43 protein-coding genes and 2 tRNA genes (2 of these 45 cut by a window edge) are annotated in these 57,671 nt (G+C 41.9%); 27 read left to right on the top strand and 18 right to left on the bottom strand.

From position 1 onward, the window contains the following. Positions 1-1,208: the 5' portion of an aminotransferase-like domain-containing protein gene (locus tag MUS1_RS10270; RefSeq protein WP_036162206.1), read on the bottom strand. Its footprint begins 223 nt before the window's first position; the window shows 1,208 of its 1,431 coding nt (coding positions 1-1,208); the start codon lies at positions 1,206-1,208; the stop codon falls past the left edge of the window. Positions 1,209-1,466: 258 nt separating this feature from the next. Between MUS1_RS10270 and MUS1_RS10265 the strand changes: the two genes are divergently transcribed. The 3 genes from MUS1_RS10265 (at position 1,467) to aroQ (ending at position 4,610) form a co-directional block, all read left to right on the top strand. Then, positions 1,467-3,443, top strand: coding sequence for a methyl-accepting chemotaxis protein (locus MUS1_RS10265; RefSeq protein WP_036162204.1), 1,977 nt, complete (start codon positions 1,467-1,469; stop codon positions 3,441-3,443). 62 nt (positions 3,444-3,505) lie between these two features. Further along, positions 3,506-3,985, top strand: a complete 480-nt coding sequence (locus MUS1_RS10260; RefSeq protein WP_036162202.1) for a peroxiredoxin — start codon at positions 3,506-3,508, stop codon at positions 3,983-3,985. Positions 3,986-4,157: 172 nt separating this feature from the next. Continuing rightward, positions 4,158-4,610 (top strand): type II 3-dehydroquinate dehydratase, encoded by a 453-nt coding sequence (gene aroQ / locus MUS1_RS10255; protein ID WP_036162201.1) that lies wholly within the window; start codon positions 4,158-4,160, stop codon positions 4,608-4,610. Positions 4,611-4,710: 100 nt separating this feature from the next. Here aroQ and MUS1_RS10250 read toward each other — a convergent pair whose 3' ends face one another. The 3 genes from MUS1_RS10250 to MUS1_RS10240 form a co-directional block, all read right to left on the bottom strand. Then, a complete protein-coding gene (locus MUS1_RS10250) occupies positions 4,711-6,873 on the bottom strand; it encodes a methyl-accepting chemotaxis protein (RefSeq protein ID WP_245595794.1) in 2,163 nt (720 codons plus the stop codon). 413 nt (positions 6,874-7,286) lie between these two features. Continuing rightward, positions 7,287-8,585, bottom strand: coding sequence for a Xaa-Pro dipeptidase (pepQ, locus tag MUS1_RS10245; protein ID WP_036162199.1), 1,299 nt, complete (start codon positions 8,583-8,585; stop codon positions 7,287-7,289). Positions 8,586-8,663: 78 nt separating this feature from the next. Continuing rightward, complete coding sequence (locus MUS1_RS10240; RefSeq protein WP_036162197.1) at positions 8,664-9,695, bottom strand: SRPBCC family protein; 1,032 nt, start codon at positions 9,693-9,695, stop codon at positions 8,664-8,666. A 365-nt stretch (positions 9,696-10,060) separates the two neighbouring features. Here MUS1_RS10240 and MUS1_RS10235 point away from each other — a divergent pair. The 3 genes from MUS1_RS10235 to MUS1_RS10225 all read left to right on the top strand — a co-directional run bounded on the left by MUS1_RS10235 (position 10,061) and on the right by MUS1_RS10225 (position 14,438). Beyond that, positions 10,061-10,137, top strand: a tRNA-Ile gene (locus MUS1_RS10235). A 179-nt stretch (positions 10,138-10,316) separates the two neighbouring features. Beyond that, entirely contained in the window at positions 10,317-12,362 is a 2,046-nt protein-coding gene (locus MUS1_RS10230; RefSeq protein ID WP_036162195.1) for a putative bifunctional diguanylate cyclase/phosphodiesterase, read from the top strand. Positions 12,363-12,446: 84 nt separating this feature from the next. Next, the gene (locus MUS1_RS10225) at positions 12,447-14,438 is read left to right on the top strand and encodes a methyl-accepting chemotaxis protein (RefSeq protein WP_036162194.1); all 1,992 of its coding nucleotides are present in this window, start codon (positions 12,447-12,449) and stop codon (positions 14,436-14,438) included. Between the two features lie 102 nt (positions 14,439-14,540). Here the strand turns inward: MUS1_RS10225 and MUS1_RS10220 are convergent, their stop codons facing one another. From MUS1_RS10220 to MUS1_RS10195, 6 genes are all read right to left on the bottom strand, one after another. Next, positions 14,541-15,926 carry a DEAD/DEAH box helicase gene (locus MUS1_RS10220; protein WP_036162192.1) on the bottom strand — a complete coding sequence of 462 codons (1,386 nt, stop codon included), beginning with the start codon at positions 15,924-15,926 and terminating at the stop codon, positions 14,541-14,543. Between the two features lie 101 nt (positions 15,927-16,027). Next, positions 16,028-16,909 (bottom strand): transglutaminase family protein, encoded by an 882-nt coding sequence (locus tag MUS1_RS10215; RefSeq protein WP_036162190.1) that lies wholly within the window; start codon positions 16,907-16,909, stop codon positions 16,028-16,030. Then, positions 16,906-19,485, bottom strand: coding sequence for a circularly permuted type 2 ATP-grasp protein (locus MUS1_RS10210; protein ID WP_084035601.1), 2,580 nt, complete (start codon positions 19,483-19,485; stop codon positions 16,906-16,908). Before MUS1_RS10210 ends, MUS1_RS10215 begins: the two co-directional genes overlap by 4 nt. A gap of 27 nt (positions 19,486-19,512) precedes the next feature. Further along, positions 19,513-22,887 (bottom strand): transglutaminase family protein, encoded by a 3,375-nt coding sequence (locus tag MUS1_RS10205; RefSeq protein ID WP_036162188.1) that lies wholly within the window; start codon positions 22,885-22,887, stop codon positions 19,513-19,515. After that, positions 22,884-23,828: an alpha-E domain-containing protein gene (locus MUS1_RS10200; RefSeq protein WP_036162187.1), complete on the bottom strand. Its 945-nt coding sequence runs from the start codon at positions 23,826-23,828 to the stop codon at positions 22,884-22,886. Before MUS1_RS10200 ends, MUS1_RS10205 begins: the two co-directional genes overlap by 4 nt. A 2-nt stretch (positions 23,829-23,830) precedes the next feature. Then, a complete protein-coding gene (locus MUS1_RS10195) occupies positions 23,831-25,285 on the bottom strand; it encodes a circularly permuted type 2 ATP-grasp protein (protein WP_036162185.1) in 1,455 nt (484 codons plus the stop codon). A 329-nt stretch (positions 25,286-25,614) separates the two neighbouring features. Here MUS1_RS10195 and MUS1_RS10190 point away from each other — a divergent pair, with 329 nt between their 5' ends. The 4 genes from MUS1_RS10190 to MUS1_RS10175 all read left to right on the top strand — a co-directional run bounded on the left by MUS1_RS10190 (position 25,615) and on the right by MUS1_RS10175 (position 32,762). Next, a complete protein-coding gene (locus MUS1_RS10190) occupies positions 25,615-26,808 on the top strand; it encodes an FAD-dependent monooxygenase (RefSeq protein WP_036162183.1) in 1,194 nt (397 codons plus the stop codon). A 482-nt stretch (positions 26,809-27,290) separates the two neighbouring features. Then, entirely contained in the window at positions 27,291-28,172 is an 882-nt protein-coding gene (locus tag MUS1_RS10185) for a DMT family transporter (RefSeq protein ID WP_036162182.1), read from the top strand. Positions 28,173-28,448: 276 nt separating this feature from the next. Further along, a complete protein-coding gene (locus MUS1_RS10180; RefSeq protein ID WP_036162180.1) occupies positions 28,449-29,639 on the top strand; it encodes an efflux RND transporter periplasmic adaptor subunit in 1,191 nt (396 codons plus the stop codon). A 12-nt stretch (positions 29,640-29,651) separates the two neighbouring features. After that, positions 29,652-32,762 carry an efflux RND transporter permease subunit gene (locus tag MUS1_RS10175; RefSeq protein ID WP_036162179.1) on the top strand — a complete coding sequence of 1,037 codons (3,111 nt, stop codon included), beginning with the start codon at positions 29,652-29,654 and terminating at the stop codon, positions 32,760-32,762. A gap of 112 nt (positions 32,763-32,874) precedes the next feature. Here MUS1_RS10175 and phnE (MUS1_RS10170) read toward each other — a convergent pair whose 3' ends face one another. From phnE (MUS1_RS10170) to MUS1_RS10145, 6 genes are all read right to left on the bottom strand, one after another. Further along, positions 32,875-33,672: a phosphonate ABC transporter, permease protein PhnE gene (gene phnE / locus MUS1_RS10170; protein ID WP_036162177.1), complete on the bottom strand. Its 798-nt coding sequence runs from the start codon at positions 33,670-33,672 to the stop codon at positions 32,875-32,877. A gap of 21 nt (positions 33,673-33,693) precedes the next feature. Next, positions 33,694-34,482, bottom strand: coding sequence for a phosphonate ABC transporter, permease protein PhnE (phnE, locus tag MUS1_RS10165; protein ID WP_036162176.1), 789 nt, complete (start codon positions 34,480-34,482; stop codon positions 33,694-33,696). Further along, a complete protein-coding gene (phnC, locus tag MUS1_RS10160; protein WP_036162173.1) occupies positions 34,470-35,255 on the bottom strand; it encodes a phosphonate ABC transporter ATP-binding protein in 786 nt (261 codons plus the stop codon). Before phnC ends, phnE (MUS1_RS10165) begins: the two co-directional genes overlap by 13 nt. Positions 35,256-35,358: 103 nt before the next feature. Continuing rightward, positions 35,359-36,393 (bottom strand): phosphate/phosphite/phosphonate ABC transporter substrate-binding protein, encoded by a 1,035-nt coding sequence (gene phnD / locus MUS1_RS10155; RefSeq protein ID WP_036162171.1) that lies wholly within the window; start codon positions 36,391-36,393, stop codon positions 35,359-35,361. 223 nt (positions 36,394-36,616) lie between these two features. Then, the gene (locus MUS1_RS10150; protein WP_036162169.1) at positions 36,617-37,984 is read right to left on the bottom strand and encodes a sigma-54-dependent transcriptional regulator; all 1,368 of its coding nucleotides are present in this window, start codon (positions 37,982-37,984) and stop codon (positions 36,617-36,619) included. Further along, the gene (locus MUS1_RS10145) at positions 37,985-39,946 is read right to left on the bottom strand and encodes an ATP-binding protein (protein WP_036162278.1); all 1,962 of its coding nucleotides are present in this window, start codon (positions 39,944-39,946) and stop codon (positions 37,985-37,987) included. It abuts the gene before it with no gap. A 245-nt stretch (positions 39,947-40,191) separates the two neighbouring features. On the opposite strand from MUS1_RS10145, the gene arsH reads away from it, so the two are divergent. The 5 genes from arsH to erpA all read left to right on the top strand — a co-directional run bounded on the left by arsH (position 40,192) and on the right by erpA (position 44,579). Next, complete coding sequence (gene arsH / locus MUS1_RS10140; RefSeq protein WP_036162168.1) at positions 40,192-40,911, top strand: arsenical resistance protein ArsH; 720 nt, start codon at positions 40,192-40,194, stop codon at positions 40,909-40,911. Between the two features lie 29 nt (positions 40,912-40,940). Beyond that, entirely contained in the window at positions 40,941-41,957 is a 1,017-nt protein-coding gene (arsB, locus tag MUS1_RS10135) for an ACR3 family arsenite efflux transporter (RefSeq protein ID WP_036162166.1), read from the top strand. A gap of 30 nt (positions 41,958-41,987) precedes the next feature. Further along, entirely contained in the window at positions 41,988-42,338 is a 351-nt protein-coding gene (gene arsC / locus MUS1_RS10130; protein WP_156924882.1) for an arsenate reductase (glutaredoxin), read from the top strand. Positions 42,339-42,561: 223 nt separating this feature from the next. Continuing rightward, the gene (locus tag MUS1_RS10125) at positions 42,562-44,145 is read left to right on the top strand and encodes a peptide chain release factor 3 (protein WP_036162164.1); all 1,584 of its coding nucleotides are present in this window, start codon (positions 42,562-42,564) and stop codon (positions 44,143-44,145) included. A gap of 86 nt (positions 44,146-44,231) precedes the next feature. Beyond that, a complete protein-coding gene (gene erpA / locus MUS1_RS10120) occupies positions 44,232-44,579 on the top strand; it encodes an iron-sulfur cluster insertion protein ErpA (RefSeq protein WP_036162162.1) in 348 nt (115 codons plus the stop codon). 97 nt (positions 44,580-44,676) lie between these two features. Here erpA and MUS1_RS10115 read toward each other — a convergent pair whose 3' ends face one another. Further along, a complete protein-coding gene (locus MUS1_RS10115; protein ID WP_036162161.1) occupies positions 44,677-45,516 on the bottom strand; it encodes a hypothetical protein in 840 nt (279 codons plus the stop codon). 101 nt (positions 45,517-45,617) lie between these two features. Further along, the gene (locus tag MUS1_RS10110; RefSeq protein ID WP_036162159.1) at positions 45,618-45,920 is read right to left on the bottom strand and encodes a YhbY family RNA-binding protein; all 303 of its coding nucleotides are present in this window, start codon (positions 45,918-45,920) and stop codon (positions 45,618-45,620) included. 99 nt (positions 45,921-46,019) lie between these two features. On the opposite strand from MUS1_RS10110, the gene rlmE reads away from it, so the two are divergent. The 12 genes from rlmE to truB form a co-directional block, all read left to right on the top strand. Further along, complete coding sequence (gene rlmE, locus MUS1_RS10105; RefSeq protein ID WP_036162157.1) at positions 46,020-46,640, top strand: 23S rRNA (uridine(2552)-2'-O)-methyltransferase RlmE; 621 nt, start codon at positions 46,020-46,022, stop codon at positions 46,638-46,640. Between the two features lie 62 nt (positions 46,641-46,702). Then, on the top strand, positions 46,703-48,670 hold the full coding sequence (gene ftsH / locus MUS1_RS10100; protein WP_084035600.1) for an ATP-dependent zinc metalloprotease FtsH: 1,968 nt from the start codon (positions 46,703-46,705) through the stop codon (positions 48,668-48,670). Between the two features lie 34 nt (positions 48,671-48,704). Further along, positions 48,705-49,538 carry a dihydropteroate synthase gene (gene folP, locus MUS1_RS10095; protein ID WP_036162154.1) on the top strand — a complete coding sequence of 278 codons (834 nt, stop codon included), beginning with the start codon at positions 48,705-48,707 and terminating at the stop codon, positions 49,536-49,538. Further along, positions 49,538-50,884 carry a phosphoglucosamine mutase gene (gene glmM, locus MUS1_RS10090; RefSeq protein WP_036162152.1) on the top strand — a complete coding sequence of 449 codons (1,347 nt, stop codon included), beginning with the start codon at positions 49,538-49,540 and terminating at the stop codon, positions 50,882-50,884. Before folP ends, glmM begins: the two co-directional genes overlap by 1 nt. A gap of 89 nt (positions 50,885-50,973) precedes the next feature. Further along, positions 50,974-51,723, top strand: coding sequence for a triose-phosphate isomerase (gene tpiA / locus MUS1_RS10085; RefSeq protein ID WP_036162151.1), 750 nt, complete (start codon positions 50,974-50,976; stop codon positions 51,721-51,723). 3 nt (positions 51,724-51,726) lie between these two features. Continuing rightward, positions 51,727-52,077, top strand: coding sequence for a preprotein translocase subunit SecG (secG, locus tag MUS1_RS10080; protein WP_036162148.1), 351 nt, complete (start codon positions 51,727-51,729; stop codon positions 52,075-52,077). An 83-nt stretch (positions 52,078-52,160) separates the two neighbouring features. Further along, positions 52,161-52,246: transfer RNA gene (locus tag MUS1_RS10075), tRNA-Leu, on the top strand. Positions 52,247-52,573: 327 nt separating this feature from the next. Next, complete coding sequence (rimP, locus tag MUS1_RS10070) at positions 52,574-53,035, top strand: ribosome maturation factor RimP (protein WP_036162146.1); 462 nt, start codon at positions 52,574-52,576, stop codon at positions 53,033-53,035. Between the two features lie 28 nt (positions 53,036-53,063). Next, on the top strand, positions 53,064-54,554 hold the full coding sequence (gene nusA, locus MUS1_RS10065; RefSeq protein WP_036162145.1) for a transcription termination factor NusA: 1,491 nt from the start codon (positions 53,064-53,066) through the stop codon (positions 54,552-54,554). A gap of 26 nt (positions 54,555-54,580) precedes the next feature. Then, complete coding sequence (gene infB, locus MUS1_RS10060; RefSeq protein ID WP_036162142.1) at positions 54,581-57,124, top strand: translation initiation factor IF-2; 2,544 nt, start codon at positions 54,581-54,583, stop codon at positions 57,122-57,124. 12 nt (positions 57,125-57,136) lie between these two features. Further along, a complete protein-coding gene (gene rbfA, locus MUS1_RS10055; RefSeq protein ID WP_036162140.1) occupies positions 57,137-57,526 on the top strand; it encodes a 30S ribosome-binding factor RbfA in 390 nt (129 codons plus the stop codon). 9 nt (positions 57,527-57,535) lie between these two features. Then, positions 57,536-57,671, top strand: partial view of a tRNA pseudouridine(55) synthase TruB gene (truB, locus tag MUS1_RS10050; protein ID WP_036162139.1) — the start only. Its footprint extends 794 nt past the window's final position; 136 of the gene's 930 nt are visible here — the first part of the coding sequence; it begins with the start codon at positions 57,536-57,538; its stop codon lies off the right edge, out of view.

Genomic DNA, 57,671 nt, shown 5'->3' with positions numbered 1-57,671 from the left:
CAAAGTAAAAAGCCTCCTTTGGGCGTGGATGTTTTTGTACCGGTTGGAAAATATTCATTGATTAGAGCTAGACAGCGAGTGAGATTTTCTTGATAGGAAAGACGAGTTTTTCTCAAATGTCGGTCGTATGCACCATTTTCTAAAAAGTTTGCAATGGCTCTTTGAGTCAGTGTCGGAATCGCTAGAGATTGAACATAGGCATGATGTTCAATCTCTGCTTGGAAACGACCACCCACAACCCAGCCGATACGAAACCCTGGAGCGATACTTTTAGAAAAAGAACTGCAATAAATCACTGTATTATTTTTGTCGTCTGCTTTTAGTGCTCGCTCATGTTTATCGCCGTAACTTAACTCTCCGTATACATCGTCTTCAATTAATATGAAATTATGCTGAGTGGACAGTTCAATGAGTTTTTGCCTTGCTTGATGATTCAGTGTGGCGCCGGTTGGGTTTTGATTGTTTGGCGTCACAACACAAGCTTTGATTTGCCATTTTTGAGCCGCTTCTTCGAGCAAGTCCAAATCTAGCCCAGTTTCTGTTGAGCAGGGGATTTCGATGGCTTTTAAATTTAGGTTTTCGATTGCTTGTAATACACCATGATACACTGGGCTTTCTATGGCGATGGTGTCTCCTGCTTTTGCGACAGCTTGCAAAGAAAGCATTAGTGCATTTTGACAACCTAATGTAATGGTAATGTCATCAGGCTGAAGTTGGCAGCTACTATCCAGCATTCGAATGGCAATTTGTCTGCGTAAACTGAGAGAGCCAGGTGTGAATTCATAAGAAGCACAAATTTCAGGCTCTAAGCGCATAAGGCGGCCAACGGATCGTTGTAGTTGTCGAATAGGTAGAAACTGACTTTTTGGAATTGCTGCACCAAACTGGGTGATGTGTTCATCTTGTGATGCATGCAGTAATCGCTTTAATAAGGCGTGCATAGAACCATCGTTCTGAGTCGGCTCGATTTTTGCAGTCGCAGTTGTTTGTCGCTGGTTCTCTTGTACGAAATACCCTTTTTGTGGACGAGCTCTTATGACGCCTCGATCTTCTAAAAGACTATAGGCTTGTAGAACGGTGGCGACACTGACTTCCATTTGCTTGCTGGATTTACGAACCGATGGAATCTTTGCTCCTGGTAAGAAAATACCTTCATGAACTTGGTGTTCAATTTGGTTAGCAATTTTTTCGTAAAGAGGGCAATCCATAAAGCGCAGTTCGAATTAATAAAAATAGAGTAGAGCAATCTACCAGATCGATAGATTGAAATAAATCTATGTTAGCGTCAGTTTTTTATCTTCGTTATATAAAAAATTCAAATATGTATCGTTTATAGAGTGTTATTTATTGTCAATAAAGTAGGATTGCTTCTGTGTAAATGGTCAGCTTTTTTAGTGGCCGTGCTTTATTCAGGCAAGGATTGTTCTGATAATTTAAAAGGGATCTAAACATTTTAGAGGTTGATTATGTCGTTGTCTGTTATCCAAAGAATTCTGTTTGGCTTTGGTGTCTTGTTGTTACTTTTACTAATGATTGCTGCATCTGGTTTTGTCGGCATTAATAAGGTTGAGGATAGATTGAATGTTGTGACTGGGAAAGTTGCCAGTATTACCTCTACTAGCCATGCCTTGAAAGAAGATCTAAGTTTGGCTAATGGTGCTGTATTACGGTATTTGTTGAGTAAATCCCCTGATTCATTAGAAGCATTGTCAGAAAGCTTTATCGCTTCTAAAGAGAGCTTTGTTAAGGTTTCAGGCGTGTTAGGTTCTCAACTTGAAGATTTTCATATAATGAACGACGCATTGAAAAATATTAATACTGAAGCAGAAAACTTTTTTAGTTATACCGACATGGCGTTTTCTAACCACAAAACAATGTTGGATATGCAGGCGATCATTGCCCTTGAAAAATTGGATTTAAAAGACGCTATTATTTTTGCCTCTGAAGATTTAGCAATTTTAGAAGAAGATGGTGAGGACTTTGAAATTCAATTCTCAGCTTCTTATATGCAGAGCCAAGTGCAAAGCTTACAAGTTTCCGTTAATGATTACTTTGATTTGCGTAGCTTAGAAAAAATGCAAGATTTGCGTGATTCTATGGCAGCAACAATTACTGGAATAAAAGACAAGCAAGCTTATCTAAAAAGTGAAGACATTGATGGTCTGATTGCTGAGATAGAATCGGGTGCATTAGCTGATAATGGTGTTATAGCGAAGCGTTATGAAAATTTTCGTTTAGAGCTAGAGTCTGAAGTACTTGCGAAGCATTTATCCGACAGTATGGAAGTTGTCAGTTCTCATTTGGAACTACTGTTGTCAGAAACAGCATCAATGAGTGAAAAGGCAAAAAACGAAGCCAGTGACGCTGCATCTTTATCAACACTGATTATAGGTATTGTGTTGGTTGTTTCTATTGCAATCGCAGTATTGGTTGCTTTGTGGGTAAGTCGAAGTATCCGTTTGCCATTAAAAGAAGTGATGACGGTACTAGGGAAAATATCTGATGGTGATTTCACACAGCGCAGTACGGTGAAAACCAAAGATGAATTTGGTGAGCTTTCTGGTTGGGTAAATGGATTGGTTGCGAAACTGCAATCTGTGATGTTAGAAATTGATCAAGCCTCCAACGAAGTGTCTACTTCAGCCGGTAGCAATGTTCGTTTGGCCAGTGATTCAAAAAAACTTATGGGCGCTCAGAATGAAAGAACGACAGAAGTTGCTTCCTCCATGGATGAGATGGTCACAGCGGTGAACCAAGTGGCTCAAAGTTCGGAAGTTATTCTTCATCAAATTCAATCTGTTGATGAAAGAACGAATCAAAATCGTGCTCAAATGGATTCAAATATCGCTCAAATTGAGCATCTTCTAGTAAAAATTGAAGAATCTACGTTGGTTGTTAACCAGCTTGATGAGCATTCTAAAAATATCGATCGTATTTTGGATGTTATTCAAGAAATTGCTGAACAAACAAATTTGTTGGCACTGAATGCCGCAATCGAAGCGGCTCGAGCTGGTGAACAAGGTCGAGGTTTCTCTGTTGTTGCGGACGAAGTTCGTACCCTAGCGACTCGTACTCACAATTCCACTGAAGAAATTCAACAGGTGATTGTTCAATTGCAGCAAGGCGTGACGAAAACCGTTGGAAGTATGGAAGAGAGCCGTAAGAGTGCGATATCCAGTGCTGAAGAGGCTCGTATCGTGGGCTCTTCGTTAACTGAATTGCAGGTAAGTATGGCTGAAATTCGTGACTTGAGTACACAAATTGCCGCCGCAGCGGAAGAGCAATCTGCTGTTGCGCAAGATATTAGGCATAATGTATTAGAGATATCGGAAATGTCTGAACAAGCATCACAAGGTTCCGATCAAAGTGAGAAAGACAGTGAAGGTTTGTCACAGCTGGCTTCTCATCAGAAGCAGCTTCTTAGCCAATTTAAAATTGTTTAATAGTGTTTCTAAGGTGGGTTGCGTTAACATACACGCAACTTAATTCTTTGGAAATAACATCTATGTCGATTTTTATTGGCGATATGCTGCCCCATGGTTCGTTTCAAATCATGGGAGAAGAAGGTCCTGATACAGTGGATGTAACAGAATTTTTCTCAGGAAAAACAGTGCTTATGTTTGCTGTTCCTGGTGCATTTACTCCAACTTGTAGTGCGAGTCATTTGCCTGGTTTTGTCGTGCATTACGATGCATTGAAAGAAAAAGGTGTTGACGAAATTGTTTGTCTTTCCGTTAATGATGTTTTTGTTATGCATGCTTGGGGTGAGGCAAATAATGCTGAAAACCTAGTCATGGCATCAGACGGTTTGGCTGAGTTTACCTGCTCTATGGGGCTGGAATTGGATATCTCTGCTGCTAAAATGGGTATTCGAAGCCGTCGTTACGCTATGCTTGTTTCAAATGGTATTGTTCAACAGCTTTGGTTGGATGAACCGGGTGAATACAAAGTTAGCTCTGCTGAGTACGTTTTGTCTCAGTTATGAGCTATTGCTTCAGAGCCTAAGTTAGAAATTCAAGTAAAAACGCTGTCAGTCTGTTATTCGACTGGCAGCGTTTTTTTATAGCGAAAGTTTTATTGGTTGTTTCTTTATTCTATTGTTTCTTTGTTTGATGGTAGGATTCATTACTGTGCGCTGACCTTTAGGAGAAAAAATTATGTCTAGCATCATGGTGTTAAATGGTCCTAACCTAAATTTACTTGGAACTCGTGAGCCAGAAACATATGGTCATGAAACATTGGCCGATGTCGAAGCTATGTGTCGCGATGCTGCATCCGCTCTAGGTTATGATGTTGAGTTTTATCAATCAAATCATGAAGGTGCATTGATAGATCTTATTCATGAAGCTGGCAGTAAAATGAAGAAAGGAGAGTTGTTGGGGGTTGTGTTTAACCCTGGCGCTTATACACATACTTCTATCGCATTGCATGATGCGATTAAAGGAACAGACGTTCCTGTTATCGAAGTGCATATTTCAAATGTTCATGCCCGTGAGTCTTTTCGACACCATTCTTATATTTCTCCTGCTGCAACCGGTATTATTGTTGGTTTGGGCGTTCAGGGTTATGTGTTGGGGATTCAAGGTTTGGTGGCTAAAGTGACAAATTAAGTAGGCGTTTTTTAAGTGTCTAATAACAATTTGTTATGAAAAGAAATGCCGGAAAATGAACACTCTCCGGCATTTTTTAATGCAATGACATGCTGGTGTTTTATGATTTCTCAGTTACTTGGAACTGTCCGATAAGTGAATCTAGTTTCAATGCTGACAATCCAACTCTGGATGAACGGTTTTGTAGAGCTGCAATAGAGCGTTTCATTTGTTCAGTAGCCACTCCCATTTCTTGTACTGTGTTAGCGTTTTCTTTGTTACTGTCATTGAGTAAAAGAATCGCTTCAAACATAGAGTCGACGAGTTCATACAAGGCTTCATCGCCCGTATTGCTTTGCTCATTGGCCTGCAGGTTTCTATCGACGTTTTCAGCCCCTTTCTCCATAAAGCTTACAGCATTGCTTGTTTCTTCTTGAATTCCTTCAAGCATAGCTTGTATTTCTTCTGCAGCTAATGCCGTTTTTGATGCCAAGCTGCGAACTTCGTCCGCCACGACAGAGAAACCTCGTCCATGCTCGCCTGCTCTCGCGGCTTCAATTGCCGCATTTAAAGCGAGTAGGTTTGTTTGATTTGTTATGTCAGAAATTGTGGTAATGATTCCTGCGATTTCATTGGTTTTCTTATCCAATGATTTGACTGAGTCTGCTGTAGTTGTTACTACGTCCCGTATTTCTTGAGTGCCACTTTTAGCTTCTTTTAAACGAGACTGAGTTTCTTCAGCAACTTGTTCCATCGTTTTTTTAAGTTTTTGAGCTGTTTGAGAAGCGCTTTGGACTTCCTCAACTTGTTGTTGAAATACCTTGAGCATACTTTCTACTGACGATTCGAGATAATGGGATGCTTGTCTTGCTTCTTCATTAGTTCGAACCATGAAGTCGTTTGATCGTTTTACATTAGTACTAGCGGAAATAACTTGTCCCATTGTGCTATCAAGGTTGTCGATGAAACTGTTCATCCATCTACCCATATCACCAGTTTCATCATGCTCTAAGTTTTCATTAAGGCGTTGTTTTAAGTTACCTTCACCTTCAGCAATGGTTTGAATCATCTCTGTCATTTGGCTCATGTTACGGCTTATCTTTTGAGTACTTAACTTATTGAAAAAGAATCCAGTCAGCGCAAGGCTGGCAAAAGCGGCCGAGCTAATCATCACAACCGATAGGTTAGTGTATGCTTGTAAGGTCGTGCTCACGATTAAAGGAAGGCTGGATGCTAGAAGGTAACTTTTGATTAGCTTTTGATTGATAGAGCGACGACGATAAACTTCTTCTAAGTCTCCTTCGCACATCATCCCCCAAGTGTCTGGACTGCCTTTTAATTGGAAAGTTACCCCTTTTCCAATCACTGGAATGTGTCGGTAATCAGAATAGCCCGGATAGGTAACAAATAGATTTTGACCATTTTTAATGGTTTCTCGTACACCGGGGTGTAGTTCTTTAGTCGCGGGGTCTGTGAAGCGAATTTCAAATTCTGTGTGATGCCTTACTTTTACGGTTTCCCAATTCGTCTTGATACCTCCTTTTAGATTTTCACCATGACTAAAGGTGCTATCTTCAAAGCGAGATCGAGATAGGGCAGTACCGGGTAAAATGTTTTGGTCGTGTTCTGACTTGACCATAAATAAATAATTATCGCCTGACTCTTTGTAAATATGGCCAGCTTCGCGTTGGATTAAATCGCCTAAAACATCATTAGGAACACGTGCGCAAACAGCGCCAACACTGATGCCATTTTGTTTTATTGGGAGGTAAAACATGAGTGTCACGGCATCATGAAATTTCGAACTTGAATGACCTATGCTAACTGTATTTTGATCAATATAAGGGCCATGAAGGAAAGGGTTACTTAACCCTGCGGTGACGGCTTTGGCTTCTAAATCTGTTTTGTTGATACGTTCTTTTGCTGTGGAATTAATAACTTTTCCCTGAACATCAATGACAAAATATTCAGATACATCAGGTACGATGTTTTTCCTTTCTTCAAGCGCATTTAATTTTATATTAGGAAATGAATTTCCAACCATGTCCAATAACACTTCTAACTGGGACCATTGGTTGTTTGCCCAAGAATTGAGTAACTTAACTCGTGTATTTGCGATTCCCTCAAAGGTTTTTTCAACATTCTGATACATCTCCTGGTTCAAATAACATGACCAAAAAAGAGATATCCGACCTGTATTGCCGAACCAAGGTAGCCAACGACGTTCTTTTTGAGAGAGAAACATCTGGCTGCTTTTCAAACTCATACTGCTTTTAGAACTCATATTTATATCTGCTCCATTGCATTCAGTGTCCGCCTCGTTGCGTTCACCTTAAAGATGAGCTTTAAAAAGCAATTTTCTGACCACTATATTGCTAGGTAAATATTTTGGTTTGATTCTCTGGAAAGCTGTAAAGAAACCTTATAATTCGACTGCTTGAAAGGTAAAAAACAGTGTTTTATTTAGCGTTTTTTGCCATGTTTCGATACGAAACGATGGTTTCATTTTTTATTTAGATGAAACCGAACTGAAATGAGGCGCTTGATCTAGGTGTGATATTTTTTGCTCATTTTTGGTGCGCAATATCTGTAACTCTGTATCACTCCAACATAAATCGCGTTCACAGAGAGCTGAGAGAAAAACCCGAAATATAAATGCATTTACTGTGTATATACTTTGGGTCTAATTGATTCTTTTTAATAATTTTCTTGTGTCGCGAACGCTATTCGAGTGAGGTTTTCTGGTGCATTATTTTTGACGACGATATTGTCTTCAATACGAATTCCACCATAAGGCATAAGGTGTTTTATCTTAGATAAATCACAACCATGATTGGAATTCTCTGCTTTCATTTTTTCTATCAACATTGGAATGAAGTACAAGCCTGGCTCTATAGTGATGACCATGTTTTCTTTTAATGTGCGAGTTAAACGCAAGAAGGGGGCTTTATCATCCGGTAAGCTTAGTTTTCCTGTTTGGTCAACTTGATGCCCGCCCACATCGTGTACTTGTAAGCCAAGTAAATGACCTAATCCGTGAGGAAAAAATACTTGTGGGATGTTTTTAACTAGCTGTTCTTCAACACTTAATGAGCAAATTTTGTGTTCATGCAATAAGGTGGCAATTCCTCTGAGCGCTTCTTGGTGTAAATCTCTAAAGGCCACGCCAGATGTGGAATTTTGACAAAGTTTCTGTTGCATCTCATCCATATCATTAAGTAAAGCACTGAATTCATCATCATGACGAAAAAAAGTGCGAGTGATGTCACTGGCGTAACCATGCTCACTTGCCCCTGCGTCAATAAGAAGTGTTTGAGATCTTGTATTGTGTACGATGCTTTTATGCTCGTAATGCAATACTGCGGCATGTTCATCTAAGCCAACGATACCAGGATAAGGTTCTTGAGCGGCTGTTTGTTGGCTGGCTTGTAAAAAAGCGAGATGAATGTCGAGTTCACTCATGCCTGCTAAAAAGGCGTCCTTTGCGGCGAGATGACCTCTTACGCCTCGAATGCTGGCGTTGCGCATTGCTTGAATTTCAAATGGCGTTTTTACCGCCTTTTCAAAATCAACATAAGCTTTTAAACCATCGTAAGGTGTTACAAAAGGCATAGGCTTTGGACCAAGCCAGGCAGTATTCTTAGGTAAATTAGCAAACCATTTGTCGTCTTTTCTAGCGGGAATGATAGTCCAATATTGCTGCCATTCGCCTTTAGGAACTAAATTAGGCGCGTGCCAGAAATCATCACGAATGGGCCAAATTAACGTCGGCTTTTCTCCCGTTTTTAAAATAATGTAGGTTTCTGCTCCCAGAGAAAAAGGAAGCCACTGCTGCGCACCAGAATAAGCATGGAATGGGTGAGTATGGTCATCTTGGAAGTAGTAACTTTTTTCTCCTGAAGCCAATACGATAGCGTCGATATTTAAATGTGCCATGGCTTTTTCATAACGACAGCTGAGAAGTGTTAAATGATCTTGATAGGGTGTGGTAGTCATAACGAAAAGCTCATCTTTATCTAAAAGGTAAAAAGGTGATAGTAAAATAACTATAAAGTTTAAACAGGAGTTTCGTGTTTATTTAATGGGTAAATGCACTAGCGTGACGTAATTTTTTGAGTTGTCTGTTTGTGTTGGGCCCACTTTGAATATTTCGAGGCTATACCTGTGACGGTTTACTTTTAAACCGTTTAGTCTCATGAAGTTATAAAGTACGTGCCAAGCTAAAGATAGGTTCTGATAGCAGCCGACATATCGTAAATGAAGATAGTTACCATGCAATACGATTCTTTCAGGGCAAAGCACGCAGGGCACAATATTTTGTACGGGAACGCCTAGGCGGCCAGAAAAGTAATGATGAGCAAGGTCTACTTTTTTATAGAGTGCAAAACAAGGGCCTGCTGGTGGATTTTCTGGCCCCAACTCAGTGACTAAGTCATGAAAGCCTTGATCCATTTTCTGTGACATAGGTTGGTTACTGACAACGAAAGGTCGTGTTACTGCATCAATATTACGTAAACGAGTTTGACCAAGCCATTCAAAAACAGGTGTATCCTCTTCGTTATTATTAATTTCTTTATATTTTTCCAGATGTGCTAAGAGTTTTAATAATGCTAATTCAACATCTTTGCTTGCTCGCATTGTGTAGTCTGTGCGCAACCAACGTTTAAAAAACGGTAAGTTTCCGGTTATTTGAATGGTGATCAAAGTTCGTTCTTTTTGCTTGGTTAAATCAATGTTGAAATGAGTGTCGCCAGGATAGAAAGCCATTGCTTCTAATGTGGTGTGGAAATACTGAGCACTTGATCGAGCCGGTTCTAAAGTCATGTAGCCATCTCTAATAAGAGGGCCGTGCCAGCTTAAACAGGATGGAACAACGGATAATACGCCGGAATTGAGATACTCGTATGTCACTTTTGAATCTGTGTCATAAATTAACCAAGGTAACCAATTGGCCCAATTTGTTAAATCGGCTAAGTCATCAGCAACCAGCTGAATAGGAAGCTCGATTGACCTATTGTAACGGTTGGAAAAACGACCATTAGATAAGAATAAGTAAGAAATTAAAAGCACACTAAACAATGTGATTAGGGATAACATGACAACCATATTTTCTCATCCTTTGTTTCTTATGTGTTTAGATTGGAAGGCGTGTATCTGCTAGCATTTATAGATAGATAAGACGAAGAGTGCTTTTCACAGCATAGAGTCTACTGCCACTCTTTGGCAAGTAGGCGTAGATAGATAAATGGTTGTTTATGAGGAGCTTCTAATGTTAAGCAAAAGCTTTAGTCGAGTTCTTTGAAAGTAGTAAAGCTGCTTCACTGTGATAAATCGTCGAAGGCGCAGATTAAAATAGTAAGATAACCTGAATAATTGATGATTTTTTGTTCATTACATTGAATTAGCTAACAAAAATGCCATCGCTGTCTTGGCATAGTGTTATCATGTCGCTATAATGCAAATCGTTTTTAGGGCCTGTAGCTCAGTTGGTTAGAGCATCCGACTCATAATCGGCAGGTCGAGTGTTCAAGTCACTCCAGGCCCACCACTAAAAATAAGCCTCTAGATAGTTAGTTAACGCTAAATTCTAGGGGCTTTTTTATGTTTTTAGGAAGTGCTCGCAGTATTATGTTGAGCTTTTAATGATCAATATCCTTCGTATAGTTTGATGGCTTGGCTTATACTGTTTGTTTGATAAAATGGTCGTTATATCTTGCTGGAACCGTTATGTTTTTGAAAGCCAACCTCAAAGTTTTACTCATATTGATTCTCTTAACGCTTTCTGCGTTTTTTTTGCATCGTTTTGGCTTTTTAAACAGCTCATTGCCTCTTCTCGACGAGCGTAACCATCACTCATTTCAATCCGTTTCAACCAGTAAAGTCGTTAATAGTTTGGTCAGTAGTAAAGGTTATACATCATTGCAGTGTCACCTTGATGTTGCTGAAGGCTTTAATTTATGTGGTTTGGCACTTGATGTAAAAAGCAGTTTAGGCAAAGGCATCAATGTTGGGCGTTACAATGATCTTGAGCTTGAGGTTATCTACAAGGCTCCGTTTGAGAGTCCTAAAATTAAAGTGTCTTTTAGGAATTTCCATTCTAATTATTCTCGAATTGAAGATCCAACTTCTTTCAAATTTAATACTATTACTTTTTCCACTGAGAAAAATTTAGGCACTTTGACGGTGCCTTTAGACGTATTTCAAGTTGAAAATTGGTGGGTAGAGCAATATGACGTTGATTTTCAAAATAGCCAAGTAGACCTTTCGAATATCATTTACTTGGAGTTCTTGAGTCACAGTATGCCCGTGTCAGGTGATTATGAAATAATGTTAAAAAACGTCACTTTGAAAGGAGAATTGATCTCCGAAAACAGCTTATATAAGTTGATCTTTGCGGTTTGGTTGCTTGTTGGGGCGATACTTCTAGTCAGACAGCACTTTAAGTTAAATGAAATATCCAAGCGCGATATGTTAACGGGTTTGTTTAACCGACGTGGTATTCAAAAGAAGCTGAATAGTATGTCGTACGATCATTCAGCCTACATGTTTTATCTAGACATTAATGGCTTTAAAAATATTAATGACACTTATGGCCATGATGTTGGTGATAAGTTATTGATTTGCTTTAGTCGGATGCTCGAAAGGAAAGCAGAGAAGTTCCAAGCTAATAGTCATTTATCTCGCTTCTCAGGCGATGAATTTTTGATCATTTTTTATGATCTTAATAGAGAAGATATGTTGGCGTTAGCGTATGCCATGACTCTTAAGTTCCAAGAGCCTATCCCTATTGATTCATACAAAATTCCAGTTTCTATTAGTCTTGGTGTTGCGAAAGCGGAGCATGTGAATAATAACTTCGACACCTTATTGGCGCACTCTGGTGCTGCTATGTACCATGCGAAAAATAATCGCCTGCTTTCTTTTCAGGAGTTTGATAAAGCCTTTTCTGAAAATGTGTATTATAAAAAACGTGTTTCAGAGTTTATCAAGGAGGCATTGGATAAAGATGAATTCTTCCTTAATTACATGCCAATCTATGAGGCTAAATCTTTAAAAATTGTCGCTTTTGAAGTGTTGCTGCGTACCCATTCTGAAAAGATGAAATCCATTGGCCCTGATGTCTTTATTCCTGTTGCGGAAGAATACAACTTGATCAGAGAAATTGACTTGTGGGTGTTAGAAAATACGTTCAAAAATATCAGAGACAACTTTGAGGTTTTGTCTGATAAAACGCCGACGTTTTGTATCAATATGTCCTCTGAAGAGCTGAATAACCCTCTTTTTATCAGTTCTTTAAGGGACTTACTAGATAAATACAATATTCCACCTGCATGGATTGAATTGGAATTAACAGAAACAAGCTTTGTCGAGATCGGCCAAGAAGGAATTAACATACTGGAAAGTATTCGATCGCTTGGTGTGAAGATCTCATTAGATGATTTTGGAACGGGCTATATCTCCTTTAATCAGTTAGTAAATTACCCTGTTAATGGACTGAAAATCGATAAGTCCTTTGTCGATCTATTGGAAACAGGTAAGAAGTCTTCTGAAATTATTATTCAAGCGATTCTTGCGATGGCGGAGTCTTATCAACTTGATACTGTCGCAGAAGGCGTTGAGACGGTGGAGCAATTTATGTATTTACGCGAGCTTGGTTGCCATAATATGCAAGGGTATTTATTGAGTAAGCCAGTACCTTGGTTAATAGCAAAAGATGTATTGCTCAACCCTGAAACCGATAAATTTAAGAAGCTCAAGTTACTGGACGACTAAGTTTATATTTACTGGCCATAACAGAGCTATTACCTCTTACATACTGAATCTTACGTACAAAAAATTATAACAAGGAGAGTTCGAGTGTCTTTTCTTTCCAACCTGAAAGTTTCCCAATCTATTACTATCGTAGGTGTTTTGCCTTCCTTGTTTGCCATTGTTATTACGGCATTTTTAGTTTTAGATTTAAATAAACAAGTCGATGAAGGCTTGGTCGCCGAAGATATGGTCAAACTCTCTGAATTATTAGATGGGGTTGCTCATAATTTTGCTGTAGAAAGAGGATTGAGTGCTGGCTTTTTAGGCAGCCAAGGTCGAAATGGTAAAGAGGCGTTAGCAGCACAGCGTAAAACGGCTGATAATGCTGAAAACGCTTTAAAAAACATCCAGCCCGATGCGTTTAATATCCTTTCTTTGCAAGAATTAGATCGTCTCAGAGGCCCTGTTTTGTCGGCATTACGTGATAAAACACGAGTTCGTCAAAAAGTGAGTGCCCTTGATGCAACGAACAATTCATTTGCTTTTTACTCTGAAGTGAATAGACAAGCGCTGAATGGCATCCAAATGGTTATCTCGGATGTGAAGAATCGAGAAATTGCCAAAGCATTAGAATCGCGTTTAAGTTTGTTGTGGATGAAAGAGCGTGTCGGACAATATCGAGGTGCGTTAAATGGCGTGTATGCCGCCAAAACAACGACAGCAAAACGCCAATCACAAATTGCCGCTTTTATTGAAAACGAACAACATCAGCAAGAGCGTTTTAATATGATTGCCACAGTAGGTGTGAAGTCTTTATTGAACGCGGTGATGACTAAATTGCAATGGCAACAAGTCGAACAAGCCACAGAGCGTTTTTTAAGTGCGTCAGATGTGTCGGTTGTTCAAGGCCCTGTAGGCTGGTTTACGTTGGCGACCAGTAAAATTGGTTTGATAAAAAGTGTGGCGGATAATATTAGCGTAGAAATACAGCATTTAAGTGCTGAATTAACCTCGACAAGCCAGTGGTATCGGAACGGTTTAATTATTGGTTTTGTTTTGCTGATTAGTCCGGTTATATGGCTGGCGCTTGTGTTGACGCGATCCATTTCATCTCGAGTAGAGCGTATTAGTGAGACGCTATCGAATGTTTCTGAGCATCGCAGTCTGGTTGGCAGAATAGAAAACACATCCAACGATGAATTAGGTCAAATTATTCAATATTTGAACAGACATTTAGATCATCTCAGAAATTCCTTTGGCTTGATGGCTAACATGGCGTCAGAATCAAAAGAAAGCATGACGGTACTGAGCGGTTTTTCTCGCAGTGCATTAGAAGAAACGAAAGAACAGTTTAACCAAACGGACTTAATGGCATCCGCCGTAGAAGAAATGTCGTTGACCAGCAATACGGTTTCTCAAGATATGTTGCTGTCTGCTGAGGCCACCGAAAATATTCGTCAGCAAAGTACGCAAGGCTCTCAGCGCATGGAAGGCATTTTACTGTCTATTGAGAACCTTTCTAAAGAAGTGGAAGGTGGTCATGCTGCCGTTCAATCCGTGACAAAAAATACTCAGCAAATCAGCACCATTTTAGAAACCATTGAAGACATTGCGGATCAGACCAATTTACTGGCGCTTAACGCCGCCATTGAAGCCGCACGAGCGGGAGAGCAAGGAAGAGGTTTTGCGGTGGTGGCCGATGAAGTGCGTACACTTTCACAGCGTACACAAACGTCAACGGAAGAGATTCGAACCATGATTGAGGCCTTAGTTGGCTCCGGTGATACCGCCTTACGATCTATGTCTCAATGCACGAATATAGCGACAGAAACCTCTGATATTGTTAGTGAGAATGCCCGAATGCTGCAAGGTTTGTTTGATGCGATTGAGCAGTTGGCGCAAACGATAGAGCGGGTGGCTACGGCTTCTGAAGAGCAGTCACAAGTATCAGAAGAAATAAATCAGAACATTCAAAACGTCAGTGCAAGATCAGAGCAGATTTTGAAAATGGTGAATCAAACAGATGAAGGTGCTACCTTTGCAGGTAAACGCTTTGAAGAAGTGTTAACAGAAATATCTTCTTATAAACTGAAGTAAATGCTGACACGAAAAACTTAATACATAACGCCGAATAAAAAGCCGTTAACAACAAGTGTGTTAACGGCTTTTTATTGTTCAACGATGACGCCTTAAAAGAGGTTAATCTTGCGTAGGTCGACGGTTTCTTCGCGCTGGCGCTAAAGGCTTGCTGCGCAGACCTTGTCCTTGTGTGACATCGGCTTTTGGCGCTTTGGCCTTGTCCGTTGGACGGCGATTACCAGATTTAGGTGCATTACCTTGTTTTGCACCATTACCATTTCGTGAACCACTGTTTTGATCACGAGGTGATTGTGCTCTTTTAGGCTTGTTTGGTTTTATTGGGCGATTGTCTAGTTGTGTGTCTGGCAACATGTGTGTCGGCATGAAATCGTCTTCATAACGACGCTCAATTAGTTTCTGAGTCAAACGCTCAATCGCACGCAATTGATCTAGTTCGTCAGCAGCAACCAATGAAATCGCTTTACCTGTTGCGCCAGCACGGCCTGTACGGCCAATACGGTGAACATAGTCTTCTGCTACGTCAGGTAGGTCAAAGTTTACTACGTGAGGCAGCTGTTCAATATCTAAACCACGAGCAGCAATGTCTGTCGCGACAAGAATTCGAATACGGCCATCTTTAAAGTCAGATAACGCTCGAGTGCGTGCGCCTTGGCTTTTATTACCATGAATGGCACTGGCACGTATGCCAGCGTCTTCTAGCATTTTGGTTATTTTGTTAGCGCCATGTTTGGTACGAGAGAACACTAATGCTTGATCCCAACGACCGTCTTTAATCAATTGGATCAAAAGCTCTGTTTTACGTTTCTTGTCTACTGGATGTAACCATTGCTCTACAGAAACGGCAGTGGCATTACGCGGCGTGACAGAAATCTCTACTGGATTGTTAACCAAGCCTTTGGCAAGTTGGCGAATTTCAGGAGAGAACGTTGCCGAGAATAATAGGTTCTGACGTTTCTTTGGCAGAATTGCTAATATTTTTTTGATGTCATGGATAAAGCCCATGTCCAACATGCGGTCGGCTTCATCCAAAACAAGGATTTCCAGCTTATCGAATCGTACGGCTTTTTGATTGTACAAATCCATCATACGGCCAGGTGTTGCTATTAAAATATCGGCACCACGACGCAGAGCCATCATTTGAGGATTAATTTTAACGCCACCAAAAACAACCGTGGATTTAAGAGATAAGTGTTGGCCGTAATTTTTTACGCTTTCCGCTACTTGAGCGGCTAATTCACGTGTTGGTGTTAATACCAATGCACGAACCTGGTTACTTTGTGCATTTTCACCATGGCTTAGTAATTCAAGCAAAGGTAAAGTGAAACCGGCTGTTTTGCCTGTTCCCGTTTGGGCTGCGGCCATCACATCTTGACCTTCAAGAATGGAAGGTATTGCCTGAGCTTGTATTGCGGATGGCTCAGTATAGCCTTGGTCTTGAATGGCTTTTAAGATGGGGGCAGAAAGCCCAAGTTTGTCGAAACTCATAGATGTTCTCATGTTTTATCAAAGGCGGGTGCAAAGCTGATCGATCAGGTATGCAATAATTGTGCGAAGCTTACCCTATATCGGCTCTACATACTATCAAGCTAGATTCTTTTTACGTCCACGGAGACCGCTAACTGCTGTGATCCACCGCCTTCAAAGATAACTCCCTGCAACGGTGTGACATCAGAATAATCTCGTCCCCAAGCGGTCACAATATGCTGATCACTTGGCATCAAATCATTAGTTGGGTCAAATTCAATCCAACCTAGTTCCGGAACGAAAATGGCAAACCAAGCATGGGAAGCATCTGCGCCAACTAATTTTTCTTGTCCCGGTGGCGGTAAGGTTTCTAGGTAGCCACTCATATAGCGGGCTGGAATTCCAACAGAGCGTAAGCAGCCAATCGCTAAATGGGCAAAGTCTTGGCAGACGCCACTGCGTTGTTCGAGTACTTGTTCAAGTGGCGTCGCAACGGTTGTGGTATGTGGGTCAAATTTGAACTCAGTAAAAATTTTATGAGTGAAAGTTAGTGCAGCTTGTAAAACGGGTTTGTTATCAACAAAAGTGCTTTCAGCGTAAGCTTTTAGCTCTTCAGAATGACGTATTTGAGGCGAGTCTAATAAATACTCTTTTGCCATGCGTAATTCAGGTGTGTTCGGCTCTTCCAATAATGAGCGTAATTCGCCACAGGTTATGGTGCTTTGTGTGGGCAGTTCAAGCACATTTAATGGTGTTATGTAGAAGTCTGTTGTGACATCCACAACCATTTTTTTATGGGCTTCTTGAATAGAAAAATAAAAGGTCTGATTCCCAAAGTAATCTTCGCCGTCGTTCTGATAAACTGGCGGCGGATTAATTTGAATTTTGTGATTGGTGCACTGCTGGTTTTTCGTGTCTCTTGGTAGCAAGTGAGCCATGTTGTAGCATAGGCTAACCGGCGCGCCATAAGTGTATTCTGTTATGTGGCGGACGCGATACTTCATAGGTCGGTCTCCTCAATGGCTTTTATTAACGATTGAGGGCCAGCAGTATGGTCAAAATACTTCTCACTGATCAAAACAGTAAATTGTTCCAGCTGTTCTAGTAATTCGGTCATTAGTTGCTCTAAAGATAAGCGACTGTTTGAATCTTCATCGACCTTGGCAAGAGCTTCTAAATCGGCAAGCTGAATGTCATTAAGCGATTTGATAATAATCTTATTTTCAGGACTCAAACCCGCTCTTGTTGTTTGGTTTCTCGGTAGTTCTTTAATGTACTTACGCAATTGTTCTACCTGATAAAGCAATGAGCGAGGATTGGTGCCATCGATCATCAGTAAATCCAATCCATAAGCCACACGAGCTCGATTACGATAACGACGGCGGAATGAAATTAACGCTTCCACGCTGAGTAAAACCGATTCGAGAATTTGTTGCTGAGGAACCGATGATAAAGGTTTGGTGAGAGCGGAACGAAGCAGCGTTGCTGTTTGTAAAGCGCGTTCGGTTCGGCGACCAATTTCTTGGAAGGTCCAATCAAGCCCGCGCAACATGCTTTCGTGATTTAAACCAGATAAAGCGAGCAAGGATGTCACCAAACTGTCTAGTGATTCTTCGGGCGCTGATGGCAAGCCATTCAGGTAGGCGCGATCTAACTCGTGAATATGATCCCGTAATTCATTAATGATGATTCGGGTGTCGGCGGAAAGCATTTCCTTTACTTGCTCGCCACAACTGAGCATCGCTTGTAAGTTGGCTTTTATTGATCCTGCACGGTTGCCATCGGTAATAATGGCAACCAATTCCTCTTCAGGATTGGCAAGCAACTCTTCATCGGCTTCCATAAAGCCAGGTAAGCAGCCAGTTTGGATTGAGGCCATTTCTAGAAGTGTGCGTCGACTTTCATCTGGCAATGGGTCGATACCATTCATTTGTTTAAAAATGGTTCGCAGTAAACGCATGCTGACTTCAGCACGTTCCGCATAACGTCCCATCCAGAATAGATTCTCAACGACTCGACTTGGTAAATTCGCTTGTAGCGCTTCATCTTGAAGTAGTATTTGCTCTGCAGTACCTGTTGTTTGTTCTTCAGGTTCTGCCGCTATTACCCAAGTGTCTTTTGATTTGGAGGTCGAAATATTAGAAACGATGGTTTCTTTCGCAGATTCCCCCGCGCGGGATAATCCTCCTGGCATAACGGTGTAGCTCGTTGGATTTGCAACGGTGAAAGCACGTAATAAGCTTGGTCTCGCTTGCGTTTTTCCATCAAGCCAAATTGGAGCCATAGAACCCGGAATATAACTTTGAGCCACATAAAGGTGAGGGCGCTTTTTGATTTTTTCTATGGTGTCCGATTTTTGTTCTGTCGTTAACAGATGACCGTAAATGCTATTACTGTCATGGCGACGAATCGCTGGTTTGATAATTAAGTTGCTGATGTTTGAAATAACATAAGCCAAATCCGCCTTGTCTCCACACCACCAAGAAGAAACAGAAGGTAAGGTGAGTTGCTCGCCCATTAAGAAGTCACTGATCGCGGGCAAATATTTCACCAAAGCAGGCGCTTCTAAAACGCCACTGCCTAACGGATTCGCTAATACGACATTGCCTGCGCGAACCACTTCTAACAACCCGGGTACGCCAAGAAAAGAGTCGGCTTTTAGTTCTGCTTGATCGCAATAAACGTCGTCAACGCGACGTAAAATGACATCAACGCGAGCCAAACCATTTAAAGACTTCATCCAAACTGCACCGTTTCTGACAGTTAAATCACTGCCTTGAACCAACGGAAAACCAAGATAGTTGGAAAGGTAGGCTTGTTCAAAATACGTGCTGCTTAAGGCTCCAGGAGTAAGCATGACGATGCGCGGTGTGTCGGTCCATTCACATGCGAGAGTCGACAGCATGTTTTTAAATGACTGGAAAAAGCCAGCAAGTCGACGTACTTGGTTTTCTCTAAAACTGTTCGGAATAACACGAGAAACAACCGTGCGGTTTTCTAATGCGTAACCTGCACCGTGAGGAGCTTGAGTTCGATCGCCAATGATTTGGAATTGGCCTGATGGGCCACGAACCAAATCCACTGCATGTAACAATAGGTCGTGTTTACCAGGAACCGTTATTCCGTGACATTGACGTAAAAAACCGGGATGACTAAAAATTATTTCTGAAGGGATAATGCCACTTTTGAGTAGCTCTTGTGGGCCATAAATGTCTTTGAGTATGAGATCAAATAAAGTTGAACGTTGCGTTAGACCTTGTTCAATATTGATCCATTCGTCTGTTGGAATGATATTTGGCATAAGATCCAACGACCAAACACTAGGAGTCAGTGGGTCGCTGGTTAAATTATACGTTGCACCGTCTTCGCGAAGAATACGCTGGGCTCGACGTTGTCGATCGAGCATTTCTTCGCTGTTCAGGTTGCCCATGCTTTGTAGTAGCGATTTCCAGTGCTCTCGCGGCTGGCGATCTTCCGTGAAGGCTTCATCATAAGCGTTCATCGGTGTGTCATAGGCGGAAGATAACGTCGGTTTTTCATCCATAACCGACGTTACAAAGTTACCTGATTGAAATTGCATAATGTGCTTGTGCCTAAAAATTAAATATTAGAGAACATTATACTTCTTCCTTAGGTCTAATGTATGCGGATATTCATTCATTGGTTCTTCCGCTGGTGGTGACATTGGACGAGACTCTTTACCATTTTCATGAAAAGGAGCTAATTCACTAAATATCGAAGCCGGAGACAAGGTGCCTTGGGTAAAACCATGATCCCAAAAACGGTTTACGCGGCGAGCTTCGGCCTCATTACTGTTAACCGGTACATTGTCATAGGTTCGACCACCTGGATGCGTTACATGATAAGTACAACCGCCAATGGACAAGCCATTCCATGTATCGATTAGGTCAAATACTAATGGCGCGTCTATACCAAGAGTAGGATGTAATGCAGATGGCGGCGCCCATGCTTTATAGCGTACCGCGCCGACAAACTCGCCTTTACGTCCTGTTGATCGAATTGGCACTCGACGACCATTACAGCTCAACACGTATCGACCTTCCGTTAAACCTGATAGTTTGACCTGTAATCGCTCTACGGATGAATCAACATAACGTGCTGTGCCTGACCCTGTTATTTCTTCTCCAAGAACATGCCAAGGCTCGATAGCCCAGCGCAGTTCGATTTCCATGTCGTCGATTTTCTTACGACCATAATGAGGGAAACGAAACTCTTCAAAAGGAGCAAGCCATTCGAGTTTGAATGGGAAACCGTGACGTTGTAAATCCAAAACCACTTCTTTGACATCTTGCCAAACGAAATGCGGCAGCATGAATTTGTCATGCAAACTCGTGCCCCAACGAACTAATGGTTTTTTATAGGGTTCTTTCCAAAAACGAGCGACCAAGCAACGAAGTAGCAACATCTGCACAAGTGACATGTGCGGATGTGGCGGCATTTCAAAACCACGAAACTCTAGTAAGCCTTGTCGACCACTGGCGCTGCCAGCCGCATAAAGTTTATCGATACAAAATTCTGATCTATGTGTGTTGCCAGTGATATCGACCAATAAATTGCGCATCAGTCGATCCGCTAGCCAAGGTTCGTCGACTAAGCCTTCAGGCATGTTTTGGAAGGCAATCTCCATTTCGTATAAGGCTTCATCTCGGCCTTCGTCTGGACGCGGTGCTTGGCTGGTTGGACCAATAAACATACCTGAGAAAAGGTAAGATAAGCCCGGATGGTGTTGCCAAAAAGTCACTAAACTTTGCAGTAATTCAGGACGACGTAACAAAGGGCTGTCGGCTGGTGTTCGTCCACCAAGAGTGACGTGATTACCGCCACCGGTTCCTGTGTGTCTGCCATCGAGCATGAATTTTTCTGCACCAAGGCGAGATAAGTAAGCTTGGTGATAAAGTGTTTCTGTATTGTGAACCAGCTCCTTCCAGCTGGCTGCCGGATGGATATTTACTTCAATGACACCTGGATCTGGTGTGATCAAAAATTTCTGTAAACGAGGATCTTTTGGTGGCTCGTATCCTTCGATCACAATAGGAAGGTCTAATGTTTTAGCGACGTATTCCATGTGTTCTAACAGAGTGACAAAATGCTCAAGATGCGTCATCGGCGGCATGAAAATATGCAAACGTCCGTCTCTTGGTTCAATGCACAAAGACGTTCGAATGATATTTTTTAGTGCCTTTTCAGTTGCTATGGCCGCTTCTTTAGGTTTCTTAGCATTGGCAATATGTTGTTTGGCGACACTGTCCGATGCCGAAGAGTTTGCTTCTTCTGTTTTGTTTGCTAGTGGTTGGCGTGGGTCAAAAGGGTCACGCTCAGGAATACGGTCTTCTTCTGCAACGACAGGCAATGAATTTAATGGCAAACGATAACCCATTGGACTATCACCCGGTATTAGAGTGATGACGTCACTGCGCATGGGCCAAAGTGAGCTTTTCCATGTCGCATCATGACCATTGAACTCTAATGGCAAGACATAACCTGTTGTTGTGCTGAGGCCACGGTTCAGTAGTTTTGCAAGACGGCGTCGTTCTAAATCATCGTTTAAATCCGCTTTCGTTGGGTCAACGTCAGCAGGAAGAGATTGCTCCATCCATAAATAATACAAGGTGTCTTCATAAGTGCTTTGAAGATACTGCTTGTCGAGACTGAGTCGCTCACACAGCAAGGTTCCGAAGGCTTCTGCGTCTTTGATTGTGTGTTTGTAATTGGCATCAACGCGGGCTAAATATTTTGTATCATTCCACAGTGCGACACCATCCGTACGCCAGAAGCAACCTAATGCCCAGCGCGGAACTTCTTCGCCCGGATACCATTTGCCTTGTCCATAATGGAGTAAGCCATTGGCACCAAATTCTTGTTTCATTTTTAACAGTAAGTCTTTGGCAAGTTTGAGTTTTTCTGTACCTAGAGCCCCCGTATTCCATTGCTCAGAATCCATATCATCAATGGACACAAAGGTTGGTTCGCCACCCATGGTTAAGCGTACATCGCCTTCTTCAAGTTGTTTGTCTACCGCAAAGCCGAGGGCTTTAATGGTTTCCCATTCGCCTTCTGCATAAGGTTTAGTGACACGAGGATCTTCATGAATTCGAGTGACGATATTGCTGTAACTGAACTCACATTCACATTCGTCTATTAACCCTGTAATAGGCGCCGCAGAAGCAGGTTCTGGTGTACAAGCCAGTGGAATGTGACCTTCGCCTGCAAATAAACCTGACGTTGGATCAAGACCAACCCAGCCAGCCCCCGGTAAAAATACTTCACACCATGCGTGTAAATCGGTGAAATCTTCTTCCGGACCGGAAGGGCCATCAAGCGCTTTTACGTCAGAGGTAAGTTGAACCAAATAGCCAGACGCAAAACGTGCCGCAAGACCAAGGCTACGGAGGATTTGTACGAGTAGCCATGAGGTGTCACGACAAGAGCCTTTCTTTAGTGTCAGTGTTTCTTCGCAAGTTTGCACACCGGGTTCTAAACGAATGCCGTAACCAATATCACCCGCTAGTCGACTGTTTATGGCCACTAGAAAGTCATTGGTTGGTGTACTTTTACGATCAACGGTGGATAACCATTTATCCAATAACGGACAAGACTCAGTCACTTGTAAATAGGGTTCTAGTTCTTTTTTGAGTTCCTTTTTATAGGCAAAAGGAAATTCTTCCGCGTAGCTTTCCACAAAGAAATCGAATGGATTAATGACCGTCATATCGGCAATTACTTCCACCATAAACTCAAGTTTATTGGTTTTTTCTGGGAAGACTAAACGGGTTTGAAAATTCCCAAATGGATCTTGTTGCACGTTAATGAAATGCTTTTCAGGCAAGACAGTTAAGGAGTAATCATGAATTTTTGTACGAGAATGCGCCGCCGGTTGTAGCCTTAAAACATGCGGCGCGACGTTAACAAAGCGATCAAACTCATAGGTGGTTTTGTGCTGTATTGCGACTCTAATAGTCATTCAGCGTCTCCTTGCCTAAATTGAAACCAGTTTTCGGTGATCTTATGGTTAATTTCAATAATGGCAATTTGTAATTCGTTAAGGTGATTGTGGAAGTCTTCGTTTAAATCTTCTGAACTTAAAAGAGGGTATTTAAATTCAAAAATTTTATTTGCTTGGGTGACAATTAGTGCGGCACGAGGTAGTTTTTTTGCTGCTTCACTGATTTGGCCAAAACAATAATCTAAGCTTCGTGGGAAGCAAGGGTCATTCATTAAAAACGTCGCTGCCTTCGCGCCATTGATTGAGGTTCTTACTGTGCGTCGGTAATCGAAGTAAGCGCTTTGAGATTTGAGGACTTTTGACCAAGTTACTTGCCCAAGCTGAATCCTGGCTTCTGGTTCAGATTGCAACATCAAGGAAACCGCTGCATCTAGAATTCGTGTGCCCATGTCAGCTCGTTCAAGATAGCGTCCCATAATCAAGAAATGCCAACCGGAGTCACGACTCATTGCGCCAGCAAAAAGGCCAATGATTTTTTGACAGCCTTCAATGATGGTGTTCAAGAAAAGGTGACGTTCTGAACGGTTAATGCCTTGTTTGATGTTTTTCTGAGCGTATAAGTCTAGCTCATTAATCAGCTCCCAGGTTTCTTTAGGCACCACATCACGAGTTGTTCGGATGTTTTCCCGAACCATTTTAAGTGAAGACAGCATGGAATTGGCGTTGGTGTCGTCCGCCAATAAAAATTTTACAACATTGCGTTCATCTTTAACCTTGTAACGCTGTTCGAAAAGCTCTTCACCACTGAGTATTTCGATTAAGTTATACCAAGACACTTCAATGTCTTTGGGTAAGTCGAATAATAAATCGTCGTACACACTGACCAAACGAGCAATGTTTTCAACGCGCTCCAAATACCGTGCGCTCCAATATAAGCGTTCTGCGACTCTAGATAACATGATTATTGCCCCTTCGTTTCAACGATCCAGGTGTCTTTGCTACCACCACCTTGCGACGAGTTCACGACCAAGGAACCTTTTTTCATTGCCACGCGAGTTAAACCGCCTGTGGTGACGTATGTATCCTTGGCTTGCAGTATGAAAGGGCGAAGGTCTAAATGACGTGGTTCTAAAACACCTTTCGAAATCAAGGTTGGGGCTGTCGATAATTTTAACGTAGGTTGAGCAATGTAGTTACGAGGATGTTTGGTGATTAATTCAGCGAATAGCGCTTGTTCTTTTTTCGTTGAATGTGGGCCAACGAGCATACCGTAGCCACCTGATTCATTAGCGGGTTTGACGACTAACTTATCCAGATTCTCCAATACATACGCACGTTGTTCTGGATCATCACATAGGAAGGTTTCTACGTTTTTAAGAATAGGCTCTTCGTTCAGGTAGTAACGGATAATTTCAGGAACATAAGCATAAACAACTTTGTCATCGGCAACACCAGCACCGGGTGCATTTGCTAGAGCGACATTGCCGCTGCGCCATGCACGCATTAATCCCGCGACACCAAGAACAGATTCGCTGTCGAATACTTCTGGATCAATAAATAAATCATCAATGCGACGATAAATAACGTCGACACGTTCAGGGCCATCGATGGTTTTCATGTAAACGCAGTCGTCGGTATCGACATATAAGTCGCTACCCTCGACCAACTCAGTACCCATTTGTTGAGCTAGAAAAGCATGTTCGAAATAAGCCGAATTATAAATTCCTGGGGTTAATACCACTATTTCAGGGTTTTCTATGTCTCTAGGGGATAGGGAAGCTAAGGTGTCAAATAATTGGGAGGTGTAATTATTAATTGGCAGTATGGATTCGTTTTCAAATAATTCAGGTAACACGCGTTTGGTAATGGCTCGATTTTCTAACATATAAGATACGCCAGAAGGTACGCGCAAATTATCTTCTAATACGTAAAAGTCGCCGTGTTCATCGCGCACCAAATCAGTACCGCAAATGTGTGCCCAAACGCCATAAGCAGGAGACACGCCAACGCATTCTGGTCTGAAGTTCTTCGAGTCCTTTATAATGTGTTCGGGAATGATGCCATCTTTGATGACGTTTTGATCGTGGTAAAGGTCATTAATGAAAAGGTTTAGCGCGGTAAGGCGTTGTTTTAAGCCAGCTTCGGCGATTTTCCAATCGGAAGCTTGTATGGTTCGTGGCACTATGTCAAAGGGCCATGCTCTGTCTATGTTGCCTTCTTCTGTATAAACCGTAAAACTGATGCCCATTTCTTGTATGGTCACTTCAGCGTTTGTACGACGTTTTTCTAATTCCTCTTCTGAAAGGCTGTCTAAATATCCTAGAAGTTGTTTTGCAGGAGCTCTAGGGGCTCCTTTGTCATCAATTAATTCATCAAAGAAATCAGATGATTGGTATTGGCTTGTTAATGTATCCATGTATACCTCTTTATCAAACCGAAGCTAGGCGCTGTAATTATGTACATTTTTATGGGCGGTTTTTGTGCGCTCGCCCCATATTAGGGAGACTTGTTTCCTTTTTAATACTAGACCAGTCTTGGCCTTTGTGTTGTCTTGTCTTAATTGGTAGGTCACAGTAACAATGCGCTACTATTTGTAGATAAAGCAAGTATCGAGCCATGCTTTTGATCAATATAGTGCATATTTGATTTTTATCTGGATGATATAGATCTGTTTTACTAAAGGTGTAATTCGCTACTATTGTGCTCAAACTTTATCAACGCATTGTTAATAGAAAGGAAAAGAAAGTGGAGCAGGTGAGTCGAGTCATTATTGTTGGGGCGGGTATCGGCGGATTGTGTTCTGCACTAGCGATGGCAAAGCAGGGTTTTGATGTGATGGTTTGTGAGCAAACCAAGCATTTAGGTGAGGTTGGGGCTGGCTTACAGATTAGTCCTAATGCTTTTAAAGTGCTCCGTGAACTCGGTTTGGAATCTGCATTGCAGCCGTGTGCTTTTGTTCCTCAACGAGCCACGATGCGAGACTTTAAAACTGGCGAATATTACCTTGAAATCCCTTTGGCTGAGAAAACCATCAATCGTTATGGAGCACCTTATTGGCATTTGCATCGAGCGGACTTACACAGTGTTTTGGTTCAGGCTTGTATAGAGGCCGGTATCGAATTAATGCTTGGCGCCACGGTGACAGGTTATAAGGAAAATACAGAAGCAAACCAAGTCAGCTTATTTTTAGACGATGGACAAGAACTGACAGCGGACTTGTTGATCGGAGCGGATGGTATTCGTTCTAAAATCCGTGAGCAAATGTTAGGTCGTCAAAAAGCGACTTTTATGGGGCAGGTCGCGTGGCGTGGCGTTATTCCTGTCAGTGATTTAAATGTTGAAATTAAACCGGATGCCTGTGTTTGGGTTGGGCCAAACCGTCATTTTGTCAGCTACTATTTACGCGGCGGTGAGTATGTGAATTTTGTTGCGGTAGAAGAGCGTAATGATTGGACGTCAGAATCATGGCGTGAAGAAGGGGATATAGAAGCGCTCAAACAAAGTTTTTCTGGTTGGCACCCTGAAGTTACTGAATTGTTGTCTGCTGCGAGTAGCACTTTTTTATGGGCGTTAAATGGTCGCGATGAACTTCCTACATGGCACCAAGGTCGTGTGGTTTTACTTGGTGATGCCTGTCATCCTATGTTGCCCTTTATGGCGCAAGGCGCAGCCATGGCGATTGAAGATGCTTATGTATTGGCAAAATGTGTAGCGGGCTACAAAATGTCAGATGCTTTGGTTGAGTACGAAAAAATCCGTAAACCACGCGCGACTAAAATTCAAAAAATGTCCAAAGCTAATGCGAGCTTGTATCACATGCATGGCGGTGTATTGGGAAAATTGAAGTTGAAGGCTTTGCAGGCCGCGTCTCACTTTGTACCTGATGTTATTCAATCTAAATTAGATTCTGTTTATGGGTACGATGTCACTAAGCCATAAAACGATATCTATTACCTTTTGATCTTAATGTCGATATAATAATATGTTTTTATTATATCTAAATTAATGATCTTCATGACAATTATTTATTAGCATCTTCTTTGGCCAGTGTTTCGCCATTGTCACTAGTAGGTTCTGTCCAATACAGCTGGTTATTAGAGCTCGCTGGGATTATCTCTATTGTGTTTTCCTGGCCTAAAGCGGTTAAGTAGTTCGAGATTTTCATCTTAAGTTAGATGGAAATTAATATAGTAAAGTGTCTAAATGGCACTTTGTAATGAAGCCCATATTACTGTTTCAAATAATTTGTATTTTCGTCTGAAGGTTTAGAGGCTGTCTTTGAAATACTTATAGTTTGAAAAGAGTAGTGTGGGCTTAATTTGTGGATTTTCTTTTTATTTCCCGCTTTTCTATTTTAACTTCTTGGTACACTCAGGAATTTTTTTCTACTTAATATTACGTCGTATACATAAGGAATATTTGTGAAGCAAGGATTTGGTTTTAAAGCAGAGCTGATTTTGGTGTTAGTGACTGTTTTGGCGGGCTTTGGTTGGATTTTTTCAAAGGAAGCTTTGTTTGGCCTACCACCACTCTTTTTTATGGCAGCACGATTTATTGTTGCGGGTTTTGTTTTGTTTCTTATTGGGCAAAGGTATTTCCGTGGTATCAAATGGGTTGATCTTAAACAAGCCATTTTGATCGGTATTGTTATGGGGATTGCCATGATGAGCTGGATAACCGGACTTGATAAAGGAACCAACCTTGGCGTAGGGGCTTTTATAACTTGCCTTGGTGTTGTTTTCGTACCTATTATCGGTCGTCTTATGTTTGGTATCCGACCTCCAATGAGTATTTGGGTTGCTTTGCCTGTTGCGGTTGTAGGTCTGGCATTTTTAGCGTTGAGTAATGGTTTGAGCTTTGAGTCAGCGCATTTGTATTTTTTAGGAACCGCTATTGCTTTGGCCTTTCAACTTAACCTTCTTTCTCGGTTTTTAGTGCGTATGCATGCCTTGGTGCTAACCAGTATTCAGTTAATTGTCGCTGGTGTTGTATTACTGAGTGTTTCTTTACCGACAGAAACGTTGCCGCACAGTATTAGTATGAGTGTGGCTGGTTGGTTTTTAGCCAGTACTCTGATTTCTACCAGCCTACGTTATTTATTACAAACTTATGGTTTGAGTTTAACGCCTGTGAGCCACGGCGCTGTTATTATGAATTTAGAACCTGTGTGGGCCGCGATATTTGCTGTGCTTTGGTTTAATGAGGTAATGACGTTAGGCCAAGTATTTGGTTGTTTTTTGATTTTTGTGGCTATGTTGGTCAGTCGTTGGCCGCAAATTAAAGGTCTATTTAAATCATATTAACCTCAACATAATTAAATGTGCTTTTCGAAATAACTTAATTGTCATGATACAAACATAAAGTCTTATTGAGTTATTGTGCGGTTAAATAATGCAAAAAAATGTGTTTTTTAACTCAGCGCTGTCTGATGGCATTAATAGTGCAAGAAATTAAATCGGGTTGAATCTTGAAAGGGGACAATTTTCATAAATTTACACGTTTCATCCTACATTGTAGGTATTACTATCCATTATAGTAGTGATCAATGATTGTTTTTAATTTAAAAGGAACTCAAATAAATGCTCACAAAATTTAAATATGCTTCGGGTGCACTGTTGTTAGTGCTTCTAGTAGGTTGCCAAGAAGAGGCTAAACCTACTTCTACCGCTACTAAATCAGCTCCTAAGGTCGAAGTGGGTGTTGTGGTTATTGAACCCCAAAGAGTTGAATTAAAAACAGAATTACCAGGAAGAACCGCAGCAAGTCTTGTTGCTGAAATTAGACCTCAGGTAGGAGGTTTGGTAAAACAGCGTTTATTTGAAGAAGGGCAAGAAGTTAAAGCGGGCGACGTTCTTTATTCATTGAATGATTCCACGTATGTTTCTTCTTATAAGCAAGCGCAAGCCGATTTAGAGTCTGCAAACGCCATCTTAGCGTCAGCTCGTCAAACCGATCAGAGATTCGCGGAATTGCGTAAGCAAAACAATGTTTCTCAATCTGCCAGTGACGATGCCCACGTTGCTTATTTAGAAGCAGTTGCGAGTCAAAAGAAAGCAGAAGCGGCTTTAGAGAGTGCTAAAATCAATTTGGAATACACCAAAATCACGTCACCTATTACTGGTCGTATCGGCATTTCAGAAGTTACGGTTGGTGCCTTGGTTACCGGCAGTCAAACCACTGCGATGACTACTGTTCGTTCTCTTGATCCTATTTATGTCGATTTATCTCAAACCAGTCTTGATCAGCTAAATCAGCGTACGCTCTTGATGGGCGAAGATATTGAAGCGGGTGATAATGAAGTGTCTTTGACGTTAGAAGACGGTTCTTTGTATTCATACAAAGGTGTCCTAAAAGCGCGTGAAGTGAGTGTGGATGAATCTACTGGCAGTGTGACATTACGAGCGGAGTTCCCGAATCCTGATAACTTACTTCTTCCTGGTATGTTTGTTCGCGGCTTGATTCATGAGTCGACTTACAGTGCGGGTATTTTAGTTCCTCAAAAAGGCGTATCCCGTGATGTGAAAGGCAATCCAATTGCTTATGTCGTCACTGCGGATAACACAATCGAAAAGCGCTCGTTAAAAACAGAAAAGGCCATTGGCAATCAATGGTTAATTTCTTCTGGTATTAACGCAGGCGATAAAATTGTTGTGGAAGGATCATCAAAAGTGAGACCGGGAAGCGCAGTGACCGCCGTTGAATTAACTTTCGATACTCAAACAGGCTCAATGCTTGAACAGAATGAAGCAACAACATCGTCTTCGAACTAAGGGAGTATTGAAATGTTAGCGCAATTTTTTATTAACCGACCGGTTTTTGCTTGGGTTATTTCCATAGCTATTATGCTGGCGGGCTTAGGTTCGATTACCACCTTACCTATTTCTCAATATCCAGATGTGGCGCCGCCATCGATCAATATTTCTGCAACCTATACTGGTGCGTCAGCGGAAACTGTCGAAAACAGTGTGACACAGGTTCTTGAGCAGCAATTAACGGGTCTGGATGGTTTACTGTATTTCTCTTCTTCCAGTACATCGACAGGCAGTGCGACCATTACGGTTACCTTTGAGCAAGGTACCGATGCGGATTTGGCGCAAGTGCAAGTGCAAAACAAGGTGCAACAAGTTACCTCTAGTTTACCTGAATCTGTTCAGCAGAGTGGTGTGACGGTTACAAAGTCGAACTCTGACTTCCTTTTGGTTGCCGCGATTTACGACGAAACAGACACTGACACATCGTTTGATGTGTCTGATTTTATGGTGAGCACCGTTGAAGACATCGTTGCCCGAGTGGATGGTGTGGGCAGCCTTCGAGTCTTTGGTTCTCAGTATTCGATGCGTATTTGGTTAGATCCATTAAAATTGGCGTCTTATAACCTCATTCCTTCTGATGTCTCTGCGGCAGTCAGTACTCAGAATACGCAAATTGCAGCGGGCAGCTTAGGTGCTTTCCCTGCGGCTCAAGGACAAGAGCTAAATGTGTCTGTTACAGCGCAATCTAAATTACAAACCGTAGAAGAATTTGAAAAGATTATCTTAGCGTATGATGATAGTGGGGCGACTGTTCGTTTAAGCGATGTGGCCAGAGTCGAAATTGGCAGCGAATCTTACTCAAATATTGTTCGCCTAAATGGTCACCCTGGCGCGGGTATGGCGGTAATGCTATCGCCTGGAGCTAATGCTTTATCAACCTCTGAAGGTGTCAAAGCCGCATTGACTGAGTTAGAGCCAGATTTACCCCATGGTTATAAATTAGCCTTTCCTGTAGACAGCACAGACTTTATTAAAATCTCGATTGAAGAGGTGATTAAGACATTATTTGAAGCCATCGCTTTGGTTATCATTGTTATGTTTATCTTCCTGCAAAATTGGCGAGCGACGCTTATTCCAGCGATTGCGGTTCCAGTGGTGTTATTGGGAGTTTTTGGCGTTTTAGATGTTTTTGGTTTCTCCATTAATACCTTGACGATGTTTGGTGTCGTTTTGTCGATCGGTTTGCTGGTGGACGATGCCATCGTAGTGGTAGAGAACGTAGAAAGGGTCATGGAAGAAGAAGGGCTTTCGCCAAAAGAAGCCACGATAAAGTCTATGAAAGAAATCACCAGTGCCTTGATCGGTATTGCGGTCGTGTTGTCAGCGGTATTCTTACCAATGGCCTTTTTCAGTGGTTCTGCCGGCGTAATTTACCGTCAGTTCTCTGTGACTATCATCGCAGCCATGGTGTTGTCTGTTATTGTTGCTTTAACCTTGACGCCTGCTTTGTGTGCTACTTTGTTGAAGCCGAATCATGGTATGCCTAAAACCGGTTTGGGCGGATGGTTTAACCGTAATTTTGATCGTGCGACAAACCGTTACTCAGGTCGAGTCGATCGTCTGGTAAAACAACCTGTACGTTGGTTGTTAGGCTACGGTCTGATTGTGGCGGGCTTGGCGTATATGATGAATAACTTGCCAACAGGCTTCTTACCGACTGAAGACCAAGGTCGAGTAATCGTTATGGTGTCATTACCTGAAGGGACGTCTCAATCTCGTACAGATGAAGTCATGCGTAAAGTAGAAGATCACTTCTTAAATACTGAAAAAGATAATGTAAACGCCTTGTTTACCGTGTCTGGTTTCAACTTTATGGGCAGTGGGCAAAATGCTGGTCTTGCTTTTGCTGCTTTGACAGATTGGTCACAACGTGAAGATCCTAAAGACAGCGCCGGAGCTATTGTTGCTCGTTCTTATGGTGCGCTTGGAAAAATTCGTGACGCGCGTATTTTTTCTTTGATACCGCCTTCTATCCGCGGCCTTGGTCAAACAAATGGCTTTACCTTCCAGTTATTGGCATCAGGTAATACGAGTCGTGAAACCTTGATTGCAATGCGTGACGAACTTTTGACTAACGCTCGAACAAGTCCATTATTGGCGGGCGTTCGTTTGGGTGGTGAATCTGAAGCACCACAATTGAAAATTGATATTGACCAAGAAAAAGCGTCTGCGCTGGGCTTGTCTTTGTCGAACATTAGTTCCACATTAACCAGCGCATGGGCTGGAAGTTACATCAATGATTTCATTGATCGTGGACGTGTGAAAAAGGTCTATATGCAAGGTGATGCGCAATATCGAGCGACACCTGAGAACTTACAACATTGGTATGTTCGAGGGAGCGATAACACCATGACGCCTATGTCTGCCTTTATGACAAGTGAATGGTCTTACGGACCAAAAACTCTAAATCGATTTAATGGTGCCGCGTCATACCAAATCGACGGTGCGGGTGCCGCTGGTATCAGTTCCGGTGTGGCGATGGATGAAATACAGCGCCTTTCTGATGAGATGCCTGCAGGGTCTGTTGGCGCTTGGAGTGGTTTGTCATATCAAGAAAGACTATCTGCAGGGCAAACGCAATTGTTGTATGCGATTTCCATTTTGGTGGTTTTCTTGTGTCTTGCTGCTTTGTATGAAAGCTGGACGGTGCCTTTCTCGGTAATGTTGGTGATTCCATTAGGTGTCATTGGTGCTGCCGCTGCCGCACATTTACGAGGCTTAGAAAACGATGTGTATTTCCAAGTTGCCTTGTTAACAACCATAGGTTTGTCATCGAAAAATGCTATTTTGATTGTAGAATTTGCAGAAACAGCATATCGAGGTGGCGCTAATGCTTGGGATGCTGCGGTTGAGGCATCGAAATTACGTTTGCGTCCAATCATTATGACATCTTTGGCGTTTATCGTAGGGACATTGCCGCTAGCGTTATCTTCAGGTGCTGGAGCAAACAGCCGAATTTCTATCGGTTCAGGTATTGTTGGTGGTACCTTAACGGCAACCGTCTTGGCTATTTTCTTCGTCCCTTTATTCTTTGTTATCGTTCGCCGAATGTTTCCAAAGCGAAAAGAAGCGGATATATAACACTATAAAGTACTAAGTAATGATTATAAAAAAAGGAGCCTTGATTTAATCGATCAGGCTCCTTTTTTTGTTGCTGTACATTGTGTCCTACTAAACGTTATTAAGATTAAAACTACATTAGACGTTTACGAATATTCACCACGACAATTTCTGCAAGTATAACGATCACAAAAATAGCCAATAGTGCAACGGCAACACGATCCCATTGGAACAAGTTCATTGAATCGTCAAGCACGACACCAATACCGCCGGCTCCGACTAAACCAAGTACTGCAGATTCTCGAACGTTAATGTCCCAGCGGAACAAAACAATACTAAAGAACGCAGGTAATACCTGAGGCCAATATCCTTTTAGCAGAATAGAGAACCAAGACGCACCTGTGGCTTTTAATGCTTCAATTGAGCCCATATTCACTTCTTCGATAGCCTCACCAAGCAATTTACCGATAAATCCGATAGATCGAAACGCAATGGCTAATACACCGGCAATGACACCGGGGCCAAAGATAGAAACAAAAAGTAGCGCCCAAACCAATGAGTTTACTGAACGAGAAGACACTAAAAAGAATCGAGATATCCACTGACACAGTGCAGAATCAACGATGTTTCTAGCGTTCATTAATGCTAATGGAATGGCAAAAATAAGCGTGATGAGTGTGCCTAGTGTCGCAATGTTGAGCGTTTCAATCATGGCATCGTGAACCGCGACTGGATAATAAGCGAAGTCCATCGGCCACATACGAGAAAACATGTCGCCCATTTGTTCCGGTGCATCAAGCAGAAATTCAGGGATAACTTCGACAGATTGTACAGATTGAACAAATGCCATAACGAGAACCAAATAAACGGCATAACGAGACAGTTTTTGTTTCAGGGTAAAGCGTTCCCAGTGATGATCTATTGTGTTCATAAAATAGGCTCCTAGGTCAAACTAGCGAAAAATGCGGCGAACAATGTTGGAAAGAAACTCGCCAAACATAATAAGAGCAATAATGATGATTAAGATGGCTGCGACAAAATCATAATCAAAGCGTTGGAAAGCAGAAAACAAAGTTCCGCCTAAACCACCGGCACCGACGATGCCAACCATGGTTGAGTTACGTAGATTTGAATCAAGCTGGTAAGTCGAGAAACCAATAAAGCGTGCAAATACTTGTGGCATCACAGAAAACAAGATGATGCTTGTAAAACCAGCACCCGTCGCACGAATGGCTTCGACTTGTTTGAGTGAGATTTCCTCGATGGCTTCAGCAAACAACTTGGCGATAAAACCAATAGAAGCAACGATTAAGGTGAGAATTCCTGCTAACGCGCCAAACCCTACACTCTTAACAAATAAGATCGCAATGATGACAGGGTGGAAGGTACGGCAAAGAGCGATAACACCACGTACTGGCGAACTGATCCAACTTGGCATCATGTTACGAGCGGCAAATAACCCTAAAAACAGAGAGATAAAAATGCCACAAATGCTTGAGATTACCGCAATTTCTAAACTTTCCACTAAACCGCTTAATAGTAATGACCAACGGCTAAAATTAGGTGGAATCATACGACCTAATAAATTACCAGCATGCCCAAAGCCTTCGTTGATTCGTCCCCAGCTAAGGTCCATTGCATTGAACGTGTACAGAACATAACAGACGACAAGTAGCCAAATCGAGCTGACAAACCAGTTGTGTTTGAATGGATTTTCTCGGTCTTTATTTATACCAGCCATGACTCACCTCCATAAATTTGTTTTAGGTGCTCATCTGTAATGCCTTCTGGTGGGCCGTCATAAACAACAACGCCATTACTCATACCGATCATACGTTTGGCAAAACGACTGGCCAATTTAACATCATGAATGTTAACCAATGCAGGGATGTTTTTTTCTTCAGAAAAGCGCTCTAGAAGCTCCATAATTTCCACCGCTGTTTTTGGGTCAAGCGATGATGTTGGCTCGTCAGCAAGTAAAATTTTTGGATTTTGCATAACGGCTCTAGCGATGCCTACACGTTGACGTTGTCCGCCGGATAAGCTGTCCGCTCGCTTGGATGCGTGCTCGGTTAGACCAACCGCGTCTAACAGTTCAAATGCGGTATTGATGTCTTCTTGACTGAATTTTCTGCGCCACGCTTGCCAAGCTGACATATAGCCAAGTCGACCGGTTAATACGTTTTCAATAACCGTTAAACGTTCAACAAGATTGTACTCTTGGAAAACCATACCCACTTGGCGTCGTAGCTTGCGAAGTTGAGCGCCTTTGGCTAAGCAAAGATCGGCGTCATCAAATAAAATCTGCCCATCTGTTGGATCAATTAGTCGGTTGATACAACGTAATAAGGTACTTTTCCCTGTGCCAGAAGGGCCAATAATGGCGATGATTCCAGGCTCGGTTATGTTGATATCTATCCCTTTTAAAATGGGATTACCGGCAGTGTATTCTTTTTTTAAGTTTCTAATTTCAAGGAAACTTGAACGCTCAGCGACGCTTTGAGTGACAGACATGATGTTTTCCTACAGGCAAAGAGTTCCAGACAGCCTGAGAAATCAGGCTGCTGGCGATTATTTCTTTAAATGAATTTAAGTGTATTAACGCGAGGGTTATTCGTTACTTTTTGGCCGCTTCTTTTGCTCGTTTTGCTGCGGCTTTAGCTGCGTCAGCTTCTGCTAACTGCTTAAGTCCAGTTTTTGTATAAGCTGTTCCAGATGAATGCGCAATGTCTCGAATTATTTGCCAATCTTTTGCGTATGTCACAGGGAAGAAACGATCAGCGCCACCAAAGGTTTTTTGCATTTCAGCAGGGAAGCGGAAAGTGAAAAATGCTTCTTTGATTTTTTCAACCAATTCAGGGTTTAAGTCATGAGCGTAACCAAACGAAGAGGTTGGAAAGCGTGGACTAGTATAAATGGTACGAAAGTCGTCTGCGTCGATACGTTTCGCTGAAACCATACGTTTGTAAACATCAGAAGCAACAGGAGCTGCGTCGTAGTCACCAGAAAGCACACCCATAACAGATTGGTCATGTTTACCTGAGTATTTCACTTCATAATCTTTATCTGGTGTAAGGCCTAATGCTGGGAATAAGGCGCGTGGTGCTAAGTTACCAGAGTTCGAAGACGCTGACGTATGAGCAACAACTTTACCTTTTAGATCAGTCATTTTGGTAATGTCGCTGTCTTTACGGACGATAGTAATCAAATTGTAACCTTGGAATGATTCTTCCGTGCCTTTTACTGCGATAGGAACTAAGCCGCCTAAATTAACCGCGTAGCCTGTTGGTCCTGTGGAAAAACCAGCAATGTGCAAACGACCAGAACGTAGTGCTTCCACTTCAGCTGCGTTTGAATGAACAGTGTAATAAACGACTTTTTTACCAGTGACATCACTTAGGTATTTTTGGAAGTCGCTGAATGCGTCTTTATAAACAGCAGGATCTTCTACAGGAGTGTAAGTAAAAACAAGAGTGCTAGGATCACGCCATTCTTTTGAATCTTTTGGTAGGTCTGCAACGAGGTCATAGTTATCGTCACAAAATTTATCGTCTAAAACGCCTCGATAAGCACAATCTTCAGCTAACGCTGTGCTGGCGCCTAGTAATAATGAGCCAGAAAGAGCTAAACCAGTCAGTAATTTAATAGACATTATTGTTTTCCTCATGATGTAATTATTATTTTTTTTGATCACCGATCGGGACGTTACATTGTCGGAGATGAATCAACTTGGCATTGATGCTAAGTCGATTCATCTATTGCAAGGCAAGTGCCAATGAAAGTAATTTCTTTTAAAACATAGGGTTATATCGTTTTAGATGGTGTTTTTTATTCTACTTGGGTCGTTTTAGTCTCATGACTGTCTATAGGATGGGTCATTCCTGTCCATCCTCTTCATCTATTCTGAATTGTTGTTTATCTAATTGATGTTTCTTCATTTTTCGATAGAGAGTCTTACGAGACATATCAAGTAGTTCAGCCGCTTCGTTTAATTGACCGCTTTTGGCTCTTAGACCTTCTTCTATAATATGGCGTTCGAATTGCCCCATGCGTTCTTCATAACTGCTGTTGGTGTCATCTTCACGTTTGATTGAGGCCAGAGACGTTTCACTGATTCCGAGTACAAATCGATCTGCCGCATTTTTAAGTTCTCGTACATTTCCCGGCCATGGGTGCTGAATTAAATGGTCAATAAACGAAGAGGTAATAACAGGTAGAGGCTTAGAAAAATGCTCTGCCGCTTTTTGAGCGTAATGATGAAAGAGCTGCAAGATGTCTTCTGGTCTATCCCTCAATGGTGGAATGGTTAGGCTGGCGACATTGAGACGATAGAATAAATCTTTACGGAATTTTCCTTGTTCCCCTAATAGCGCGAGATTGTCCTTACTGGCGGCAATGACAGTGAGCTCGACGGGAATCGGTGTGGTGCTACCAACGCGTTCAATGGTTCGCTCCTGTAAAACGCGCAGTAATTTAATTTGCACTGGAAGTGGCATGGTTTCTATTTCGTCTAAAAATAGTGTGCCACCGTTTGCGGCTTCGATTTTGCCTATGTGGCGTTTGTTTGCACCCGTGAAGGAGCCAGCTTCATGGCCAAACAACTCACTTTCAATCAGGCTTTCACTAATGCCTCCACAGTTAATGGCAATAAATCGTCCTTTGTTTCTAAGGCTGAATTGGTGCAATGCTCGCGCAACTACATCTTTACCGCATCCAGTTTCACCGTAAATAATGGTGTCAATGTTGGCCTGAGCAAGTGACGATATATGTTGGCGAATACTTTTGATTGAAGCAGATTCGCCAATAATGAGTGCTTCTAATCCGGTTTGTTGGGCAATGTTTTGTTTTAAATTGCGATTCTCTAAAATAAGCTGCCTTTTGTCTGCAGCACGTTGTAGTTGGCTGATCAATTGCGCAGGTTGCAGCGGTTTTTCCAGGAAGTCATAGGCGCCTTCTTTCATGGCCTCTATTGCCATTGGAATATCTCCATGGCCGCTCATGAGCAAAACAGGCAGTTCATTATCCAATTCTTGAATGTGCGCGAGTAGACTTAAACCGTCCATTTTTGGCATTCTTACGTCGCTGAGGATAACCGCTGCACTGGCTTTTCTGAGTGACATAAGCGCTTTGTCGGGTCTAAGGTAGCTTTCTACTTCAAAGCCTTCTAGCTCTAGCATTTCTGTTAGAGCTTCGATGATGGTTAGATCGTCGTCGATAATGATTATTTTTATTGTGTTGTTCATTTATCTTTCTGCCTTTTTTAATTCTAAGGTAAAGCTACTGCCTTCATTGGGTGACGATACAACTCTCATTTGTCCGCCAAAATCTTGGATGATGTTGTAGCTAATAGACAGCCCTAATCCCAATCCTTGACCCACTTCTTTTTGTGTAAAAAAAGGATCAAATATCTTATCTATTTGATCTTTCTCTATTCCTGTTCCTGTGTCATTGATGTTGATCATGACCTTATCGTCAGACTCATAAACCTCTATGGAAAGTTGTTTAATAGGCGCGCTTGATAAGGCATCAACGGCGTTACTGATTAAGTTCACCATTACTTGCTCTAAGCGAATTGGTTCGGCTAAAACATAAAGTGACGAGTTGCTAGCTTGATAACGAAATGTACAGTTTTGATCATTAATTTGGCTAAACATGAGTTCGATTGCGTCTTTTATGACGCTGTCCAATAGTACCGGAGAAAGCTCTGTACCTGCCGCGCGTGCAAAGGCTTTTAGGTGTTTCGTGATGCGGGTTATTTTGTTGAGTAGCTGAGTCACTTTATCTAGACTGTTTTGCGCCTTATTGATTTGGCCTTGCTCCATATGGCGACCAGCCGTATGTAAATGGCTAGCAATGGCTGTAAGAGGTTGGTTTATTTCGTGAGTAATACCAACACCAAGCTGTCCTAAAGCGGCGAGCTTTCCCGCTTGTACTAATTCGTTTTGGGTGGCTTTTAGTTGTACTTCAGCGGCAACACGTTCTTCGATTTCTGCCGCAAGGATGTGATTAGTACGCTCTACTTCAATGGCGGTTTTTTGAAAATATTGAAGGTCTTTCGCCATGCTAGAAACTTCATCATGTCCGACAATGCGTATTTGAACATCCAGCTGAGAGTTAGCGATGGCTTGCATATTTTGTTGTAGTTCAATAATGCGTTGTAGAACATTACGACGTACATAAAACCAAGAGATACCACAAGCCACAGCTAAACTGATGAAAGACAAAAGCAAAATATTTCGAATGCTGCTGTTGATGGATTTAATTGCGCCTTCGAGTGAGCCTCGAATGCTGGTGTTGGTGTAGTTTGTGTATTGATTGATTTGTGCTGCTAATTGTTGGATATGCTGTTGGCTATTTTCTAGGAGAAAACTTTGTTGATAGCGTAAATTCAGCTCTTCATTTTTAAGCTGGAAAAGATCGCCTTGGCGAGAGCTTATTTCGAGAAAACTCAGTAATGACTGATTCAAGGATAAAGGCGCTTCAGGCAGTTGTGCTAAGGATTGAGTGATTTCTTGACCCAGTGTTTCGAGCCGTAAAAAGGTGTAGTCCAATTCATTAAAGGATGAGTCGTTACTCACTTTTTCAATTAATCCTGAGAAGTAATAAAGCCGACTAATAATTTGATCTAATTCTGATGAGTTATCTAGCTTATCGATTTGGGATGTCAGGTTTTGAAATAAAGGAAAAATGAGTATGGATTGCTTGGTTAATTCATGACGAATGGCTTCGCGACGTTCTACGCTTTGATTTAGTAGTGTAAGGCTGTTGTGAATTTGAGTAATAAGCTCAAGAAAATAGCGGTTGTAATCAGGTAGGTTTTTCATAAGAGCATCCATGTCACTGATGGCGGCCTGTAGCTCACCCATTGCTTTTTCGCGAGACGTTTTTGAGTCGCTGGTAACCAGAAGTGGCGCGGTTGCGACAATCAGTCGACTTTTATCATTCAGACGAGCCGCAGCGTCTAAACCAGGAATGTCTTGGTGTTTTAGCAGTAAAAGGCGATCGCTCAGTTGCAGATACGTATTAGTGGCTAATCCACTGGCAACAATCGTAATTGAAGAAATGAGCACAAAGGCCAAAAAAAGCCTACCGCCAATGCCAATATGGCGAAGCCAGTAAAACGACGGAATATTCATTGGTGCTTGTCCTGTTGTTTTTATAATTGGATATTCTAATGAAAAATTGATGCCAACTCCGTGGCTCAATAATCCATGGTTTTCTCCCCTGATTAAGGGACAAAAGTGTCCCATCATAATCCTAATGGTTTTCATTTTGGATTTTTTATTATTGATATTGTCTTTAGGGGCAGGGGTGGCAATAGAAAATACTAAGTCAGAGAAATTAAAACCATATAGACATATGAATTTCCATATATAATAATAAACATATATTTAAATGTCAGACTTATGAGTTCATGTTTTTTGTTCGAAGGTCTGATTGGAGAAAGTGTATGACAAAACTCGATATCAGTTTACCTAATATAAATGAAGAGCAATTTTTAAGTCCCAATGCTGAGCAGTTTCGTGTTGGTGTGTCGACTCATCCTGTGCGTATTTTATTACTTTATGGTTCGTTGCGTGAGCGTTCTTATAGTCGTTTGGTGATAGAAGAAAGTGCTCGTTTACTAGAATCGTATGGTGCGGATGTCCGGATTTTTAATCCAACAGGTTTACCTCAACCAGATGGTGATGATGGTTCTCACCCGAAAGTTCAAGAGTTACGTGAGTTAATGATGTGGTCTGAAGGGCAAATTTGGTGTTCACCAGAGCGACATGGCGCGATGGCCAGTATTTTAAAAAGCCAGATTGATTGGGTGCCTTTGAGTATTGGTGCTGTTCGTCCTACTCAAGGTAAAACCTTAGCTGTGATGCAGGTAAGTGGTGGCTCTCAATCTTTCAATGCGGTTAATCAAATGCGTATTTTAGGGCGTTGGATGCGTATGGTGACGATTCCTAATCAGTCGTCCGTGGCGAAAGCCTTTCTAGAATTCGACGAAGAGGGTCGAATGAAAGAGTCGTCTTATTATCGTCGTATTGTCGATGTTGTAGAAGAGTTGATGAAATTTACCCTGTTGTTGCGCGATAACAAAAATGTCTTAGTAGATCGTTATTCTGAACGTGTAGAAAACGCGGAAGCGTTGTCAAAACGCGTTAATCAAAAATCTATTTAATAGTGTTGTTTTAAGGCGAAGGTATCGAGATGGGCTTGTTTGAGCGTTATTTATCGGTTTGGGTTGGTTTGGCGATTGTCGTTGGTATGGCGTTGGGTTTCTTAGTGCCAGAGGTATTTTCTCTGGTTGCGACCTTTGAATATGCTCATGTGAATTTAGTCGTAGGCGCTCTAATTTGGTTGATGATTTACCCAATGATGGTACAAATCGATTTCTCCTCCATTAAAGGTGTGGGTAAAAAGCCGAAAGGCTTGGCATTAACTTTGGTGATTAATTGGCTGATTAAACCATTTACCATGGCGTTTTTGGGATGGTTATTTTTCAAAGTGTTATTTGTCGGTTGGGTTGATCCTCAAAGTGCGTCTGAATACATCGCCGGTATGATTTTATTAGGCGTAGCGCCTTGTACCGCGATGGTGTTTGTCTGGAGTCAGCTAACAAAAGGTGATGCTAATTACACCTTGGTTCAAGTGTCCATTAACGACATTATTATGGTTTTCGCCTTTGCGCCCATTGCAGGTTTCTTATTGGGCGCCAGTGATATTACGGTGCCTTGGGATACCTTGTTATTTTCGGTTGTTTTATATGTTTTGGTGCCACTCATTGCTGGTATTGTGACGCGTAAACGTTTGGATAAAGGCGATGACCACAGTAAATTAAATGCTTTTTTATCGACCATGAAGCCTTGGTCTATCGTTGGTTTGCTGTCAACGGTTGTTCTTTTGTTCGGTTTTCAGTCGAATACTATTTTGGATCAGCCGCAAACTATTTTACTCATTGCTATTCCTTTGTTGATTCAAACCTACGGTATTTTTGCCTTAGCTTATTGGTTGGCGAAGAAAATGAAACTTCCTCATGATGTGGCGGCACCAGCGTCTATGATTGGTTCATCGAACTTCTTTGAGCTAGCTGTTGCTGTCGCAATTTCATTGTTTGGATTGCACTCTGGCGCGGCATTGGCAACGGTGGTTGGCGTCTTGGTTGAAGTGCCTGTGATGTTGTCTTTGGTGTGGTTTGCGAATCGTACGCGAAAATACTTTCCATAATTAATAGATTCATAAAGCGAGGAATTTGAAATGGTCGTTATTCATCATAATCCTGAGTGCGGAACATCACGTAATGTATTGGCAATTATTCGTGCGGCTGGATTCGAACCAAGAGTAATTGAATATATTAAGGAAGGTTGGACGAAGCCTCAGTTATTGGCGTTGTTTGCTGCAGCCGATTTAACGCCAAGAACGGCTTTAAGAACAACAAAATCGCCAGCGGAAGAGTTGGGTCTATTTGATGAATCTGTTTCTGATGATGTGTTGTTAGAAGCCATGTTAGAGCATCCTGTTCTCGTAAATCGTCCGATTGTCTGTACGCCAAAAGGCGTGAAGCTTTGCCGTCCAAGTGAGGCAATATTGGATTTATTGGAAAAATAGCCCGATGCGAGTTTTGTCAAAGAAGATGGGGAGAAAGTGCTAAGCGAAGAAGGGTTACGTCTCAGATAGCATTTTTTATTTATAACGTTTAGGGATGTGACTGTGTAAAACCATTGATTGTGAAGAAGTGCAAAATCAGCGAAAATAGCGCCACGCAATTTAACCTCATTTTCACGTGACTCTTTATTGGGTCGCGTCATATGCACATAGAAGACCATTTATCATGTCCCAAGAGTTTATTGATCAAGTTGAGCAACGTCGTACTTTCGCTATAATTTCCCACCCTGACGCGGGTAAGACCACGATTACAGAGAAGCTTTTGCTGCTTGGCCAGCTGATTCAAACAGCGGGTTCTGTAAAAGGCAGAAAAGGTGATAAACACGCGACCTCTGACTGGATGGCAATGGAGAAACAGCGTGGTATTTCCATTACTTCATCGGTCATGCAGTTTCCTTATAATGATCGAATGGTTAACTTGCTTGATACACCAGGGCATGAAGATTTCTCTGAAGATACTTATCGTACGTTAACGGCTGTTGACTCTGTATTGATGGTGATTGATGGCGCGAAAGGTGTCGAGGATCGAACCATTAAATTAATGGATGTTTGTCGCTTACGTGATACGCCAATTTTAACCTTCATTAACAAAATGGACCGAGATATTCGTGATCCGATTGAGTTGTTAGATGAAGTGGAAAGTGTTTTGAAAATCGCCTCTGCGCCAATTACTTGGCCAATTGGTATGAGTCATTTCTTTAAAGGTGTTTATAACCTTTATACCGATACGATTCATGTTTTTGTTCGTGGCCGTGGTCATACCTTGATGGATGATATTCGCATTGAAGGCTTGGAATCAGATGAAGCCAAAGAATTGCTAGGCGATGATTGGGAAGCTTATATGGACGAGATTGAGTTGGTTCGTGGTGCAAGCCATGAATTTGAACTTGATGCTTACTTGGCTGGTGAGCTTACGCCTGTTTTCTTCGGTACTGCCTTATCTAACTTTGGTGTGCGTGAAATGTTGGATGGTTTTGTTGAATGGGCGCCATCACCTATTGGTCGCGCGACAAATACACGTGAAGTATCGGCATTAGAAGAAAAATTCTCAGGCTTTGTTTTTAAAATACAAGCCAATATGGACCCGAAACACCGTGACCGTATTGCTTTTATGCGAGTCTGTTCGGGTACCTACAATCGCGGTATGAAAATGCGTCACTGTCGTCTAGGTAAAGACATTAAAGTGACTGATGCAGTTTCCTTTACTGCGGGTGACCGTGAAGGTGTTGAAGAGGCATTTTCTGGTGACATTATTGGTTTGCATAACCACGGAACAATTCAGATTGGTGATACTTTTACTGAAGGTGAAGACCTGAAATTTACTGGTATTCCACATTTTGCGCCTGAGCTTTTTCGTCGAGTACGTTTAAAAGATCCGATGAAGATGAAAGCGTTGCAAAAAGGTTTGCAACAACTTTCAGAAGAAGGCTCTACTCAGTTGTTTATGCCTCAACGTAATAATGAATTAATCGTTGGTGCTGTAGGGCAGCTGCAGTACGAAGTGGTTGCTTACCGTTTGAAAGATGAATACAAAGTTGAGTGTATCTACGAGCCAGTTAACGTGAATACCGCTCGTTGGGTTGAATGTGATGATCCGAAAAAATTTGAAGAGTTTCAGAATAAATGTCGTGATAATTTAGCGATTGATGGTGGTGGTCATTTAACGTATTTGGCTCCGACACGAGTTAATTTAATGATGGCGGAAGAAAAATGGCCAGATGTGCGTTTCCGTTCAACCCGTGAGCACTGATCAATACTTGACTAAAATACTTGGTTAAGTGGATAATCGAATCATTAGGAAATTTTATTTATCAAAACAATGTTAGTGGTGTTGAAATGAGTGTTGTTGAATCAGTAGATCCTATTGAGTTTACAGGGGCGGCGGCTGCGAAGTTGAAATCTTTGATTGATGAAGAGGAAAACGAGCGACTCATGCTGCGTGTGTATGTGACGGGTGGCGGTTGTTCTGGGTTTCAGTATGGTTTTACTTTTGATGAAGAGCATCAAGAAGACGATACGGAGGTTAAGCGTGACGGCGTAACCTTGGTTGTTGATCCATTGAGCTTTCAGTATCTTGTTGGCTCTGAAGTTGATTATAAAGAAAATTTAGAAGGCTCTCGTTTTACAGTGCAAAATCCCAATGCAACATCTACTTGTGGCTGTGGGGCGAGTTTTAGTATTTAGCTTCTAGTTTTTTATTTTATTTAGTGAGACTAAGAAAGCCCTTTGTTTTATGAATGAAGGGCTTTTTGTTTTTGGTTGTGCGAGAGGTTTAGTTTGCTTAAGCTTTTGTGTAAAGGTTGCTTGCCTGAAAGGATCTTTCTTCATCGCTCATAGTGCTACCGTCTAATGGTTTGTAATGGGCGACAAAAAGTAACCCTATTTCGCTGTCGCCTAATACGACAGGTGTTAATGTTTTGTTTTTAGCTCGCCAAATCCTTAAACCTGATGTGCTGGCTAAGTCTCGGTTTGCTGTGATTTTGCTTTGATTTATATGTGAGTAAAGTGGCGATAGCTGATCCGGCTCACCATCTTGATCTAATAGAATATGATAATGAGTTAGTTGCTGTGCAAGAAAATCAGGTGAATAAGGTGTGTTTAATACAGGTAGCCAATTCTCTTTCGGGAGGGTGTGAAATAAGCTAGGTGTTTCTGGTGATCCATGATGAGGTGACAACAAGAGTGTCATTTCAATTGATATGCCGTAAGACGGTTTTACAGGTATATGGAAAATAAGTTGCTTTGCTGGTGGTTGGCGGTGTATTTCAGGTTCAATGTAACCTGCTGTTTTTTGTGAGTCTTCGGTGCTGATGGGAGGTACTTGCAGAAACAATTTCCATTCTTTTGTATCTAGAGAAAGCTCTTCTGGAGAGTGTAGGTGTAGCTTTGCTCCCATTACATGGCTTAATACATGCTCTATAAGATTAGCAAAAACACTTGTTGAAGCTGTTAGTTGTACTTTTTCTTCGCTATCAAGATGGATTTCTTTTACTTGGTGTCCTGCCGAACTTAAATCCACAGAGTCTTTATTACTAATAGTTGGGTGTTTTTTTTCCCTGCTGATCAGTTTTTTTGCATTCGATTGAATGCCGGTTCTGTTGATTGCCTCTATGAATAGCATTGTTCGGCTCCTTTGTTAGCTGCCAATGATATCGGCCGAAAACAAGAGGAGTTTAGAGATAGTCTGTTTTTTGAACAAAAAAGACTATCTCAAGCGGCTATTTAACGTAGTAAATTAGATAGTTTTGGATTTGCTTCTAATGCTGCGCGGTAGAACAGTGCTACTTTACCAATTGTTTGAACCGTTTCGCATTTCATGATTTTGCTGATTTCGGCAATGAGTGCTGTGCGTACTTCGCGATCAGCAATACTAATGCGAATTTTGATGAGTTCATGGTCTTCAAGGGCGCGGTCTATTTCTGTTAATACGGTTTCTGTTAAGCCGTTGCCCGCAATCATAACAACTGGATTAAGGGTGTGTCCGATTAGACGATATTGCTTTTTTTGGGCGTTTGTAATGCTCATAGTAAAATTTTCTCATATTAGTTGACCCTCTTTATTGGAGGCTTTAGAGGTTAAGGGATATTATAGCGGAATATTGACTGATTTAGGTATGATGAAAACGTGGCAAGATCAAAAAGTAGTAATAGTTGGATGAAGGAACATTTTGACGATAAGTATGTCAAAAAATCCCAACAAGATGGTTATCGCTCTAGGGCGAGCTATAAGTTGATAGAAATCAATGATAAGGATAAGTTGTTTCGTCCTGCGATGCGTGTTGTTGATTTAGGTGCGGCGCCAGGTGGTTGGTCTCAAATTGCGGCGAAATTGGTTGGCGATAAAGGGGTTATTGTTGCGTCTGATATTTTGGAAATGGCACCTTTGCCTGGTGTGAGTTTTGTTCAAGGGGATTTTACTGAACAAGAAGTGTACGAGGCGATACTAACTGAAATTGGTGATCAAAAAGCAGATCTTGTAATTTCAGATATGGCCCCCAATATGAGTGGTAATAGTTCTTCTGATCAGCCACAAGCTATGTATCTTGTAGAACTTGCTTTGGACATGGCGTCTCAAGTGTTGCGTCCGGGCGGAAACTTTTTGGTGAAAGTGTTTCAGGGAGAAGGGTTTGATGAATACCTCAAATCCATGCGTGCTCAATTTGAATCTGTGGTAACACGCAAGCCAGATGCTTCGCGAGCGAGAAGTCGTGAAGTTTACTTATTAGGAAGACAATATAAAGGTTAATCGCCAATGTTCTGGTACTATTACCAGCTACATTAAAAAAATAACCGTTTAGAGGTGTGCTCTTGAACGATATGATGAAAAATATACTGTTGTGGTTAGTCATTGCTGCTGTACTACTAACAGTTTTTAATAATTTTAATACTACGCCTGATACAAATCGAATTACGTATTCTGAGTTTGTAAAAGAAGTGCAAGATGGTCGTATAGCCAAAGTTGTTGTTGATGGTTATACCATCAGTGGTAGCCGCACTAGTGGTGATACTTTCGATACCGTGCGCCCAGCAGCAGCTGATCCAAAAATAATGGATGACTTGTTGAGTAATAATGTTGTTGTTGAAGGTCGTATGCCGGAACAAAAAAGCATTTGGACTCAATTGCTTGTGGCTAGTTTTCCTATACTTCTTATTCTTGCTATTTTTATGTTCTTCATGCGCCAGATGCAAGGTGGCGCTGGCGGCAAGGGTGGGCCAATGTCTTTTGGTAAGTCTAAAGCGCGTTTATTGCCTGAAGATCAGATAAAAACGACTTTTGCAGATGTTGCTGGTTGTGACGAAGCAAAAGAAGACACCGAGGAATTGGTCGATTTTTTACGTGAACCAAGCAAGTTTCAGCGTTTAGGCGGGAAAATTCCTCGTGGTATTTTGATGTGCGGGCCTCCAGGTACGGGTAAAACCCTACTTGCTAAAGCGATTGCTGGTGAGGCAAAAGTGCCTTTCTTCACAATATCTGGTTCTGACTTTGTGGAAATGTTTGTTGGTGTTGGTGCATCTCGTGTTCGTGATATGTTCGAGCAAGCTAAGAAGCATGCACCTTGCATCATCTTTATTGATGAAATTGATGCTGTCGGTCGAAATCGTGGTTCTGGTATGGGCGGCGGTAATGATGAACGAGAGCAAACACTTAACCAATTGTTGGTTGAGATGGATGGTTTTGAAGGTAACGAAGGGATTATCGTTATTGCTGCAACAAACCGTCCTGATGTTTTGGACCCTGCGTTGTTACGTCCAGGTCGTTTTGATCGTCAGGTTCAAGTGGGTTTGCCAGATATTCGTGGTCGTGAACAGATTCTTAAAGTGCATTTGCGTAAAGTGCCTTGTGATGACGATGTCGAGCCAAAAAATATCGCTCGTGGTACGCCGGGCTTTTCAGGTGCTGACTTAGCAAACCTAGTAAATGAAGCAGCGTTATTTGCCGCGCGATCTAACCGTCGCTTAGTGAATATGGAGCAGCTAGAGCTAGCAAAAGATAAAATCCTCATGGGTGCTGAACGTAAAACCATGGTGATGAGTGATAAAGAAAAACTAAATACGGCTTATCATGAAGCAGGTCATACCATTGTTGGTTATTTGATGCCTGAGCATGACCCTGTTTATAAAGTGTCTATTATTCCTCGTGGTCGTGCCTTGGGTGTCACTATGTATTTGCCTGAAGAGGATAAATACAGCGTGAGTAAAACAGGACTAGAGAGTCAAGTTTGTAGCCTTTATGGCGGGCGTATTGCCGAAGAAATAGTTCATGGTTTTGATGGCGTTTCGACTGGTGCATCTAATGACATTGAACGTGCTACCAGTATTGCTCGTAACATGGTTACAAAATGGGGCTTGTCTGAAAAGCTAGGTCCATTTGCTTATGAAGAAGATGAAAATAATAGTGGTGGCTACATTGCTGGGCCAACAGGAAGTAAGGCAAACTATTTTTCTCCTGAAACTGGGAAAATTATAGATGCTGAAGTTCAAGATATTATTAGTCGTTGTTATGCTAAAGCGACAGAGATATTGACTGAGCATCGTCAAAAGTTAGAAGTTATGACGGAGGCTTTGATGCAGTATGAAACAATCGATGCTAAGCAAATTAAAGAAATAATGGATGGTAAAAAACCGTCCGCACCAGAAGGTTGGTCTGACCCTGGTACTAAGTCATCTAAAGATGATGATGAGACTTCGAAAGATGGAGTTACTTCATCTGAACCTGATGTCGAGTCTGATGACTTGGATGTATCAGCTGATCAAGCGAAACCAGCTGGTGAATAAGTTTGTGTCATTCATTTTTTGATATGGTTCTTTCATGTCGTTAATGTCTTTTGGGGACAAGTCGTTAGACTTGTCCCTTCCTCATATTATGGGGATACTAAATATCACTCCAGATTCATTTTCTGATGGCGGTGCTTTCAATTCGCTGGATACTGCCTTGCGTCAAGCAGAGAAAATGATTCATGAAGGTGCCAGTATCATTGATGTCGGTGGAGAATCTACTCGTCCTGGTGCTGTTTCTGTTTCGGTTCAACAAGAGCTTGATCGGGCTCTACCGGTTATTGAAGCGATAAAAAAACATTTTGATATCATAGTATCCGTTGATACCAGTACAGCTGATGTTATTCGTAATGCGGCACAGTTAGGTGCTGGTTTGATTAATGATGTACGTGCGCTTGAGAGAGAAGGGGCACTACAGGCCGCTACACAAACAAATTTACCTATTTGCTTGATGCATATGAAAGGTGGTCCGCAAACGATGCAGGACCAACCGGATTATGCGTCGGTTGTGACAGAGGTGTCGGGGTATTTGTTAGAGAGAGTGAGAGCTTGTGAGAATGTTGGTATTGACTCTTCTAGGCTTATTCTTGATCCAGGTATTGGCTTTGGGAAAACGCTGGCTCATAATTTGTCATTATTGAAGCACACGGAATATTTTAGAAAGTTAGGTTTTGAGATTCTCATTGGTCTTTCAAGAAAGACAATGATAGGTGATGCGTTAAACCTACCAGTTGAAGAGCGCTTATATGGCACGATGGGGGCGAATGCTTCCGCCTATTCTAAAGGTGCTCGTATTTTTAGAGTTCATGATGTTAGGCCGCATGTTGAAATGTTGGCATTAATGTCTCGTATTGAGAGAGAAGTTTAATGCGCAAATATTTTGGTACAGATGGTATTCGTGGAAAAGTTGGTACAGCACCGATTACGCCAGAGTTTATGCTCAAGCTTGGCTGGGCAGCAGGTCAGGTTTTCAAAGAGAACGATAAGAAAATTCTGATTGGTAAAGATACTCGTATCTCAGGTTATATGTTTGAGTCAGCACTTGAGGCTGGCATTGTTGCTGCAGGTGCGGATGTTCGTCTGGTTGGTCCAATGCCAACGCCGGCAATTGCTTACTTAACCAGAACTTTTCGTGCAAGTGCAGGTATCGTAATCAGCGCCTCCCATAATCCTTTTTATGATAATGGTATTAAATTTTTCTCCGCAGAAGGCGGTAAAATCTCAGATGAGATTGAAGAACGTATAGAATATTATTTAGAGCAACCGATGGAGGTTGTTGAGTCTAGCCTTATTGGTCGTGCGAGACGTATAGAAGATGCGGCTGGTCGTTATATTGAGTATTGTAAGGGTACATTTCCTATTGGTCTTCAGCTTAGTGGCTTAAAGATTGTTGTGGATTGTGCTGATGGTGCAACTTACCACGTGGCACCTCGGGTATTTTCAGAATTGGGTGCGGAAGTTATTACGATTGGTGCTAATCCTGATGGGTTGAACATCAATGAATTTAGTGGCGCAACAAAGCCTGAGTTGTTACGTAAAAATGTCTTGGCGGAAGAGGCTGATATTGGTATCGCCTTGGATGGTGATGGTGACCGATTAATACTTGTTGATCGTCATGGTGAGGTTCGTGATGGTGATGATATTCTTTATATTATCGCAAATCATTTGATGCGTACTGGCCGCTTTAGTGGCGGTGTTGTTGGTACCTTGATGAGCAACTTCGGTCTTGAATTGGCATTTTCTGAGACAGGTATTGGCTTTAGTCGCGCTGCCGTTGGTGACCGCTATGTTAATGAAAAGTTAGCGCATCATGGTTGGGTGTTGGGTGGTGAGCCATCAGGTCATATTGTATGTAAGTCTATTACAACAACAGGAGATGGTATTATTGCTGCGCTTCAAGTGCTGAGAGCGATGATTGAAGAAGATAAAAGCTTAGATGAGCTACTTGTTGGTCTAGTTAAATTCCCTCAAAAACTGAAAAATATTCGTGTTGCAAAGCGTTTTGTTCCCAATGAAGAGCCTGCATTGCAAAAAGCCATTGCTGTAGCAAATGAGCGTTTAAATGGTTTAGGACGAGTATTGCTTCGCGCTTCAGGCACCGAGCCTTTGATTCGTGTCATGGTTGAAGGTCGAGATGATAAAACTGTTGATGAGTTGGTCGATTATTTGGTTAATGAAGTTAAAGCGGTTGTTGCGGCTAAAATGGCAGAATAAAGCGTGTTTTACTGGGTGAATAGTAATAAATGCTTGAAACAAAACTTGGCTTTCCATAGAATGGGCGCCTCGAATTTAGGGGTTAGAATATGATTCGTCAAAAAATAGTTGCTGGGAACTGGAAGATGAATGGCTCTAAAGAGTCTATTGTTTCACTGGTTAGTGGTTTGCTTAAGATGAAGGATTCTAACTCTGAAGTAGTGATAGCTCCTTCTTTTCCTTATTTATCACAAGTTTGTGATCTTGTTGATGCAAGTAGTCTTGTTTTGGCTGCTCAGAATATCAGTCATGAAGTTAAAGGTGCCTATACAGGAGAAGTGTCTGCTTCTATGTTGGGCGATTTTGGAGTCAAGTATGTATTGCTTGGGCATTCTGAACGACGTTCTATTTATGGCGAAACAGATGCTATTGTTGCTTCAAAAGTTAAAACAGCTTTAGAGTTTAGGTTGACGCCAATGTTGTGTATTGGTGAAACGTTGGAAGAGCGTCAATCGAATCAAACTCTTGCAGTTTGTGAGCGCCAGCTTCAAGCGGTTATTGCTTTAGTGGGTATCGAGTCGTTTGAAAAAATGGTTGTTGCTTATGAGCCTGTTTGGGCAATAGGTACTGGTCTGTCGGCAAGTGCTGAACAGGCTCAAGAAGTACATGAATCTATCAGAGCTTTTTTGGCTAAATCATCTGAGTCTGTTTCTCAAAAAGTTCAGATTTTATATGGTGGAAGTGTTAAAGCATCAACCAGCTCGGCTTTGTTTCAAATGCCTGATGTAGATGGTGCTCTTGTTGGTGGTGCATCGCTTGATGCAGAAGAATTTATAGCAATAATAAAGGCGGCAGGTTAATTAATGGAAACACTTATTTTGGTTGTGCATGTACTGGCGGCAATATTAATTATTGCGTTGGTTTTATTGCAGCAAGGTAAAGGTGCTGATGCTGGTGCTGCTTTTGGTGGCGGCGCATCTCAGACTGTATTTGGAAGTCAGGGTAATAGTAGTTTTTTTGGAAGAATGACCGCAGTTTTTGCATTGGTATTCTTTTTGACTAGTTTTGGTTTGGCTTTCTTTGCGAGTGAACAAGCTAAAGGTATTTCTGGTGTGCATGATTTTGTTCCTTCAGCGCCTCAAGTTGATGGATCTGTTGAGTTGCCAGAGCTAGGTGTACAAAAAACAACATCGGACCTTCCTGTAACGGAATAAAATATGTCAAATTGATGGTGTGTTGCTAAATTGAGTACACCAAAATTTGTATTAAATGTTGTTGTGTTTTAGAAAGAAAAATTGCGGATGTGGCGGAATTGGTAGACGCGCCACCTTGAGGGGGTGGTGAGCTTTGCTCGTGGGGGTTCGAGTCCCCCCATCCGCACCAATCTTGAATTGATGTTGTATCTTGTGTATGATGTCGCGTTATTGATGCAGAGCAATCTGGTTTGTCGAGTTTTAAGTCTCTTTTTAGATGCTTTTCTCATGGTTTTCCTTTTTAGGTATCCGCACCAGTTTGTTCTTGGTATTAAGTGTCAGGATTGACAACCTTCTTCGCGGAAGGATGCTCTCTCAGTGTTAATTGAGTTGAGTACTGAGAACCCCTATATGGGGTTTTTTGTTATCTACACTGTTACTGTTTATAAATGTAAATGGGCCTTGAGCCCGTTTTTTGTTTCTGCGTTTTACAAAAAATGATTTTCGGAGAAAACGATTGTCAGCAAAATATACAATTTTAGAAGAGCTTATTCGCCCAGTCGTTGAAGGTTTGGGCTTTGAGTTTTGGGGGATGGAGTATTTATCTTTAGGTAAGGATTCTGTGCTTCGCGTGTTTATTGAAACAGATGCTGAAAAAGGGATTGATGTAGAAGATTGCGCCCGAGTCAGTCGTCAAATTAGTTCTATTTTAGATGTAGAAGACCCAATTACAGGGGAATACAACCTAGAAGTTTCATCGCCGGGTTTAGATCGACCTTTATTTAGTTTAGCTCAATATCAGGCATATATCGGTTCTATTGTTACTTTACGTTTGCGCGTGCCTTTTGATGGTCGTCGTAAATTTAAAGGGCAACTCATGGGGATCGAAGGCGAAGATATTGTTATTCGTGTCGATCAAGAAGAATACTTATTGCCAATCGATTTGATCGATAAGGCAAATGTTGTTCCACAATTTTAAAAATTAACCTTGAAGAGAGGCTAAAAGGATGAGCAAAGAAATTCTTTTGGTAGTGGAAGCAGTTTCTAACGAAAAAGATGTTCCGAAACAAGTTATTTTCGAAGCTGTTGAAATTGCTTTAGCGAGTGCTGCCAAACGCCGTTTTGAAGAAGACGCATTAATCCGCGTTTCTATCGATCAGCGTACAGGCGACTACATAACCTACCGTCAGTGGAATATTGTTGCGGATGAAGATTATTCTTCTCCTGCATCAGAATTAACAATAGATGATTCTGAAGAGCAAGACCTTGGTGTTGGAATTGGCGAAATTTACGAAGAAGAAGTCGAGTCTGAAATCTTTGGCCGTATTGCTGCACAAACTGCAAAACAAGTTATCGTGCAAAAAGTACGTGAAGCTGAGCGTGCTAAAATGGTCGCGCTTTACGCTGAGAAAGTAGGCAGACTTGTTCATGGGCAAGTGAAGAAAGTAACGCGTGATAGTTTGATTGTTGATCTTGGTGAGAATGCAGAAGCTTCTCTTCCTAAAGACCAGTTAATTTCTCGTGAAAGCTTCCGCATGAATGATCGAATTCGTGCTTTATTGCTTGAAATTCGTGAAGACAGTCGTGGTGCGCAATTAATTCTTTCACGTAATGTGCCAGAATTTATGATTGAGCTCTTCCGTCTTGAAGTGCCAGAGATTTCTGAAGAAGTTATCGAAATTCGCAGTGCTGCACGTGACCCAGGTTTACGTGCAAAAATCGCAGTGAAAACAAACGACCGTCGTATTGATCCTATCGGTGCGTGTGTTGGTATGCGTGGTGCGCGAGTTCAAGCTGTTTCTAATGAAATGAATGGTGAGCGTGTTGATATCGTGCTTTGGGATGATAACCCTGCACAATTAGTCATCAATGCTATGTCTCCTGCCGAAGTCGATTCTATCGTTATTGACGAAGATGCTCACTCTATGGATGTTGCTGTTAAGAGTGATAATTTGGCTCAGGCAATCGGCCGTAATGGACAAAATGTTCGTCTTGCTTCTACGTTAACAGGTTGGTCTTTAAATGTGATGACCAGTGAAGATGCTGAAGCGAAGCAGCAAGAAGAATCACAAAAACTGATTGATGTTTTTGTTACTGGTTTAGATATAGATGATGATTTGGCCATTCAAATGGTTGATGAGGGATTCACTTCTTTAGAAGAAGTGGCTTATGTCCCAATGGAAGAAATGTTAGACATCGACGGATTTGATGAGGATTTAGTAAACGAGCTACGTTCACGAGCAAAAGAAGCTTTGTTGAATAAAGCGCTTCAAGCTGAAGAGCAATTAGATGGTGCTAAGCCAGCTGCCGATTTATTGGCAATGGAAGGAATGGATAACCATCTCGCTTTAGTGCTTGCGTCTATTGGCGTGATTACTATGGAAGATTTGGCTGAACAGTCAGTTGATGAATTGCTTGAAGTTGAAGGTATGACTGAAGAGCGTGCTGGAAGTCTTATTTTGACTGCTCGCGCACCTTGGTTTGCTGAATCTGAATAAAATCTGAGTACATAAGGGGGAACTTAATGACAGTTCAAACCGTAAAGATACTATCCGAGTTGGTGAATACACCAGTCGATAAGCTACTAACTCAGATGAAAGACGCTGGCCTACCTCAAACGAGTGCAAGCCAAGAAGTCTCTGAAGTTGAAAAGCAAACCTTGTTGAGTTTTTTGAAACGTCAACACGGTGAAGAAGGCGATAACAGCCAGCGTATTACTCTACAACGTAAGACGACAAGTACTTTGTCTCGTAGCGATGGCGGTAAAGCGGTCAATGTTGCAGTGAAGAAAAAGCGTACCTATGTAAAACGTGACGACGCTGATGAAGAAGCTCAGAAACAAGAAGAGAAACGTCTTGCAGAAGAAGTTCGTTTAGAAGCTGAGCGTAAACTAGAGCAAGAAAAAGCAGCAAAAGAAAAAGCAGCGGCTGAAGAAAAAGCGCGTCAAGAAGCGGTAGCAGCAAGCTCCGTGGTAGGCGTTGGCGCAGTAAATGAAACGGAGCAGAAAGTTTCCGATACAGGAGCGGTAGAACCCGTGGAATCACCTAAGCAGCCAAAAGCAGCGAAAAAACCTCAGCCAGCAGTGGAAAACAAGAAACCCGCTGCAGCGCCAAAAGGCAAAAAAGGTCCAGCTCGTCATGATAATGACAACAACAAGGACAAAGATAAGCCTCGCGGTCGAGCGCCAGAAAATAAACGCGGATCACGTGTTAATTTGAATGGTGATGATGATCAGCGTCGCGGTAAATTAGGCCGTAAGAACAAGAAGTCAGCTTCTAAACAAGAACATGGTTTCCAAAAGCCAACGGCTAAAATTGTGCATGAAGTGGCCTTGCCAGAAAGTATCACTGTTGCTGAACTTGCTGAGAAAATGTCAGTAAAAGGCGCGGCTGTTATTAAGGTTATGTTTAAAATGGGTGCTATGGCGACCATCAATGAAACAATTGACCGTGATACCGCTATTCTTGTTGTTGAAGAAATGGGTCATACCGTTACTTTTATCGATGAAAATGCCGTTGAAAATGACATGATCGAAGCCATCGACTACGAAGGCGAAGCGATAAAACGTGCACCGGTTGTTACTGTAATGGGTCACGTTGATCACGGTAAAACGTCATTGCTTGATTATATTCGTACAACACGTGTTGCTGCAGGTGAATCTGGTGGTATTACACAGCACATTGGTGCATACCACGTTGAAACACCTCATGGCATGGTTAGTTTCTTGGATACACCTGGACATGCTGCATTTACTTCTATGCGTGCTCGTGGTGCGAAAGCAACGGATATCGTTATTCTAGTGTGTGCCGCTGATGATGGTGTTATGCCTCAAACAATTGAAGCGATTCAGCATGCTCGTGCAGCTGGTGTTCCAATGGTTGTTGCAATCACTAAGATCGACAAAGAAGGCGCTGATATAGATCGTGTTAAAAATGAATTGGTCGCGCAAGAAGTCGTTCCTGAAGAATGGGGTGGCGACGTTCAATTTATCGGGGTTTCTGCTAAGTCTGGCGAAGGTATTGAAGAGCTTCTTGAAGCCGTTTTGCTTCAATCTGAAGTGCTTGAATTAACCGCTGTTCCAAGTTCTCCAGCGAAAGGCGTGGTGGTTGAAGCCCGCCTTGATCGTGGTCGTGGTTCAGTTGCGACTCTGCTTATTCAAAATGGTACGCTGAAAAAAGGCGACGTCGTTTTAGCGGGTCTGCAAATGGGTCGTGTACGTGCTTTACTTGATGAAAATGGTAAGCCAATCGATTCTGCAGGTCCTTCTATACCTGTTGAGATTCTTGGTCTTGATGGTACGCCTGATGCTGGTGAAGAATTTATTGTTGTTGCTAATGAGCGTAAGGCTCGTGAAGTAGCAAACTTCCGTCAAGGTAGATACCGTGAAGTACGTTTTGCTCGTCAACATACCGCTAAACTAGAGAACTTATTCTCTGAAATGGGCAAAGACGAAATACGTACTTTGAACGTTGTTTTAAAGGCCGATGTTCGTGGTTCACTTGAAGCCTTGATTAAATCATTGATTGATTTAAATACAGACGAAGTGCAAGTGAATATTGTCTCTAGTGGTGTTGGTGGTATTACGGAAACAGACGCATCGTTGGCTTTGGCTTCTGATGCGGTTATCTTTGGTTTCAATGTTCGTGCAGATACTTCTGCAAAACAACTTATCGAACGTGAAGCAATTGATCTTCGTTATTACAGCATCATCTACAATATTATCGATGATGTGAAATCAGCCTTGTCTGGCATGTTGTCTCCAGATCTGCGTGAAGACATTCAGGGTACTGCGGAAGTTCGTGACGTATTTAACTCACCTAAGTTTGGTTTAATTGCCGGCTGTATGGTTGTTGAGGGTACGGTTTATCGTAACAAGCAAATCCGAGTGCTACGTGAAGACGTTGTTATTTACGAAGGTGAACTTGAGTCTCTTCGTCGCTTCAAAGATGCGGTTAATGAAGTGGGTCGTGGTATCGAGTGTGGTATCGGTGTTAAGAACTACAACGATGTCAAAGTAGGCGATAAGATCGAGGTTTTTGAAACCGTCGAAGTTGCGCGTACACTTTAATAGGGCAAAATCATGGCAGACGGATTTAGTCGTACTAGTCGGATTGGTGACCAACTCCAAAAGGAGTTGGCGTCCTTAATCCAGTTTGAAGTAAAAGACCCTCGTTTAGGGTTGGTTACTGTCAATGAAGTACGTGTAGCAAAAGATCTAGGTTATGCAGACGTCTATTACACAGTTTTAGGCAAAGATGATCAGCCAGAAGTATTGGCTGAGAATCAAGAGGCTCTGGACAGTGCAAAAGGTTTCTTGCGTGGTCGTTTGGCAAAAGAAGTAAAACTTCGCGTTATGCCACATTTGCGTTTCCATTATGACCAAAGTGTTGTAAACGGCTCGCGAATGTCGACTCTGATTGACGAAGCGATTCGTGTTGATGAGACGAAAAACGGTAACGAAGGCGAGTAATTATTTCGTATGGCTAAGACAGTGTGGCGTTCAGTAGACGGTATCGTGCTACTGAACAAGCCGATAGGTTTAAGCTCAAACCAAGCACTTCAGCGTGTCCGTCGACTCTATCGAGCGGCAAAAGCAGGACATACTGGAGCGCTTG

This window comes from Marinomonas ushuaiensis DSM 15871, assembly GCF_000521805.1.
Taxonomy (GTDB): domain Bacteria; phylum Pseudomonadota; class Gammaproteobacteria; order Pseudomonadales; family Marinomonadaceae; genus Marinomonas; species Marinomonas ushuaiensis.
The sequence above is the reverse complement of the archived record's forward strand: the minus strand, read 5'-3'. Positions and strand labels throughout refer to the sequence as shown.

Bases quoted from the DNA above. Each gene is read 5' to 3' on its own strand.
- MUS1_RS10265 (WP_036162204.1), top strand. From the start codon at position 1,467: ATGTCGTTGTCTGTTATCCAAAGAATTCTGTTTGGCTTTGGTGTCTTG.
- MUS1_RS10260 (WP_036162202.1), top strand. From the start codon at position 3,506: ATGTCGATTTTTATTGGCGATATGCTGCCCCATGGTTCGTTTCAAATC.
- aroQ (WP_036162201.1), top strand. From the start codon at position 4,158: ATGTCTAGCATCATGGTGTTAAATGGTCCTAACCTAAATTTACTTGGA.
- MUS1_RS10250 (WP_245595794.1), bottom strand. From the start codon at position 6,873: ATGAGTTCTAAAAGCAGTATGAGTTTGAAAAGCAGCCAGATGTTTCTC.
- pepQ (WP_036162199.1), bottom strand. From the start codon at position 8,585: ATGACTACCACACCCTATCAAGATCATTTAACACTTCTCAGCTGTCGT.
- MUS1_RS10240 (WP_036162197.1), bottom strand. From the start codon at position 9,695: ATGGTTGTCATGTTATCCCTAATCACATTGTTTAGTGTGCTTTTAATT.
- MUS1_RS10230 (WP_036162195.1), top strand. From the start codon at position 10,317: ATGTTTTTGAAAGCCAACCTCAAAGTTTTACTCATATTGATTCTCTTA.
- MUS1_RS10220 (WP_036162192.1), bottom strand. From the start codon at position 15,926: ATGAGTTTCGACAAACTTGGGCTTTCTGCCCCCATCTTAAAAGCCATT.
- MUS1_RS10215 (WP_036162190.1), bottom strand. From the start codon at position 16,909: ATGAAGTATCGCGTCCGCCACATAACAGAATACACTTATGGCGCGCCG.
- MUS1_RS10210 (WP_084035601.1), bottom strand. From the start codon at position 19,485: ATGCAATTTCAATCAGGTAACTTTGTAACGTCGGTTATGGATGAAAAA.
- MUS1_RS10205 (WP_036162188.1), bottom strand. From the start codon at position 22,887: ATGACTATTAGAGTCGCAATACAGCACAAAACCACCTATGAGTTTGAT.
- MUS1_RS10200 (WP_036162187.1), bottom strand. From the start codon at position 23,828: ATGTTATCTAGAGTCGCAGAACGCTTATATTGGAGCGCACGGTATTTG.
- MUS1_RS10195 (WP_036162185.1), bottom strand. From the start codon at position 25,285: ATGGATACATTAACAAGCCAATACCAATCATCTGATTTCTTTGATGAA.
- MUS1_RS10180 (WP_036162180.1), top strand. From the start codon at position 28,449: ATGCTCACAAAATTTAAATATGCTTCGGGTGCACTGTTGTTAGTGCTT.
- MUS1_RS10175 (WP_036162179.1), top strand. From the start codon at position 29,652: ATGTTAGCGCAATTTTTTATTAACCGACCGGTTTTTGCTTGGGTTATT.
- phnE (WP_036162177.1), bottom strand. From the start codon at position 33,672: ATGAACACAATAGATCATCACTGGGAACGCTTTACCCTGAAACAAAAA.
- phnE (WP_036162176.1), bottom strand. From the start codon at position 34,482: ATGGCTGGTATAAATAAAGACCGAGAAAATCCATTCAAACACAACTGG.
- phnC (WP_036162173.1), bottom strand. From the start codon at position 35,255: ATGTCTGTCACTCAAAGCGTCGCTGAGCGTTCAAGTTTCCTTGAAATT.
- phnD (WP_036162171.1), bottom strand. From the start codon at position 36,393: ATGTCTATTAAATTACTGACTGGTTTAGCTCTTTCTGGCTCATTATTA.
- MUS1_RS10150 (WP_036162169.1), bottom strand. From the start codon at position 37,984: ATGAACAACACAATAAAAATAATCATTATCGACGACGATCTAACCATC.
- arsH (WP_036162168.1), top strand. From the start codon at position 40,192: ATGACAAAACTCGATATCAGTTTACCTAATATAAATGAAGAGCAATTT.
- arsB (WP_036162166.1), top strand. From the start codon at position 40,941: ATGGGCTTGTTTGAGCGTTATTTATCGGTTTGGGTTGGTTTGGCGATT.
- arsC (WP_156924882.1), top strand. From the start codon at position 41,988: ATGGTCGTTATTCATCATAATCCTGAGTGCGGAACATCACGTAATGTA.
- MUS1_RS10125 (WP_036162164.1), top strand. From the start codon at position 42,562: ATGTCCCAAGAGTTTATTGATCAAGTTGAGCAACGTCGTACTTTCGCT.
- erpA (WP_036162162.1), top strand. From the start codon at position 44,232: ATGAGTGTTGTTGAATCAGTAGATCCTATTGAGTTTACAGGGGCGGCG.
- MUS1_RS10115 (WP_036162161.1), bottom strand. From the start codon at position 45,516: ATGCTATTCATAGAGGCAATCAACAGAACCGGCATTCAATCGAATGCA.
- MUS1_RS10110 (WP_036162159.1), bottom strand. From the start codon at position 45,920: ATGAGCATTACAAACGCCCAAAAAAAGCAATATCGTCTAATCGGACAC.
- folP (WP_036162154.1), top strand. From the start codon at position 48,705: ATGTCGTTAATGTCTTTTGGGGACAAGTCGTTAGACTTGTCCCTTCCT.
- glmM (WP_036162152.1), top strand. From the start codon at position 49,538: ATGCGCAAATATTTTGGTACAGATGGTATTCGTGGAAAAGTTGGTACA.
- tpiA (WP_036162151.1), top strand. From the start codon at position 50,974: ATGATTCGTCAAAAAATAGTTGCTGGGAACTGGAAGATGAATGGCTCT.
- secG (WP_036162148.1), top strand. From the start codon at position 51,727: ATGGAAACACTTATTTTGGTTGTGCATGTACTGGCGGCAATATTAATT.
- nusA (WP_036162145.1), top strand. From the start codon at position 53,064: ATGAGCAAAGAAATTCTTTTGGTAGTGGAAGCAGTTTCTAACGAAAAA.
- infB (WP_036162142.1), top strand. From the start codon at position 54,581: ATGACAGTTCAAACCGTAAAGATACTATCCGAGTTGGTGAATACACCA.
- rbfA (WP_036162140.1), top strand. From the start codon at position 57,137: ATGGCAGACGGATTTAGTCGTACTAGTCGGATTGGTGACCAACTCCAA.